At 65.0% G+C, this 57,671-nt stretch carries 36 protein-coding genes, 1 pseudogene and 1 riboswitch; of the genes and pseudogenes, 21 read left to right on the top strand and 16 right to left on the bottom strand.

Annotation, left to right across the window (positions count from 1 at the left end; all coding sequences use genetic code 11):
- Nucleotides 1-64 precede the first annotated feature (64 nt).
- The 3 genes from FRC98_RS20175 to FRC98_RS22265 are packed head-to-tail and all read left to right on the top strand — an operon-like array spanning nucleotide 65 to nucleotide 2,722.
- Nucleotides 65-1,675, top strand: coding sequence for an amino acid adenylation domain-containing protein (locus tag FRC98_RS20175; protein ID WP_146983371.1), 1,611 nt, complete (start codon nucleotides 65-67; stop codon nucleotides 1,673-1,675).
- 1 nt (nucleotide 1,676) lies between these two features.
- Nucleotides 1,677-2,477, top strand: coding sequence for an AAC(3) family N-acetyltransferase (locus tag FRC98_RS20170; RefSeq protein ID WP_146983370.1), 801 nt, complete (start codon nucleotides 1,677-1,679; stop codon nucleotides 2,475-2,477).
- Nucleotides 2,477-2,722 carry a phosphopantetheine-binding protein gene (locus FRC98_RS22265; protein ID WP_146983368.1) on the top strand — a complete coding sequence of 82 codons (246 nt, stop codon included), beginning with the start codon at nucleotides 2,477-2,479 and terminating at the stop codon, nucleotides 2,720-2,722. The genes FRC98_RS20170 and FRC98_RS22265 overlap by 1 nt, the downstream gene beginning before the upstream one ends.
- On the opposite strand, the gene FRC98_RS22260 is transcribed toward FRC98_RS22265, so the two are convergent.
- Both FRC98_RS22260 and FRC98_RS20155 read right to left on the bottom strand, forming a co-directional pair.
- Nucleotides 2,706-3,014: a hypothetical protein gene (locus FRC98_RS22260; protein ID WP_370469243.1), complete on the bottom strand. Its 309-nt coding sequence runs from the start codon at nucleotides 3,012-3,014 to the stop codon at nucleotides 2,706-2,708. The two genes, FRC98_RS22265 and FRC98_RS22260, sit on opposite strands and share 17 nt — an antisense overlap.
- A 64-nt stretch (nucleotides 3,015-3,078) precedes the next feature.
- Complete coding sequence (locus FRC98_RS20155; RefSeq protein ID WP_146983367.1) at nucleotides 3,079-4,392, bottom strand: DUF4910 domain-containing protein; 1,314 nt, start codon at nucleotides 4,390-4,392, stop codon at nucleotides 3,079-3,081.
- Nucleotides 4,393-4,666: 274 nt separating this feature from the next.
- Here FRC98_RS20155 and FRC98_RS21875 point away from each other — a divergent pair, with 274 nt between their 5' ends.
- Both FRC98_RS21875 and FRC98_RS20145 read left to right on the top strand, forming a co-directional pair.
- Entirely contained in the window at nucleotides 4,667-7,414 is a 2,748-nt protein-coding gene (locus FRC98_RS21875; protein ID WP_230467851.1) for a pre-peptidase C-terminal domain-containing protein, read from the top strand.
- Between the two features lie 434 nt (nucleotides 7,415-7,848).
- The gene (locus FRC98_RS20145; RefSeq protein ID WP_146983365.1) at nucleotides 7,849-8,988 is read left to right on the top strand and encodes a hypothetical protein; all 1,140 of its coding nucleotides are present in this window, start codon (nucleotides 7,849-7,851) and stop codon (nucleotides 8,986-8,988) included.
- A 106-nt stretch (nucleotides 8,989-9,094) separates the two neighbouring features.
- On the opposite strand, the gene FRC98_RS20140 is transcribed toward FRC98_RS20145, so the two are convergent.
- The gene (locus tag FRC98_RS20140) at nucleotides 9,095-9,433 is read right to left on the bottom strand and encodes a hypothetical protein (RefSeq protein ID WP_146983364.1); all 339 of its coding nucleotides are present in this window, start codon (nucleotides 9,431-9,433) and stop codon (nucleotides 9,095-9,097) included.
- A 198-nt stretch (nucleotides 9,434-9,631) separates the two neighbouring features.
- On the opposite strand from FRC98_RS20140, the gene FRC98_RS20135 reads away from it, so the two are divergent.
- A complete protein-coding gene (locus tag FRC98_RS20135) occupies nucleotides 9,632-12,091 on the top strand; it encodes a PPC domain-containing protein (protein WP_146983362.1) in 2,460 nt (819 codons plus the stop codon).
- Nucleotides 12,092-12,252: 161 nt separating this feature from the next.
- Here FRC98_RS20135 and FRC98_RS20130 read toward each other — a convergent pair whose 3' ends face one another.
- The 3 genes from FRC98_RS20130 to tenA form a co-directional block, all read right to left on the bottom strand.
- Complete coding sequence (locus tag FRC98_RS20130) at nucleotides 12,253-12,609, bottom strand: putative signal transducing protein (RefSeq protein ID WP_146983360.1); 357 nt, start codon at nucleotides 12,607-12,609, stop codon at nucleotides 12,253-12,255.
- Nucleotides 12,610-12,759: 150 nt separating this feature from the next.
- Nucleotides 12,760-14,244, bottom strand: a complete 1,485-nt coding sequence (locus tag FRC98_RS20125; protein ID WP_146983359.1) for a hypothetical protein — start codon at nucleotides 14,242-14,244, stop codon at nucleotides 12,760-12,762.
- Between the two features lie 372 nt (nucleotides 14,245-14,616).
- Entirely contained in the window at nucleotides 14,617-15,312 is a 696-nt protein-coding gene (gene tenA, locus FRC98_RS20120; RefSeq protein WP_146983357.1) for a thiaminase II, read from the bottom strand.
- 74 nt (nucleotides 15,313-15,386) lie between these two features.
- A riboswitch (TPP riboswitch) is annotated at nucleotides 15,387-15,488 on the bottom strand.
- A 543-nt stretch (nucleotides 15,489-16,031) separates the two neighbouring features.
- On the opposite strand from tenA, the gene FRC98_RS20115 reads away from it, so the two are divergent.
- From FRC98_RS20115 to FRC98_RS20100, 4 genes are all read left to right on the top strand, one after another.
- Complete coding sequence (locus FRC98_RS20115; protein WP_146983356.1) at nucleotides 16,032-16,862, top strand: hypothetical protein; 831 nt, start codon at nucleotides 16,032-16,034, stop codon at nucleotides 16,860-16,862.
- 459 nt (nucleotides 16,863-17,321) lie between these two features.
- Nucleotides 17,322-18,719, top strand: coding sequence for a cytochrome ubiquinol oxidase subunit I (locus FRC98_RS20110; RefSeq protein ID WP_146983354.1), 1,398 nt, complete (start codon nucleotides 17,322-17,324; stop codon nucleotides 18,717-18,719).
- Between the two features lie 9 nt (nucleotides 18,720-18,728).
- Nucleotides 18,729-19,766 carry a cytochrome d ubiquinol oxidase subunit II gene (locus FRC98_RS20105; RefSeq protein WP_230467850.1) on the top strand — a complete coding sequence of 346 codons (1,038 nt, stop codon included), beginning with the start codon at nucleotides 18,729-18,731 and terminating at the stop codon, nucleotides 19,764-19,766.
- 794 nt (nucleotides 19,767-20,560) lie between these two features.
- A complete protein-coding gene (locus FRC98_RS20100; RefSeq protein ID WP_146983353.1) occupies nucleotides 20,561-23,071 on the top strand; it encodes a hypothetical protein in 2,511 nt (836 codons plus the stop codon).
- Nucleotides 23,072-23,256: 185 nt separating this feature from the next.
- Here FRC98_RS20100 and FRC98_RS20095 read toward each other — a convergent pair whose 3' ends face one another.
- Nucleotides 23,257-23,850 (bottom strand): DUF2231 domain-containing protein, encoded by a 594-nt coding sequence (locus FRC98_RS20095; RefSeq protein ID WP_230467849.1) that lies wholly within the window; start codon nucleotides 23,848-23,850, stop codon nucleotides 23,257-23,259.
- Nucleotides 23,851-24,598: 748 nt separating this feature from the next.
- On the opposite strand from FRC98_RS20095, the gene FRC98_RS20090 reads away from it, so the two are divergent.
- Nucleotides 24,599-26,047 carry a flavin-containing monooxygenase gene (locus FRC98_RS20090; RefSeq protein WP_146983350.1) on the top strand — a complete coding sequence of 483 codons (1,449 nt, stop codon included), beginning with the start codon at nucleotides 24,599-24,601 and terminating at the stop codon, nucleotides 26,045-26,047.
- A 104-nt stretch (nucleotides 26,048-26,151) separates the two neighbouring features.
- Here the strand turns inward: FRC98_RS20090 and FRC98_RS20085 are convergent, their stop codons facing one another.
- The 3 genes from FRC98_RS20085 to FRC98_RS20070 all read right to left on the bottom strand — a co-directional run bounded on the left by FRC98_RS20085 (nucleotide 26,152) and on the right by FRC98_RS20070 (nucleotide 28,311).
- Nucleotides 26,152-26,436, bottom strand: coding sequence for a hypothetical protein (locus FRC98_RS20085; protein WP_146983348.1), 285 nt, complete (start codon nucleotides 26,434-26,436; stop codon nucleotides 26,152-26,154).
- Between the two features lie 448 nt (nucleotides 26,437-26,884).
- Nucleotides 26,885-27,499: a hypothetical protein gene (locus FRC98_RS20075; RefSeq protein ID WP_146983346.1), complete on the bottom strand. Its 615-nt coding sequence runs from the start codon at nucleotides 27,497-27,499 to the stop codon at nucleotides 26,885-26,887.
- 407 nt (nucleotides 27,500-27,906) lie between these two features.
- The gene (locus FRC98_RS20070; protein ID WP_146983345.1) at nucleotides 27,907-28,311 is read right to left on the bottom strand and encodes a four-helix bundle copper-binding protein; all 405 of its coding nucleotides are present in this window, start codon (nucleotides 28,309-28,311) and stop codon (nucleotides 27,907-27,909) included.
- A 415-nt stretch (nucleotides 28,312-28,726) separates the two neighbouring features.
- Between FRC98_RS20070 and FRC98_RS21870 the strand changes: the two genes are divergently transcribed.
- The 7 genes from FRC98_RS21870 to FRC98_RS20020 all read left to right on the top strand — a co-directional run bounded on the left by FRC98_RS21870 (nucleotide 28,727) and on the right by FRC98_RS20020 (nucleotide 45,959).
- The gene (locus FRC98_RS21870; RefSeq protein ID WP_230467848.1) at nucleotides 28,727-29,848 is read left to right on the top strand and encodes a putative metal-binding motif-containing protein; all 1,122 of its coding nucleotides are present in this window, start codon (nucleotides 28,727-28,729) and stop codon (nucleotides 29,846-29,848) included.
- Between the two features lie 76 nt (nucleotides 29,849-29,924).
- Entirely contained in the window at nucleotides 29,925-30,119 is a 195-nt protein-coding gene (locus FRC98_RS20055; RefSeq protein WP_146983344.1) for a CsbD family protein, read from the top strand.
- Nucleotides 30,120-30,307: 188 nt separating this feature from the next.
- On the top strand, nucleotides 30,308-32,290 hold the full coding sequence (locus tag FRC98_RS21865; protein ID WP_230467847.1) for an LVIVD repeat-containing protein: 1,983 nt from the start codon (nucleotides 30,308-30,310) through the stop codon (nucleotides 32,288-32,290).
- Nucleotides 32,291-32,757: 467 nt separating this feature from the next.
- Nucleotides 32,758-35,583 (top strand): hypothetical protein, encoded by a 2,826-nt coding sequence (locus tag FRC98_RS20035; protein ID WP_230467846.1) that lies wholly within the window; start codon nucleotides 32,758-32,760, stop codon nucleotides 35,581-35,583.
- 1,119 nt (nucleotides 35,584-36,702) lie between these two features.
- Nucleotides 36,703-39,408, top strand: coding sequence for a right-handed parallel beta-helix repeat-containing protein (locus FRC98_RS20030; protein WP_146983340.1), 2,706 nt, complete (start codon nucleotides 36,703-36,705; stop codon nucleotides 39,406-39,408).
- A 475-nt stretch (nucleotides 39,409-39,883) separates the two neighbouring features.
- Nucleotides 39,884-43,045, top strand: a complete 3,162-nt coding sequence (locus FRC98_RS20025) for a hypothetical protein (RefSeq protein ID WP_146983339.1) — start codon at nucleotides 39,884-39,886, stop codon at nucleotides 43,043-43,045.
- A 256-nt stretch (nucleotides 43,046-43,301) separates the two neighbouring features.
- The gene (locus tag FRC98_RS20020) at nucleotides 43,302-45,959 is read left to right on the top strand and encodes a choice-of-anchor Q domain-containing protein (protein ID WP_146983337.1); all 2,658 of its coding nucleotides are present in this window, start codon (nucleotides 43,302-43,304) and stop codon (nucleotides 45,957-45,959) included.
- Between the two features lie 194 nt (nucleotides 45,960-46,153).
- On the opposite strand, the gene FRC98_RS20015 is transcribed toward FRC98_RS20020, so the two are convergent.
- Both FRC98_RS20015 and FRC98_RS22125 read right to left on the bottom strand, forming a co-directional pair.
- On the bottom strand, nucleotides 46,154-47,545 hold the full coding sequence (locus tag FRC98_RS20015; protein ID WP_146983335.1) for an SRPBCC family protein: 1,392 nt from the start codon (nucleotides 47,543-47,545) through the stop codon (nucleotides 46,154-46,156).
- Between the two features lie 103 nt (nucleotides 47,546-47,648).
- A complete protein-coding gene (locus FRC98_RS22125) occupies nucleotides 47,649-48,281 on the bottom strand; it encodes a class I SAM-dependent methyltransferase (RefSeq protein ID WP_146983333.1) in 633 nt (210 codons plus the stop codon).
- Nucleotides 48,282-48,588: 307 nt separating this feature from the next.
- Here FRC98_RS22125 and FRC98_RS20005 point away from each other — a divergent pair, with 307 nt between their 5' ends.
- Nucleotides 48,589-51,723, top strand: a complete 3,135-nt coding sequence (locus tag FRC98_RS20005) for a choice-of-anchor Q domain-containing protein (protein ID WP_146983332.1) — start codon at nucleotides 48,589-48,591, stop codon at nucleotides 51,721-51,723.
- Nucleotides 51,724-51,892: 169 nt separating this feature from the next.
- Nucleotides 51,893-52,531: a hypothetical protein gene (locus FRC98_RS20000; RefSeq protein WP_146983330.1), complete on the top strand. Its 639-nt coding sequence runs from the start codon at nucleotides 51,893-51,895 to the stop codon at nucleotides 52,529-52,531.
- Between the two features lies 1 nt (nucleotide 52,532).
- On the opposite strand, the gene FRC98_RS19995 is transcribed toward FRC98_RS20000, so the two are convergent.
- The 4 genes from FRC98_RS19995 to acs all read right to left on the bottom strand — a co-directional run bounded on the left by FRC98_RS19995 (nucleotide 52,533) and on the right by acs (nucleotide 56,764).
- Complete coding sequence (locus tag FRC98_RS19995) at nucleotides 52,533-52,832, bottom strand: hypothetical protein (protein ID WP_146983328.1); 300 nt, start codon at nucleotides 52,830-52,832, stop codon at nucleotides 52,533-52,535.
- A 14-nt stretch (nucleotides 52,833-52,846) separates the two neighbouring features.
- Entirely contained in the window at nucleotides 52,847-53,653 is an 807-nt protein-coding gene (locus FRC98_RS19990) for an Fpg/Nei family DNA glycosylase (protein WP_230467845.1), read from the bottom strand.
- Nucleotides 53,646-54,662, bottom strand: coding sequence for an alpha/beta hydrolase (locus FRC98_RS19985; RefSeq protein ID WP_146983325.1), 1,017 nt, complete (start codon nucleotides 54,660-54,662; stop codon nucleotides 53,646-53,648). The genes FRC98_RS19990 and FRC98_RS19985 overlap by 8 nt, the downstream gene beginning before the upstream one ends.
- A gap of 143 nt (nucleotides 54,663-54,805) precedes the next feature.
- Nucleotides 54,806-56,764 carry an acetate--CoA ligase gene (gene acs, locus FRC98_RS19980; protein WP_146983323.1) on the bottom strand — a complete coding sequence of 653 codons (1,959 nt, stop codon included), beginning with the start codon at nucleotides 56,762-56,764 and terminating at the stop codon, nucleotides 54,806-54,808.
- Between the two features lie 728 nt (nucleotides 56,765-57,492).
- Here acs and FRC98_RS22305 point away from each other — a divergent pair.
- Nucleotides 57,493-57,671: pseudogene (locus FRC98_RS22305) on the top strand (IS701 family transposase); the annotation flags it as partial.

Here is a 57,671-nt window from a genome sequence, read left to right as displayed (position 1 = left end):
CATCCCTTCCGATGCCCACCTTTAACCTCGCCACCGCACCACACCCATCACCCCGGGGGGGAAGATGCCGTCGATCATCGAATCCATTATCCGCACCGCCACCGCTGCGCCCGATCACCCCGCGCTCGTCCTCGGCGAGTCGCAATGGAGTTATGGCGAGCTCCTCGCGGAGCTGAGCCGCATCGCCTGCGCCATCTTAAGCGCCGCGCCCTCCGAAGGCCCCGGTGTCGTTGGCATCGCCGGCGAATCGAGCTTGAGCGCTCACACAGGCATCCTCGCGAGCTGGGCCGCCGGCGCGGCCTACACCCCACTCAACCCGCATCACCCCCTCAACCGCCGCCTGGACATCACCCGCCGCGCCCGCCTGCACACCCTCGTCGTCGGCCCTGATGCGCTCGACGACCTCGACGCCTTTCTCACCCTGGCCCCGCGCCCGCTCACCGTGGTGATGCCCGAGCTCGACGCCCAGGCCACCCTGGTCGCCGCCCACCCCCGCCATCATTTTATGTTTAAGGGCGACCTCCCCGACGTCCCCCTCCCCGACGCCCCCCTCCCCGACGCCTGGCGCCACACCGAGGCCGGGGAGCTGGCCTACCTGCTCTTCACCTCCGGCAGCACCGGAGAGCCCAAGGGCGTGCCCATCACCCACGCCAACGCCCGCGCCTACCTGGAGCATGCCTCCCAGGCCTGGCCGCTCAGCCCCGAAGACCGCGTCTCACGCACCTTCGATCTGACCTTCGACCTCTCCATCCACGATCTTCTGACCACCTTCAGCGCCGGCGCCACCCTCTACCCGCTCACTCGCCGCGACCGCCTCTCACCGGGGCGCTTTATCCTGCATCACCGCCTCACCCGCTTCTTCTGTGTGCCCACCCTGGCCGCGGCCATGGCGCGTCACGGGCAGCTCCGCGAGGGCGCCCTCGACACGCTGAGCACCGTGCTCTTCTGCGGCGAAGCCCTGCCTTTAGCTACCGCCCGCGCCTTTGCCCGGGCCGCCCCGCAGGCCAACCTCTTCAACCTCTACGGCCCCACCGAGGCCACCATCGCCATCTGCGCTCACCCCCTCGACGGGGCCGCGCTTGAGGCCACCGACGGCCTCGCTCCGCTCGGCCGGCCCTTCCCCGACCATGAGGCCGTCGTCGTCGACCCCTCCGGCACCCCTTTACCTTCGGGTGAGCCCGGAGAGCTCTGGCTGCGCGGCCCCCAGGTCTTCTCCGGCTACTGGGAAGACGCCGAGCGCACCGCTCTGGCCTTCGCCCACAACGCCGCCGACCCCACCCGCGCCTTCTACCGCACCGGCGACCGCGTCATCGCCGAGCCCGGCGGCCTCCTGCACTTCATCGGCCGCGTCGACGACCAGCTCAAACTGCGCGGCCACCGCGTGGAGCCCGCCGAGGTCGAGGCCGCCCTCTCCCGCGCGCTCGGCCACAGCCAGCTCGCAAGCCTCCCCTGGCCCCCGCCTCCGGAGCCCCCCGACCACCTCGTGGCCCTCTTTGCGCACGCCAGCGAGCTCACCCCCTCCGAGGAGCAGGCCCTGCGCCGCCGCCTCGAAGACGAGCTCCCCCCCTATATGGTCCCCGAGCGTTTCGTGGCGCTCCCCACCCTGCCAATCAACTCCAACGGCAAACTCGACCGCCGCGCCCTGGCCCTCTACCTCAAATCTCTGGAGCGCTGATATGGCCACCTACGCCCTCACCGATCTTCTGCGCGCGCTGCGCACCCTTCATAAAGAGCCCCCGCGCCTCGTCTTTGTGCACAGCTCCCTCTTCCAGCTCGGCCTGCTCCAGGGCGCCACCCCGGCGGCCATCCCCGAGCTGATCTACGAGACGCTGCGCGAACATCTCGGCCCTCAGGCCACCATCGCCGTGCCCACCTTCAACTTCGGCTTCTGCCGCGGCGAGCTCTTCGACCGCACCTCTACACCCTCCCGGCAGATGGGCGCACTGGCGGAGTTTGTGCGCACGCTCCCTCACGCGCGTCGCTCGGCGCACCCCATGCAATCGATCGCCGCGGTCGGCCCCCTGGCCGCCGCGCTGACCGCCCCCGACACCGCCGGCGCCTTTGAGCGCGGCGGCAGCTTCGACACCCTCATCGAGTACGACGCTCAGATCCTCACCCTGGGCTGCGGCCTGGAGCGCGTCAGCCTGGTCCACTGGGCCGAGGAGCGCGTGGGCGTCCCCTACCGCGCCTGGAAGTCGTTTTGCTCGCCATACCGCAGCGCGGGCGTCGCCCGCATGCGCACCTACAAGATGTACGCCCGCGACCTCTCCTTAGGCCTGCAGGCCAACATCACCCCGCTCACCGCCGCCCTCACCCACAACCGCCAACTTCACCAGCACCGCCTCGGCGCCGCGCACCTCACCAGCGTCTCCAGCCGCGACTTCGTCAACACCGCCATCGCGCTCCTGGAGGCCAACCCCTGGGCGCTCGTCACCCACAGCGGCACCGACGGCTCCCTCTCTCCCGGAGGCCTCTGATGCAACCCCCTCAGGCTCGCCAGCTTATCCTGGATCTTCTCCACGCCCCCCTGACCCGCGCCGGCCAGACGCCCCACGATCAGCTCGACCTGATTGACGCCGGCATCCTCGACTCCATCGCCTTCCTCGAACTCCTCAGCACACTACAAGATCGCAGCGGCACTCCCATTGATCTTCTCCAGGTCGACCCGGCCTCCCTCACCACCATCGCCTCCCTCGTCGCCCTCCTCACCACCCCCGAATAAAAAAACCTCCACCACGCACCCGAAGTCGCTCCGAACACAAGGCCGAGATCGAGGTCGAGCCCGAGGTCGAAGTCGAGGTCGAGGTCGAGGTCGAGGTCGAGGTCGAGGTCGAGGTCGAGGTCGAGGTCGAGGTCGAGTACCAGATCGAGGTCGAGGTCGAGGTCGAGGTCGAGGTCGAGGTCGAGGTCGAGGTCGAGGTCGAGGTCGAGGTCGAGTACCAGATCGAGTACCAGCACCAGCTCGAGTACGAGTACGAGTACGAGTACGAGTACCAGATCAAAATCAAAATCAAATACCAGTTCGAGGTCGACCTCGAGCGCCAGCCCCAGCACGAGCCCCCACCCCGCCACAAGCCCTCACTCCCCAAACGCCTCTCTCCCCCTACTCCCCTCCCCGTCCCCCTCGCACACCCTCACCAGCAGCCCCTCCCGCTCCAGGGTCTGCAAGAGCGGCACGCACTCCCACGCCGGCAACTCCACCGCTTCGGCCAGCCCCACCAGATCGAGGCTCCCGTCGGCATACGCCAGCAGGTTGCGCATCGCTTTGACCCGCCGGTCGCGACGCCCCCCGTCCCGCGTGCTCAACGTCGGGTGCAACCCGCGCCTGCCCAGCTGCGGCTCACACAGCACCGTGGTGCGCCAGCGCGCGTTATGCTCCAGCACCTCAATCGCGCGTTGATGCGCCTGGTAGGCTCCCTCCAACCCCTTGGCCGAGATCACCGAAAGATCGTCGAGCGAGGTGTGGTACTCCGGGTAGGTGTGAAACTTCGAGCGCATCATCAGCGCCACCGGCAGGTCGATGCCCACCGCGCCGTACTGCCGCTCATCGCTCCCCCGATCCAGAAAACTGTAGGCGTCAAAATGCCCGGCGTGATGCTTGAGCACATGCCGCGCCACCCGGTCGGCCAGCGTATCGCCCCGACGGCTGGGCAGATACGAATAGGTGCGCTCATCGCCCACACACGTCACCACAAAACCGGCGATCGTGCGCCGCCGCATCTCCTCGGCATGCCGACTCAAGTACACAATCGAACCGATCGTCTCCGGCACAAACACCACCCGGTAGCTCAGCTGACGCCGCTCGGAGAGCAACCACCTCGCCAGCGCCGCCGTCACCACCGGACCCGAGAGCTCGTTATTCGCCATCGATGGGTGGCACACATAAGTCGAGAGCAGCACCTCTCGCCGCGACTCCCCCTCGATCAGAAGCTCCCCGTAGGTCAGACTCCCCGCCTCCAGCGTGCTGTCGATCACCACATGAAAGGGCCCCTCCCCCAACGCCTGGCGCTGACGATGCGTCAAGCAAAACCCCCAGCGCCGCTCATAAAACGAGGTCACATAAGGGATCGCATCAGGCTGCGACGCAATTGAATAGAGATGTCCCTCCAACTCCTCGCGGCTCATCCACCGATCCACCGGCTCCGAATACCCCACCACGTGCAGGTTATGATCGGCAAAATCCACCAGCACCCGCCCCCGGGCATCGGCAATAAATCCCCCGCGAATGTTCCACTCCGGCGGCACCTCCCAGTCAAACGCCCGCGTTCCGCTGGGAACCTCCACCAGCTGCATCCCCGGCAACATGTTTTGAAGATATCTCAGCGTCTGGCGCGTCCCCTCCCCGGTCAAACTCCGGCAGAGCGGGTAGAGCTGCCTGGCCCACTGATACATCTCCTCGCCCGCTGACTCGACAATGCGCTCCGGTGGTTCTGACACATGCCCCCCCATTGATCAGACACTTAAACAGCTAACCGCATTAAACCTAAGCCGCCCCCTCACCACAGCAACCCGCCTACAGGCACATACCCCGTTGGACTTTTCTCAACGCGTATGGCAGCTTACCGCCACTTTTCCAGGCGATTTTTGCCCCCCTGACGCGCACCTGTTCTTGCGCGCCGGCTAACCTGAATAGCGATGCGGGCCCTCTCTGCCCGCCGGAGTCCCCATGAACCCCACCTTAATCCCGTCTACCACACGCCTCGGCCGCGCCCTGCTCGCGCTCAGCCTCATCTTCACCCTGGCTGCCTGCGGCACCGACGACGTCCCCGCCAACACCAACCCCGACACCGACATCGAGACCGACGCCGGCGACACGGGCACCGACACGCAAGATCCCGACGCAGAAGATCCCGACGCAGAAGATCCCGACGCAGCAGATCCCGACGCAGAAGATCCCGACGCAGAAGATCCCGACGCAGAAGATCCCGACGCAGAAGATCCCGACGCAGAAGATCCCGACGCAGAAGATCCTGACGCAGAAGATCCCGACGCAGAAGATCCCTTCTGCGGCGACGACATCGCCAATACCGACGAAGAAGAGTGCGACGGCGCTGACCTCGCCGACGAGACCTGCGAAACACTCGGCTTCGACGGCGGCACCCTCGGCTGCTCCGACACCTGCGGTTTCGACACCTCCGCTTGCACCATCGACCCCGTCTGCGGCGACGACGCCGTCAACACCGATGAAGAAGCCTGCGACGGCTCCGACCTCGCCGACGAGACCTGCGAAACGCTCGGCTTCGACGGCGGCACCCTCGGCTGCTCCGACACCTGCGGTCTCGACACCTCCGCTTGCACCATCGACCCCGTCTGCGGCGACGACGCCGTCAACACCGATGAAGAAGCCTGCGACGGCACAGACCTCGCCGGCGAAACCTGCGAAAGCCTCGGCTTCGACGGCGGCACCCTCGGATGCTCCGACACCTGCGGCTTTGACACCTCCGCATGCACCACCAACCCCGTCTGCGGCGACGACACCGTCAACACCGACGAAGAAGTCTGCGACGGCGCCGACCTCGGCGGCCAGACCTGCGAAAGCCTCGGCTTCGACGGCGGCACCCTCGGATGCTCCGACACCTGCGGCTTTGACACCTCCGCTTGCACCACCAACCCCGTCTGCGGCGACGACACCGTCAACACCGACGAAGAAGTCTGCGACGGCGCCGACTTCGGCGGCCAGACCTGCGAAAGCCTCGGCTTCGACGGCGGCACCCTCGGCTGCTCCGAGACCTGCGACGTCGACACCTCCGCATGCACCACCAACCCCGTCTGCGGCGACGACACCGTCAACACCGACGAAGAAGTCTGCGACGGCACCGACCTCGGCGGCCAGACCTGCGAAAGCCTCGGATTCGACGGCGGCACACTCGCCTGCTCCGACACCTGCGGCTTCGACACCTCCGCTTGCACCAGCACGCCCTTTGTTTGCGCCGACTTCGAGGGCCCTGAATCCAACGACACCCTTGAGACCGCCACCTCCGTCGACATGAGCAACCTGCCCGTCCAGGACGCCATCTGCGGAAGCGACGAGGTCGACGTCTACACCTTCAACGCCACCGTCGAGTGCAATGCCGACGTCGTCTTCACCTTCGGAGAAGGCGACGACGTTCACGACGTCTACCTCTACAACGTCTACGGCGAACTGCTTTCCTTCGACGAGTCCGACGCCACCACCAAAACCTTGAGCACCGCCACCTCCGTCAATGGCGACCCGCGCACCACCGGCTTCTACGCGGTGCTCTTCGCCCGCGAAGGCAGCGAAAACAGCTACGAAATCGACTTCCAGAACGTCGTCTGCGATCCGGTGGCCGTCTGCCCGGCCGACGACCGCTACGAGAGCAACGACACCCTGGCGACCTCTACCCCCATCGACTTCCGCACCATCCTCGACGCCTCGATCTGCAGCGACGATGTTGACTACTACACCATCAGCCTGCCCCTGGGCTGCCAGGTCACCGCGCAGATGCAGCCGGAGAGCGGCCAGGACTTCGATCTGACCCTGAGCACCGCCACCCGCCAGCTCGACAGCAGCCAGAGCGGCTCCGGCCAGGTCGACGCGGTGCAGGGCGGCGCCAACACCAGCTCCTACTACCTGCGCGTGGAGCCCTTCGGCGGCGCGACCGGCGCCTACACGCTGGCCACCGATGTCCTGGACATCACCTGCGCCGACGCCCCCACCTGCCCCACCGACGACGCCTTTGTCGGCAACACCACCCTTGATACTGCCTACGCCCTCGAAGGCCCCTCGGCCATCCTCGACGGCGCCATCTGCACCCCCGACGACGACTTCTACAAGATCTTCGTCCCGGAAGGTTGCAAGCTCGACAGCACCCTGGAGTTCACCCACGCCGACGGCGACCTCGATCTTTTCCTCTACAACACCGCAGGCTCCCTCGACACCTCCAGCACCGGCGCCACCGACACCGAGCTCGTCTCCACCGGCGTCGTCACCGACGGTGGCGTCTACCGCCTGGCCGTCAGCGGCTACAACGGCGCCACCAACACCTACCGCCTGCGCAACACCATCACCTGCGCCGACCCCGTCGACCGCCTCAGCTGCCCGGCCGACGACGTCTTCGCGCCCAACGCCTCCTCTTCCAGCGCCATCGCCATCCTCCCCAACAACGCCATTGATGGCGTCATCTGCCGAGCCGATGACGAGCCCTTCAGCTCGGACTTCTACCGCATCGAAGTCTTCTCCAGCGGCACCCTCACCGCCACCCTCTCCTTCCTCAACGAGATCGGAGATCTCGACCTGACCCTCTTCGACAGCGCCCTCTCCTCGCTGGACATCTCACTCGCTTCCGATGTCGATGAAGAGAACGTCAGCGCCAGCGTCACCCCCGGCACCTACTACCTGGAGGTCCTCGGCTACGGAAACGGCGCCTACAACCTGGAGACCTCCTTCCAGTAAGGCCACACCCACGCACCACCCCACCCGGGCGGTGCGCATTATCCGCACCATGAAAAAAGCCGGCGCCCCTCACAGGGCGCCGGCTTTTTTCATGGTCTCATCTCCCCCCTCACCAGCGTCTTTACGACACCGTGAGCAGATGGTGATGCCACTGGCTACGAGCTCGAAAGGAACGCGGGCAAGGCGCAACACTTATGGCGAGGCGTTCATCCCCACAGCTTCGCAACGATACACGCGATGCTCGCGATGCCGCAGACCAACGCGACGCCAACGCGCTCTCACGGCACAATACGCGCTCATCCCGACATGCTCTTTCTAACGACTGAGCCGAACTCAACTCTTTTGTGAATATGTGCTGCCGTCCCGACGTCACAACCACACACCGCAAGGAATTCACATCGCACCGCATCGATCACTCTTGATGGAGCCTCTCTATGTTTGGCTTGCACGCTCATAACCTCACTCGCAGCACCCGCATCTCACTCGTCTGTTTACTGACACTATCCCTTGCTGCATGCAGTGGCGACGACCTCCCGGCCTCCGATACCTCCGACACAGGCAACGTCAGCGACGCCGATCCCAACACAGACGCCGACACTGCGGACACCGACCCCGGCACAGACGCCGGCAACGACGCCGATACTGCGGACACCGCTCCCGGCGTAGACGCAGACACCGACACCGACGCTGCTGACACCGACCCGCCCGACGAAGATCCCTTCTGCGGCGACAACCTCATCAACGCCGCCGGCGAAGTCTGCGACGGCACAGCCCTGGGCGACCTGACGTGCGCCTCACTCGGATTCGATGGCGGCGAGCTTGGCTGTTCCGAGACCTGCACCCTTGATACCTCGGGCTGTACCCGAGACCCCGTCTGCGGCGACGATAGCGTTAACCAGCCTGGCGAGGACTGCGACGGCAGTGACTTCGCTGGCGAGACCTGTGTCTCTCTCGGATGGGATGGAGGCGAACTCAGTTGCACGACCAACTGCGAGCTCGACCAATCGGAGTGCATCACCAACCCCTACTGCGGCGACGGAGAAGTTAACCAGCCCTCCGAGATCTGCGACCTTCAGGCGTTCGACGGCGAATCCTGCGAAACTCAGGGGTTTGATGAAGGTTGGCTCACCTGCAGCGACACCTGCGACGCGATCGACACGTCCAACTGCGTCCTGCTCCCCCCTCCTATCGACTGCGCCGCGTTTGAAGGCCCCGAACCCAACAACTCCATCGATCAAGCCGTCGCTATCGCTTCGGGAGACTTCCCCGTTCAAGACGCCTTCTGCGGAGGCGACGAGGTTGAGGTCTTTACCTTTAACGTCCCCGAAAACTGTTCCGCCGACCTTGTTCTGACCTTCTCACCCACCACCGACTTTCCCATGGTCACCCTGGCGACCGTCAGCGGCAATTTTCTCACAATAGATTTCCCCGACCAGGCGACCCATACCATCACGATTTCCCCGGCCGCTTCTCCAAACCCACGGCCGGAAACCCTCGCCATCGCCATGCAATATTTGCTCGCCGATCAATACGAGATTCACTACGAGATTGACCTGCAAAATCTGTCCTGCTGACACGCTGTCAGCGCTGCCCCCCACCCGGGCGGCGCGCGTTATCTACACCCGAAAAAGCCGGCGCCCCTCACAGGGCGCCGGCTTTTTCATACGTCACAACCTCCCCTCACTCCCCCGCCGCGCCCCCCTCTCCCATTGGCGCCACCCCGTCGGGCTTCCCATCGCCCAGACACCCGCAGATCTTGCCCTCCTCATTGATCCAGTCGCCATAGGCGTGCCCGCTGTGGCCGCGCTCCCGGCAGCAGCTCGCGCACGCCTTATCGTCCTCAAGGCCCTCGCACTCCGGGTAGTAGGCCTTTTCCATATCGGCCAGCTCGTTGAACGCCCCCACCCCCAGAAAAGCCGCCCCGCCGCAGCACAGCAGGCTCAACACTGCGGTCACGCCCAGCACGATCAGCACGATCTTCAACGTCTTTTTAGTATCTTCCGGTTGCTGAGTCTCCATCGCATCTCTCCTCGTCATCGCTCACCACACCACCGTTTTGGCCCTACATGGCCACACATTGGACATCGATAAAAAAATATGAAAAGGTGCCCGCCTTTCTCGCCACCGCCGACGCTCAACCGCCATCTAAGCGGCTGAAAACATGAGCAAATCGGCACTTGACCTGGAACCTCCGTACGCCCGCTGCTGGAGTATTGTATGCACCCCAACCTCCCTCACACATCGTCGCCGCGCAAGCCCCTGGGCCTCTCGATGCTCGCCATCTTCTTCGCCCTGGCCCTGAGCGCCTGCGGCACCGATGACGACGTCCGCCCCGACATCGACACCGACATCATCGACGAGACCGACGCCGGCGAAGACACCGACCCCGGTGAAGATGCCGACGCGGACACCGATCCGGTTGACGACGCCGGAGAAGATACCGACATCGATCCCGGCCCCACCTGCGGCGATGACCTCATGGAGGGCGAAGAGGCCTGCGACGGCTCCGACTTCGGCGGCGAAACCTGCACCACCCAGGGCTTCGACGGCGGCGAACTCGGCTGCTCCACTTCCTGCGAGATCGACACCACCGCGTGTTTTAACGAAGTCCCCAAAACATGCGGCGACGACGAACTCAATCAAGAAACCGAAGCCTGCGACGGCGCAGACCTCGGCGAAGAGACCTGCATCACCCAGGGCTTCGACGGCGGCGAGCTCGGTTGCTCCGAGAGCTGCGGCTTCGACACCTCCGGCTGCTTCTTCGACCCCATCTGCGGCGACGACGAAGTCAACACCGACGACGAAACCTGCGACGGCGCAGACCTCAACGGTGAGACCTGCATCACTCAGGGCTTTGATGGCGGCATCCTCGGCTGCTCCGACACCTGCGGCTTCGACACCTCCGCATGCACCATCGACCCGGTCTGCGGTGATGACGCCGTCAACACCGACGAAGAAGCCTGCGACGGCGCTGACCTCGCTGGCGAAACCTGCATCACTCAGGGCTTTGATGGCGGCACCCTCGGCTGCTCCGACACCTGCGGCTTCGACACCTCTGCCTGCACCATGAACCCGGTCTGCGGCGACGCCGAAGTCAACCAGTCCTCCGAAGAGTGCGACGGCGCAGACCTCAACGGCGAGACCTGCATCACCCAGGGCTTCGACGGCGGCTCCTTGAGCTGCAACACCTCCTGTGGTTTCGACACCTCCGCATGCACCATCGACGCCGTCTGCGGCGACGCCGAAGTCAACCAGTCCTCCGAAGCGTGCGACGGCATCGACCTCAATGGCGAAACCTGCATCACGCAGGGCTTCGACGGCGGCTCCTTGAGCTGCAACACCTCCTGTGGCTTTGACACCTCCGCATGCACCATGAACCCGGTCTGCGGCGACGCCGAAGTCAACCAGTCCTCCGAATCTTGCGACGGTGCCGACCTCGGCGGCGAGTCCTGCACCTCGCTGGGCTTTGGCGCGGGCACGCTGAGCTGCACCAGCGCCTGTAACTTCGACACCAGCGGCTGCGGTCCCATCTGCGCCGATGCCGACAATGGCGAACCCAACGACACCTTCGCCCAGGCCACCGCCCTGACCGCCGGCGTGAGCTACGACGCCGCCATCTGCGCCGGCGACGTCGATCACTTCACCATCGACGTCGCGGTCGGTTGCTCCATCGACGCCGACCTCATCATCACCGGGTCGGGCTTCACATCCAGCCAGGACATCGACCTGGAGCTCAGCACCCAGAACAAGCGCCTCACGAAGAGCGCCTCCGGCGGCAACTTCCCTGAAGACGTCACCGGCTCGGCCTCCACCAGCCGCTACTACCTGAGCGTGGAGCCTTACCAGGACGCCAGCACCGCCTACACCCTCACCGCCGACGCCATCAGCTGCCCGGCCGCCCCGAGCTGCCCCACCGACGACATCTTCGAGCCCAACGACAACCACCTCGCAAGCTACGCGCTCGAAGGTCCCCTGGCCTACCTCGACGCCGCCCTCTGTGTGGCCGGTACCGACGACTGGTACGAGGTCTACGTGCAGGAAGGCTGCACGCTGGATGTCGACCTCACCTTCAACCACGAAGCCGGCGATCTGGATCTGCGCCTTTACGCTCCTAACTCCACGGCCACCAGCAGTCTGGTATTTAGTTTGTCATCGACCGACAACGAAGCCCTCAGCTACGTCGCCACCCAATCCGGCGCCTACATGATCAAAGTCGACGGCTGGAACGATGCCACCAACACCTACGGCTTCCGCGCCGAGGTCACCTGCCCGGCCAACCTGGAGCTGAGCTGCCCGGCCGACGACATCTTCGCGCCCAACCACAGCACCTCCACCGCGGTGAGCATCGCCCCCACCGACTCCGTCGACGCCATCCTCTGCGGGGAACGGGGCGTCTTCGGAATCACGAACCACTCCGACTTCTACCAGGTCGAAGTCCCCGAGACCGGTGACCTCACCGTCACCCTCGTCTCGCACTACCCCCTGGGTGACCTCAACGTCGCGCTCCTTGATGCGGCTGGCGAGCGCGTGCGCACCACCGACTCGCTGCAAACCTACAGCGAGAGCTTCACTGAGTTCGACATCGCCCCGGGCACCTACACCCTGGAGGTCTACGGCAACACCTCCGTCGAGTACGGCAAGTACAACCTGCGCACCGAGCTCACCCCGGTGCCCTGATGTTCTGCCAACATCAAAGGGTCTGAGTCATCAGACCTGAACGCAAAAAGGCCGCGCATCCGCGCGGCCTTTTTTTGTTTTCTGCTCATCCCCGGGGCCCCTTACCCCACACCACCCACAAAAAACTCCAGAAATCACAACCACTTACCTGCCAAGAAAAATCAACTTCCCCGCAGGAGTTTTGCGAGCTTCCCGATTACCCCGCCCTTAGCGCCTGCATCCTCATGGCCTCCTTCTGCATCCCCCGCGAAGAGCGCAGCCTCCTCCTCATCCACAAACATTGAATCCTCCAGAAACCCATCGGAGGTATCGCTCAAAAGCGCGTAGGCCCGCTGCGCATCCTCTCGGCGCACGCGCACCTTCACGCCCCCCACTGCGCTGCTGATGCCCCCGTAGGCTGCCACAATCCCCTCATCCTCCAGCGCGCAGGGGATCTGGGCGTCGGCCAGCCGCGTGCGGGCGATGTGGGCGTCGACCTGAGATGCGTAGGCGATGATGACAATCGTGTCGTCGGGCATGTCTTCGTCCTCAACCAGTAGAAGCGTGGCGCGAGCGCACCACCGGGATGCAAAGCACGCCGAACGCCCTGCTATTTCCAACAAGGTGAGTGCTCGCCAATCGTTCGCCTGCCCGCTCCCCCCTTTCGGATCGTTTTATAAATCAAACATTTAAAATCGTTCGATGCTCACAACATCACGCGCGCCGGGGTGTTCGGCCGCGGTCCAGATGCGGTCGTGCGCGCGCTCATAATAGAGATCTTCAGCCCCATAGACCCAGTTCACCGAGGTGTTCTGGCCGCCAGGCCGACCCTTATAGAGCCTGCCCTCGCTGCCATCCTGACTGGATGAGGACACATAAAAATCACCGCCCACGCGCGTCCCTCCCTGGGCGCGGGTTTGACCTACTACAAGCCCCTCGGAGGCAAAGGTGCTCCCCTGGCGAGTTTCCAGAAGACCGGTGTCCGCATCCAGCGGCCAGACCACCATCTTGCCCTGGGCGTGGTCCGAAAAATACTCACCCGTGACCAGCGCCGGCGGATCACTCTGACGATCGAGGCCCACAAAGGCAAAACGCACCCGGCACGACTCCGACGTCAGCCGGTAGCGCGCAATCCGCGGCACGGCAAAGAGATAGCCGTGCGCGTCACTGCGCCCCCCGCTGATGCCAATCGCCTCGGTGTTATCGGTGTGGCTGGGCCGAAACATCCGCCCCAGATCGTAGATCCGCAGCCCCTGCACCGTATCGACCACATAGAGGTAGCGCCCCCACCACACGATGCCCCCGGCGTGCAGGGCGTTGCCGCTATCGTACGACGCGCTCTCAAAGTCGACCTGCCCGCCCTCCTCCACCGGATCGACGAGCAAGAGGTGGCGGTAGCGCACATCACTCAAGTCCGTGATGTCGGCCACGCTGATACGCGCCCCTTTGGTCGGTCGCGCGTCGGTCTTGTGGTACCAGCTCGTCATGATCAGGCGCCGCCCCTGCACAAGCCCCGAGGCATCCGCGTCGCTCGACCCGGTGATGCCCTGCGGATACCAGTAGCTCACATCATCATCGCCGGTGTTCCAGCGAAAGCCTGCGGCTCCGAGCCCGCTCAAACGTGTCTCGGTGGCGCTGCGCACCCCGGCGCGCCCCTGACGATTAAGCGCCCCGAGCACATCGACCATGGTGCGGGCCTGTCCCCCGCCCTCACCGGTCACCCGCGCCAGCAGGCGGTCGGCCAGCGCCTCCCCATCGGCCATCGAATCTTCGAGTGCGAGCTCAAACGCACACCCATTGAGCCCCCGCATCTGCCCTAGCGTGGTCGTCACATTGACCGCATCGCAATCCGGTGCCCCCTCACACGCCCACACCGGCTCCTCGCTCACATCCGGCACATTGCCCGCATCAGGCGCTTCTTCGGCATCGCTTGCGTCGGCCCCACCCTCGGCATCCGCCTCACTGGCATCCCACGCATCGCCAGAATCCCCAACATCTTCAACACCTTGCACACCACCCACATCGCCCGCATCGAGCGCGGCGTCATCCTCCAGCCCCCCGACATCGCGCGCATCCACGCCGCGCCCCGAGAGGTTGCCGGCGTTGCACGCGCTCAACCCCACGAGCGCACCAAACGTCAGACATGCGATGTTTCGTCGATTCACTCGCCACATGCGTCTTCCCCGATCCTCACCTGAACCATCCACCAGACTCGCGCCTCACCGCGCTCACGCTACGACAGGCCCCCCCGGCGAGCAATCCCTCCTGTTGGCCCCGTGCCATCGGATGCATGTCCGTCTCTCGGTCGGTCAAAAACCCGCAATTCTGCGCACTGATGTCCGTCTCTCGGTCGGTCAAAAATCCGCCAATTTTCGCCCTCATGTCCGTCTCTCGGCCGGTCAAAAATCCGCCAATTTTCGCCCTCATGTCCGTCTCTCGGTCGGTCAAAAATCCGCCCCAAAACGAAAAAAACTCCCCGAAGGGAGCTCTTCGCACCGCCGACGCGCCCCCCCCGACGCGCATCGACACACAGCGGATTGAAACGATCAGACCGGCCACTCCTGGTGCTCCCATGCCTGCTGCCAGAACATCCACTCGTAGCGCACGCTGGTCACAAAGGCCTGCACCGCACGCTCCCGCGCCGGCTCATCGGCCGCGTCCGCAAAACGCTGCAGACGGCCCAGAATCTCGTTCATGTACTCATTGAACCCGGGATCCGAATACATCCGCAGCCAGTTGGCGTAGGGATGATCATCCTCAATGGTGCCCAGGCGCTCCAGCAGATGCTGCCCCAACGCGATGTAGAGCCAGGGGCAGGGCGTCAGCGCCCCGACCGCCTCCACCAGCGTGCCGCGGGTCGCCATCGAGATCATATGGTCCTGGTAGGCGCGGTTATTCGGCGTGAGCTCAATCGCCGCAATATCCTCAGGCCCATACCCCAGCTTCTCCCCGTATCCTGCGTGCAACTCCCCCTCGACCACCAGCGCCATGCGCGCGGCGTCCACAAACCACAGCTTATCCACTGGCGAGACACAACGCGTCGAGATCAAACTCGCTGCGTCGGCAAAGGCCTCCAGATAGCGCGCGTCCTGCATCTGGTAAAACTTGAACTTCTCGGCATCCAGCGTCCCCTCAGCCAGCGCCAGCACGAAGGGATGCTCAAACGACGCACCCCACTGGCCGCGCGCGGCCTCCAGACAACGCTTCGCAAAGGGCGGGACATCAAAGGCGGGTGTGCTCATAACTGCTCCTCATCAAAAAAGTGCTGTGAAGAGCCAGGCACGCGGTGCCCCGCCATCGCGTCGATGGACATCATCTTTTTCATGTACAGCCTCCCTACGCCGGTACTAGCCGGATCAGGTCATGAGGGTATTTCTCAGCCTCCTCCACAACGGAAAAGGCACCCCTGGCTCGGTGATGTGCCCACCATACTTCCCTGCACATCAAACGCAACCCCACCACACTTTTTTCACCATCCGAGAGACCGACCATCTCCAGCATTTACGCCCACGATCCTCAGTCATCCCCCCTCCTGACGCCCCTTCTCCCGCACCGGCATGATGCCTCGCCAGACCACCGCCAAACGCTCCCCCTCCCTCGACCATCGCGCCCTCGCCCATCACCGCTCACGTGCCGCGCGTCGCCACCCGCATCCCCACCTACCCCCGACAATTTTCCCAAAATTTTTCGCGTCCCCTGCCCGACCGAGAGACCGACCATCGCAAGATTTTATGCGCCCGATCGCCAATACGGGCTGATGCCCTCCCCTGCCTCCACTCCCAATTGCCCCCTCCACACGCAACATCCGTCTCCACGCCTCGATAACAACCTCAGGAAGGTCACATCACTCTTACCTGGAGACACCAAAATGACTCGTCCCCGGCGTCAAGTTGAAGGTCAAGTCGTTGCTATCACCCGTCGCTGCTTCGATCGAAACCACTTCATGCGCCCCGACACCCCGATGAAGACCATCGCGGAGTACGTCTTCGGCCGCTCCACGCAGAAAAACCACGTGGAGATTCACGCGGCGATGGTCATGTCCAACCACCTGCACATCATCCTGACCGACCTCAAAGGCCGTCGCAGCGACTTCATGCGCGACGCGATGAGCAGCATCGCGCGGGCACGAAATAAAGATCTGGAACGCAGCGACCACTTCTGGGACGGACGTCAGTACTGCGACACCATCCTCCTCGATCGCGACGCCGAGGAGCGCAAACTTCTCTACACCTGGCTCAACCCGGTGGTCGCCGACCTGGTCGAACGCGCCGACCAGTGGCCCGGCTTCAAGATCATGCCCAGAGACTGGGGCAAACCCATGCGAGTTCCCAAGCCCGACGTCTTCTTCGGCCGCCGCTCCCCCGAATACGTCGAGTTCATTCCGCAGCCCCCGCCGGGCTACAGCCACATGTCGCTTGAGGAGGTCAAAGCTCATTTCGAAGATCTTCTCAAAAAGGCCGAAGACGCCCTCATCGCCGCGCGAGAGCGTGAAAAGAGGCCTATCGGCAGCGTCGACGCCATCCTCGCAATCGACCCCTTTAGCCGCCCCTCAACGCCCTCCCCGGCCGGAAAACTCAGCCCCCGCTTCGCCTCCAAAAACCCCGACACGCTCATCGCCGCCATCGCCCGAGAGCGGGCCTTCCGCAGCGAATACGCCCGCCAGCGAGAGCGCTGGCTCAAAGGCCAAAAGCGCGTCGTATTCCCCTGCGGCACGGTCTGGCTGCGATACAACGCCCCCATCACCTGTCAGGACCTCGACCCGACCGAGGCCGGGCTGGCCTGCACGATGTAACCAGGCCGCATACCCACAACACGGGATCCCACACGCCACGCGAAAAGACCGCTCAACGTTCATCGATGATGCGGCGATGCACACCTCTGTCCGCCCCAACGCACTGCTGAAGTTTCAACCCGCGAAACCGACCTTCTCGCAAGAAGTCCGCCCCCAAATACCCCCTCTTTTACCTCCCCACGCCCCCCTCTTACACCTCCCCGCCTCCCTCCTCGCCGATTTTACCTCAAAACTGCCTCCACCTCCCCCACATCCCCACACAAAACCACTCGCACACGCCCATAAAACCGCCCCCATGCCCTTCTCTCGGTCGGCCCTTTGTCCATCTCTCGGTCGGTCAGATACGGCGAAAATTCGCGACGAAACCACCCTCCTCCCCCTCACAACGCACTCGCCACATTCACCACCGTGCCTACCCTCCCCCCACAACCGCTGACTCCTCTCCGGGGACCCACACCCATGGAAGATCTCCTCGCTGCTCGCAGCCAGATGGCCATGTCGCTGGCCTTCCACATCATCTTAGCCGTCGTCGGCATGGCCATGCCCCTGCTCATGATCATCGCCGAAGGCCGCTGGCTCCGCACCGGCGACCCCATCTTCCGCGAGCTCGCAAAACGCTGGGCCCGCGGCACCGCCATCATCTTCGCCGTCGGCGCCGTCAGCGGCACCGTGCTCTCGTTTGAACTCGGCCTGCTCTGGCCCACCTTCATGGAACACGCCGGCCCGCTCGTCGGCATGCCCTTCTCCCTGGAAGGCTTTGCCTTCTTCCTGGAGGCCATCTTCCTGGGCATCTACCTCTACGGCTGGGAGCGCATCAGCCCCCGCGCCCACTGGCTCGCCGGCCTCATGGTGCTCCTCTGCGGCACCGCCTCGGGCATCTTCGTGGTCACTGCCAACGCCTGGATGAACGCCCCCACCGGCTTCGACTTCATCGACGGCCAATTCGTGAACATCCGCCCCTGGGAGGCGATGTTCAACCCGATGTGGTTCACCCAGTGTGCCCACATGGTCATCGCCGCCTTTCAGTCGGTCGCCTTCGCCGTCGCCGGCATCCACGCCGCGATGCTGCTGCGGGAGCACCGCAACACCTTCCACCGCCACGCCATCGCCATCGCCCTCCCCATCGCCGCCATCACCGCCCTGGCCCAACCCCTGATGGGCGACCTCCTCGCCAAAGCCACCGCCGAGAACCAACCCGTCAAACTCGCCGCCATGGAAGGCCACTTTGAGACCGAAACCCGGGCGCCACTACGCATCTTCGGCCTCCCCGACGAGGACGCCCGCACCACCCCCTACGCCATCGAAATCCCCGGCGTACTCAGCTTCCTGGCCTACGGCGACTTCGACGCGGAAGTCCGCGGCCTCAACGACTTCCCCCGCGACGAGTGGCCTCCCGTGGCCATCGTGCACATCGCCTTCCAGATCATGGTCGCCTCAGGCATGTGGATGCTCGCCATCAGCCTGCTCGGCGTCTTCCTCAGCTGGCGCCGGCGCCGCCTCTTCACCGCCCGCTGGTACCTGTGGCTCCTCGTCATCACCGCCCCGATGGGCATCATCGCCATCGAGGCCGGCTGGGTCGTCACCGAGGTCGGCCGCCAACCCTGGGTCATCCAGGGCTACATGCGCACCGCCGACGCCGTCACCCCCATGACCAACCTCGTCGTCCCCTTCACCGTCTTCTCCATCCTCTACCTGGTGCTCTCGGTGATCGTTGTCTACCTGCTCTGGCGCCACGTCTTCCAGAGCCCCGACCTCGACACCCTCCAGACCCTCAAAGACGCCGCCCCACCTGCCTCCGAGCCCCCTCGCGCCGACACGCCCGACACATCCAACGCCCCCCTCCCCGACTCCGACTGAGGTGCCACCATGCTCGAACTTCCCATGATCGTGGCCGCCATCATCGTGCTCGCCCTCATCGTCTACCTCCTCACCGGCGGAGCCGACTTCGGCGGCGGCATCTGGTACCTCTTCGCCACCGGCGAACGCAAAGACGCCCAACGACGCGCCCTCACCGACGCCATCGCCCCCATCTGGGAGGCCAACCACGTCTGGCTCATCCTCGTCGTCGTGCTCCTCTTCGTCTGCTTCCCGCCGGCCTTCGCCGCCATCATGACCGCCCTGCACATCCCCCTGACCTTGATGCTTCTGGGCATCGTACTACGCGGCTCTGCCTTCGCCTTTCAGTCGTACTCCGCCGGCGCCCACCGCCTGGAGCGACGCTCCGCCCGCGTCTTCGCCATCGCCAGCGTCATCACCCCCTTCCTCCTTGGCATCTGCGCCGGCGCCATCGCCTCCGGCGACATCCGCCGCCTCGAGTCCGGCGCCATCGACACCAACTTCATCTCCGAGTGGCTGCAACCCTTTCCCTTCGCCATCGGCGCGCTCACGCTGGCCCTCTGCGCCTTTCTGGCCGCCGTCTACATGACGGTCGAAGCCGACACCGCCCCCCTCAAAGACGACTTCCGCCGCCGCGCCCTCTGGAGCGCGCTGGCCACCGGCGCCTGCGCCTTCGCCGCCATCCTGCTCGCCATGCGCGACGCCCCGCTTGTCTGGACCGGCCTCACCAATGCCCGCTGGGCCATCCCCTTCCAACTCATCACCGCCCTGGCCGCCCTCCTCGCCATCGCCGCCCTCTGGACGCGACGCTTCCACCTCGCCCGCACAGCCGCCGCCCTCCAGGTCGCCCTCATCCTCCTGGGCTGGGCGCTCGCGCAGTTCCCCTACCTGGTCTACCCCGACATCCGCATCACCGAGGCCGCCGCCGAGACCGCCGTCCTACGCCCCGTCCTCATCGCCCTGGCCCTGGGCAGCGCGCTCCTCCTCCCCGCCTTCGTCTACCTCTACAAAATCTTCAAACCCGGCCCCTCCGCCCACACCGCCCCCTCACCCGACGAGGCAGCATGATCGCCTCCAAACCCGCATACATACTGAACCTTGCCCATCTCCCGGTCGGCCCAAAACCGCATAGACACTCAGCCTTGTCCTTCTCTCGGCCTGCCCCCCCCCCCCCCCAAAAGACCGCATAAACGTTGACCCTCGTCCGTCTCTCGGTCGGTCACAACACAACCTCCATCAACTCCCACACGACCGCCTCAAAACCGCACCACCACGCCACCGCGTCTGTCTCCCGGTCGGCCCAAAACCGCATAAACACTCAGCCTTGCCCTTCTCTCGGTCGGCCCCCCCTCACCCCTCAAAAGACCGCATAAACGTTGACCCTCGTCCGTCTCTCGGTCGGACACAACACAACCTCCATCAACTCCCACACGACCGCCTCAAACCTGCACCACCACGCCACCGCGTCTGTCTCCCGGTCGGCACAAGACCGCATAAACACTCAGCCTTGTCCTTCTCTCGGTCGGTCACAAAACCCGAATAAACACTCAACTTCGTCCATCTACCGGTCGGCTCAACTCCACACCATCTCGCCACCTCGCCCGTCTCTCGGTCGCGACAAAACCGCACCACCACGCCACCGCGTCTGTCTCCTGGTCGGCCCAAAACCGCATATTCACTCAACCTTGTCCTTCTCTCGGTCGATCACAGAAACACCTCAACCCGCCCTCCTCTTGGTTTCCCCCCCCCCGACACTACGTTTACTAACTCGGAGCGGCCTTCCATCGTTGGCTCCGCACATCGAAACACTCGCCGCGCACCGCACGCCGCGAACACCAACATGTGTCCCCGGGGGGAGTCTCATGACGCTGCCGAAGCATGCCCGAACCACGCTCGCGCTACTGACCGCAATGCTCTTAAGCACGGGCGGCTGCTCGCCAGCCTTCGACGACCCCGACACGACCGACCATCGGCGCTCCGAGAGCCTTCACCAAACCCCAGCTCTCATCGACACACCGACCCAAACCACGACCTGCCGCGACGCCGGCGTCGAACTCGGCGTCCTGCGCTCCGAGCGATGGGTCGCCTGCCAGCTCGACTTAAGCCACTTAAGCACTGGCGGGCACACCTTCACACAATCCTCGGACTTCCTCGCCAACGGAGAAGTCTGCGCCGAGCTCCTCGACCTCTCCCTCGAACTCTACCCCAGCGCCCAGGGCCCGGCCCTTGCATGGACCTCCCTCAACGATCGCAACATCGACGCCCTCTTCATCCAGGGCGCAAACGCCGGCAACCTCTACACCTACCGCCCCACCGTTGACTCCGACGAGGGCGTGCACGCCCCACCCGATGGCGCGTCCTGGGCCGACATCGACAACGTCTCATTCTGCGTCGAGCGTGCCCTGACCGCGCACTTCTCGCTCGTCCCCGGCTCGGTCGGCCCCTACGACTGGCACATCAAAAAAGTCGCCGCCCCGGAGCTCTTAGAACTCGGCCCCGACGCATCTGGCGAGGTCGACTATAAGGTCATCGTCAGCGCAACCGACATCGGCCCCCGCGAGATCTTCGTCGAAGGCGTCGCCTACATCACCAACACCACCGCGGCCGACGCCCACATCGAGAGCGCCACCATCGAAGTCGAAGGGCTGGTCGGCGAACTCGACTGCGACGTGAACTTCCCCCACGCCTTGCAAAGCCAGTCTGGACTTGAGTGCACCTACCTTCTGACGGGCTTTGGTGAGTCCCAAAACGAGAGCATTATCAACGCCCTCCTCACCATCGAAGTCAGCGACGAGAGCCCCACCCGCGGCGCACGCGCTACCCAATCAACCCTCCTCAGCGTCCCGCCCCTCGACGCCCTCGACCGCGTCATCGTGCGCGACGGCGACGACATCCGCGCCCCCTGCCCCTTCGACGCCCAGCCCTGCATCTTCGAATACACGCGCACCTTTGAGTGCCCCTTCGACCAGGGCATCGACGCGCGCGAAGCGCGACTCACTGACACCGACCAAACTGCCCGCGCCCCAGTCAAAATCGACTGCGCCGAGACCGACCTTCAGGGCCAACTCCTCGTTCAAACCTTCGCCGACGCCAGCTTCCACGGCGCCTACGTCTGGACCATCGAGAAAAGCGCCAACCCCGCGCTCCTGGAACTTGGCCCCAACGCATCTGGCGAGGTGACCTACACGTTAAACGTCTCCGCCCGGGACACCGGCGAGTCGTATTACGTTGTGGAGGGCTTCGTTCGCGTCTTAAACCTCACGGAGTTCGACGCCGAAATGGCCGACATCTCCGTGATGGTCGGTCAGCGTGAAGCTATCGTCGACTGCGACGCCCCCTTCCCCATCACCATCTTCGCCGGCGCCAACCGAGTCTGCGCCTACACCATCGAAGACATCGACCCCACCGAGACGGCAGTCGAAACCCGCGTCGAAGTCACCCCCACAAGCGTAGTCGGCGGCGTCATCGGCCAGGGCGACATCTCCTACGACAGCCGCCCGCCAGAGTCCCTGGAGACAGTTCAGGTTCGCGCTCTTGTCGACGGCATCGAAGTTCTGGACGAGCCCTGCCACTGGCAACAACCCTGCACCTTTGAGTACACCCGCACCTTCTCCTGCCCCCTGGACGAGGGCGCCTACTTCGACTCCGCCTACCTCCCGGCGACCGGCCAGAGCGCCGACGCCCGCATCGACGTCGTCTGCGAAGACGCCGAACCTCAAGGAGAACTCCGCATCCAGAGCGCCGCCTTGACCAGCTACACCCGTACTTACCGCTGGACCATCGACGCCACCGCGAGACACGAGCAACTCCTGCTCCAACCGGGCCAAACAACCCGAGTCGACTACCTCGCCATCATCACCGGCCAGGACCATGTCGACAGCAACCACCTCGCCCAGGGGCCGGTCTACATCACCAACCCCACCGAGTTCGACGCTCTGATCGAGAGCGTCACGACCCGCGCCGGCGACACCCCCGGCAGCGTCGACTGCGGCCTCTCTTTCCCCTACCTACTGCAGGCTGGCCGAGGCCTCGAATGCACCCAGACGATCTCAAACTTGAGCGGCAACGAGCCCCGCAGCGAAGTCCTCGTGAAGGTCGACCCCACAAGCGAAGTCCTCGGCGGCGTCTCCCGCTGGAACCTCGACTGGGGCCCACCCACGACCCACCTCTTCCGCGACGTGACCGTGCGCGCCGAAGTCGAAGGGGTTCGGAAGATCGAACAAAACTGCTCCTGGGACTCCGGCTGCACCCTCCAGTACAGCGCGAGCTTTCGCTCCCCGCACGATGAAGGTCCGCAGGTCAGCACAATCACCATCGTCGAACCTGGCCTGGAGCAGCGCGTCTCCATCGATGTCGTATGCAAGGGACACTAACCGCCCCCCTCGCAGAGCCGACCTCCGAAAGACCGCATCAACACTGAACCTTGTCGGTCTCTCGGTCGGACCACAACCGCGTATTCACTGCCCCACGTCCGTCTCTCGGTCGGACCACAACCGCATAAAAGCTGGATCTTATCTGCCTCTCGGACGGACAGATCCCCGCACTCACTCCCCTCACGTCACGACGGAGGCATCGGAGGATTGAACCTCAACTGCGGAGCCACCTCCCCATCCTTCAACTCCTCAACCACATGTTTCGCCCCCTCCCTGACGTTCGCCGCCCCCGTCCCGACCACCCGACGCGCATTTTTGGGCAACAATTCCGGCGACTTCTCCTCGCGCACGCCCCCCGCCCGCTCCACCCCCGCGCCATGCCGGTACACCAACTCCCCGCCCAACCACGCCGTGTAAAAGAGTCCCGCCAACCCTCCAAAACCGCTGAGCAGATACCCCGGACTCGGCTCTTTCATCCGCCTTCGCCAGCCGACCATCACCAGCGCCGCCGCCGTGATCCCCAGGTTGAGGTTGCGATGCGTCACGAGCTTCGCGCGGGCCTCCTCCCCCTCCAGGTGCACAGCCTCCTGGGCCACAAGCCCCGAAACACTGGAGAGCACGCCCCCCACAGCCGTCAGCCCCATCGCGCGCCGCCCAAGCTCACAGAGCCCGCGCTGGCCTGTGAACTTGCCCAGCACATCAGCGCCTATCGCCACCGGCATCAACGCCAGCGGCATATGAACCAGCATCGGATGCAGCACATGAAGTCGAGTCGCCATAAACGCTCCGTTCAAAGGTGGACGACAACCGTCGCCGGTGTCTGTGATCTCTTTGAAAGATTGCCGCGCGACCGCCATTGTCGAACTCCCCCCTCGACCAGCACGACACCGCTCGCCAGAACGAGCCTCCAAAACCGCACCCTCACGCCACGTTGTCCTTCTCTCGGTCGGCCCACAACCGCATAAACACTCAACCTCGTCCTTCTCTCGGTCGGTCACAACTCAGCCTCAACCAACACACACACGACCGCCGAAAACCCGCACCCTCACGCCACGTTGTCCTTCTCTCGGTCGGCCCACAACCGCATAAACACTCAACCTCGTCCTTCTCTCGGTCGGTCACAACTCAGCCTCAACCAACACACACACGACCGCCGAAAACCCGCACCCTCACGCCACGTTGTCCTTCTCTCGGTCGGCCCACAACCGCATAAACACTCAACCTCGTCCTTCTCTCGGTCGGTCACAACTCAGCCTCAACCAGCGCACACACGACCGCCGAAAACCCGCCCCATCACGCCACGTCGTCCTTCTCTCGGTCGGCCCACAACCGCATAAACACTCAACCTCGTCCTTCTCTCGGTCGGACATTCACCGCATAAACACACACCCTCACCCATCTCCCGGTCGACCTCTCATCTGCACAATCACTCAACCTCGTCCTTCTCCCGGTCAGCCTGTCGCCCAACCGATGCTCACGCTACGATAACGCGCACACCCCGCAACCTCCCCACACCCCGACCGCCCCATGCCCACCCACCTCGACGTCCTCATCATCGGCGCCGGCCTCTCCGGCATCTGCGCCGGCCACTACCTCCAAAAGGAATGCCCCCAAAAATCCTTCGCCATCTTAGAGGGCCGCGCCTCTCTCGGCGGAACCTGGGACCTCTTTCGCTACCCCGGCGTCCGCTCCGACTCCGACATGCACACCCTGGGCTTCTCCTTTCGCCCCTGGCCCAACCCACAAGCCATCGCCGACGGCCCCTCCATCCTTAGCTACCTCCACGACACCGCCCGGGAGACCGGCCTCGACCGCAAGATCCGCCACAACCACCGCGCCGAACACGCACGCTGGTCCTCCGATGACGCCCGCTGGACGGTCATCTCCCGGCACCCCGAGACCGGCGAAGAATGCGTCCACACCTGCAACTTCCTCTGGTTTTGCACCGGCTACTACCGCTACGAACACGGCCACATGCCCGACTACCCCGGCGCCGAGCGTTTCCGCGGAGAACTCGTGCACCCGCAACTCTGGACCGACGACATCGACTACGCCGGCAAAAAAGTCGTCGTCATCGGCAGCGGCGCCACCGCCGTCACCCTCGTCCCGTCGATGGCCCAGCGCGCCGCGCACGTCACCATGCTGCAACGCTCCCCGAGCTACGTGATGTCGATGCCCGAAGAAGACGCCCTCTCCCAGTCCATGACCCGCATCTTCGGCAAATCCCTCGGCGCCAACCTCACCCGCTGGAAAAACATCCTCCGGCTGATCCTCTTCTACCAATTCGCTCGCCGCATGCCCGCAGCCGCCCGCGCCTTCATCACCAAACAGGTCCGCAACACCATCGGCGACGTCGTCGACGTCGATGCCCACTTCAACCCCACCTACGACCCCTGGGACCAACGCGTCTGCTTCGTCCCCGACAACGACCTCTTCGACGCACTCCGCGACGGCACCGCCTCAATCGTCACCGACCACATCGAATCCTTCACCGAGACCGGCATCCAACTCCGCTCCGGCGAACATCTCGACGCCGACCTCGTCGTCAGCGCCACCGGCCTCGACGTCATGGTCGCCGGCGGTACCACCCTCGAAGTCGACGGCAAACCCGTCCACCCCGGCCAGGAGACAATGTACAAAGGCGCCATGCTCAGCAACGTCCCCAACGCCCTGATGTCCGTCGGCTACACCAACGCCTCCTGGACCCTCAAATGCGAGCTCATCAGCCAGTGGACCTGCCGCCTCCTCCACCACATGGACCAGCACAACCACCGCATCGTCACCCCGCGCCTCCCCGAAGGCACCACCGCCGACCGCCCCCTCATCGACTTCAACTCCGGCTACATCCAACGCGCCCTCGACGAGCTCCCCAACCAGGGCGAACGCCTGCCCTGGCGCCTTTATCAAAACTATATTCTGGACAGTGTTCTGTTTCGCTTCGCCCCCATCGCCGATGATGCGCTGGTCTTCGAGTGATGCGCCTTACGCAGACCTCGCAAGCTCGCCGCTCACGCAGCGCGCATGGCGTTTGAGCCCTATTCTATGCGCCTCACATCACCTTAAGCGTCGCAGCCCCAACCTCAACGCAGCGACTCCCGGCGATAGAGCGCGAGCAACATCGCCAACGCCTCCCGCACCTCATTCCGCACATCCGAGGAGTAGAAACCCTCAACACCCCCGTACTCCTCCAAAATCTCCTGAACATAACGAAGCTCGCTTCGCGACGCCTCGTCCCCAAAGTCCTCCGCACGCAACGCAGCCAGGGGCTCGGCCGCCTCTTGCAACGCCTCCAGCATCCCCGTCCGGGTGTCCGCCCAGAAGATGATCTCCACGGCTGCATGAAGTTTGCTAGAAACCTTGGTCATGTCCTACCTCGACTCGATCTCGAACTATGGATCGGATTCAACACCCGCAAATCACCGCAAACCCGCATCATCGCTGCTCGATGTCGGTCTCTCGGTCGGCCAAAAGATGCACTCTCCCCAACTCCCTCACGAACCTCCCCACACCGCAAACCCCGACGCCCCGCAACCACCCAACCACCCAACCACCCAACCACCCAACCACCCAACCACACGCCACTCCCCCCAACCCCCTCACGAACCTCCCCACACCGCAAACCCCGGCGCCCCACAACCACTTAACCTCATAACCACCCAACCACACGCCACTCCCCCCATCCCCCTCACGAACCTCCCCACACCGCATCCCTCCCAAGCCCCACAACCACCCAACCACCCAACCACCTAACCACAAAAGCGAACCTCCCACCCCACACACGCCACTCCCCACACCGCATCCCTCCCAAGCCCCTCACTCCCCCCGCACCTCCTCCAACCCCTCCCGTATCGCCCCCACCTCGTACCTCCCCTTCAACCGCTCCTCCAGCGCCTCATCGATCGCAAACGACTCCCCATCCCACACCACCACGCTCGTGTAGGGAAACTCCGGCGATCGGCGCTCTTCGGCCTGCTCCGCCGGCCTGTCATGCAGGTAAGTCGCCGTGAAGATCGGCGCCGGCAAGCGCTCCTCGCCGACTTCTTCGAAGATCACAGCGAGCATCTGGGAGGACTCCCAGGGCCCCAGACGGGCGACGTAATAACCCTCCCAGCCGCGGGGGCCGTGGCCGAGAATGAAGGTGCGAAAGCCCTCGAAACGCTCCGGCTCAAAGATATAGAGCAGCGCCTCATCATAGGGCCCGATCGGGCCGAAGATCACATCAAAGGCAAGACGCGTAAAGTCGCCGTGCTGCGCCTTGGCCGCGCGCAGCGTCTCCTCCTCGTTCACCCAGGGGGCTTCAAAAAGTCGGCGAGCCTCGATGGGGATGACGACCTCATACGCCCGCTCCTCCCCCGAAGGCTCCGACCCTGGCTCTACGCCCGCCCTCGCCAGCTCCCCCTCCCCTTCTTGCTTTTGCGCCCTCGCCACCGCACGCGTCGCCTCATCGCCCGCTCCCCCCTCGGCGGCCCTCCGCGCATCTGCCGACCGCGCGCGCTCGGCGCCTGGCCCCTCCGCCGAAACCCTCGACGAGGCGCAACTCGCGAGCAACATCAGCGCCAAAACCATCCCAATCACTCTGCTGGACGCGCGACGAAAACGTCGTTCGCCCCTGGCATTCCCCTGAAACATAGACGTCATCCCGAGCTCCAGTCATAAAGGTGTGGCGCGCGCTCCGCGCGCCCTCTTCTCAACGACGCGCGGGGGCGCGCGCATTTCGACGTCTTCAGCTTCTTCAGCCCGGTCGATGCCGCCCCCCGACAACGCTCTCTTTGATGCAACAGGTCGGGCACCTCAACACGGCGCCCCTCTTTCAACATGTTAGACGCCCCCGCACATCACGCCAGCGCGTCGATCGCCTCATGAAACGCCTTCAACGTGTTGCGACAGGCCTGCGCGCAGATGCGGCAATGCTCCATCGCCTCGGCGTGGCGCTCACACTCCTCGGCGCAGACCCGCGTGGCCACCGCGCTGGCCTGAAGCTGGGAGTAGAGAATCGTGCGATCGCGCTCATCGTAGCGCACCAGCTGGTGGGCGGTCGCCTCACAGCTCTCCGCGCACGCCAGGCAGCGGCGTATACACTCGCGCATCTCCTCCACCTTCTCCTCGGCCAGGCAGGCGTCGGCGCAGAGCACGCAGAACTGCGCGCACATCCGCACCTCATTGAGCGTGGTGGCCAGCAGGTCGGCCTCCAGCGGTGGTGTTAAGGGGTGAGACTCGATCATCTGACGTAGGTTGGCCATCGCGTCCTCGCGTGGTGTGGGAAGGGAGCAAACTCCGAAAACCTGAGGGCGAAACTAAACACAATCCCCCGCCCCTCGAAGTCGTCCGGACTCCCCCCTTCTGTGACATCTTCGCCACCTTACGCCTCCCCCCTCGCGCTCCGGCTGCACATCCCCGCCCCCCCAACCAAAGATGCCCGGGGCCTGTGCCTGCCCTTTCCATTGCCAGCCCGGGGGCCCCGCACAACGCGCGGCCTTTTCTACAATCCTCGTCGGTGATGGAGCACACCATGGCCAACCATCCGCGCAAAAGACCTCGCATCGACACTAACTTAAGGTGTATTCCTTTCTTTTCCCTACATCTCCTGCTAGCTTCCGCGCCGTTGGCCCCCGGCCAAAACCTTCGGTTGCGACGAACACCCCTCAGAGGCCCCCGATGATGCGCTCCTCCCTGGCCCCCCTCCTCGCCCTCCTCCTTCTGACCTCGGCGCTTCTTGTCGGCTGCGGCGATGACGGCACCGCCGGCACCACCCCGACCTGCTCCGCCGACGAACTTCTGGACCAGCAGGCCAACCTCTGCGTTCCGCGAGACGGCGGCGATGAGCCCGACGCCGGCGACGACACCGACACCGACATCGAGCCCGATGTCGACGATGAGCCCGACGTCGACGATGAGCCCGACACCCCCGGCCCCGAGTGTGACGCCGACAACGACGGCATTCTCAGCTACGCCTGCGGCGGCGCCGACTGCGACGACAACGACGCCAACACCTACCCCGGCGCCATCGAGATCTGCGACGGCAAAGACAACACCTGCGACAACATCGTCGACGAGGGCGTCAGCTGCTCCTTCTACGCCCACACCGCAGACGGCCTCTACTCCATCAACCCCTTCGATGGCACCGCCAACCGCGAGTCCGATCTCATCGACTGGGATGGCGAATGGGTCCGCCTCCTCGACATCGACACCCACCCCAACGGCGTCCTCTTCGGTGTGACCCGCTACGATCTCTACGCCTTCCACGACGCCGAAAACATCTGGATCCGCGTGGCCTGGATGGGCGGCGCCGACATCGGTGAGCCCAACGGCCTGGCGATCGACGGCTTCGGCACCGCCTATGTCACCGCCGAAAACAGCTTCCTCAAATTCGACCTGGCCGAAGTCGAAGCCATCCTCGACGAGCACGGCTTCGACGAGACCGAGTTCGAAGACCTCATCCTCAGCCCCGAAGAGATCACCGTCACCGGCGACACCACCTACATCTCCAGCGGCGACTGCGTGGTCAACAAGCAGAACACCTTCTACATGACCTCCAAGCACGAGGAAGCCCAGGACCACCTCGTCGAAATCGACCGCACCACCGGCGACGCCGTCAACCGCGGCGCCACCGGCTTCGACAGCATCTACGGCCTGACCGCCGGCTGGAGCAAACTCTTCGGCATCACCAGCTCCGGTGAGCTCCTGGAAATCAACCCGAACGACGGCTCCGCCGAGCTCATCCACGACTTCGGCGACTCCAAACGCTGGTACGGCTCTGCCTCCACCCCGCAGCGCTAAACGCTTGAATTTTCCCGCATCGCGTTCAGGTTCCCCGCTACACCACTCACACACACCGTGACACAAAGGAGTAGCGATGAACCGCGACCAGACACAGGGACAGTTCGAGCAACTCAAAGGCAAAGCCAAACGCATCTGGGGTGAGCTCACCGACGATGACGTCAAAAAAGCCGAAGGCTCCGCCGATAAGCTCTACGGCATCATCCAGGAGCGTTTTGGCGACTCCAAAGAGTCCATCAAGAAAAAACTCGACCGCACGAGCATGAACTAAGGCTCGCCGTCGAGCCGCCCGCCAGATAGCGGGCATTCTCCCGCGCCGCGCCGCTCTTTCGAGAGCGCCGGCGCGGGATTTTTTTTGCCCGATTTCAAAAACTTTAGATCCAAACCCACAGCGCTCCGTTTGAAGACCTGTAACCCATCTCGCGCCGCCCCCCGGCGTCCCAACTTACGGAGCTTCCCATGCACACCAACGCCTCCCCGACCTCCGCACCTCGCCGCTCGCACCGTCCCCTGGCCGCCCTGACTCTGGCCGCCGCCACCCTCGGCACCCTGGGACTTTTCTTAAGCTCCCCCGTCACCGCGCTCACCCCTCCCCCCCGCCCCATGCCTCGCCCCATCCCGCAGCCCGTCCCCCCGCAGCCCATCCAGCAGGCGCAGTTCGTCTGCGAGGTGCCCACCGAAGCCGCCCGCTCGGTGCAGGTCGCCTTTGAGGAGTACTACAGCTGCGTGCAACCCCTGGCCGCCGAATGGCTCGGCGCCCACCCCCAGCACGTCCCCCTGCTTGAGGCCCAGTACCAGGCCTGGCTCATCGCCCGCGGCCACGACCTGCGCGGCACCCCCGAAGCCGCCCGCTTCGTGCGACGCAACCCCGTCGACTTCAACGACCGCACCATCGAGCTCACCTCCGCCCAGGTTCAAGAGCTCGCCCCCAACCTCTCCGCCGAGCCGGCACGCGTCCGCGGTGAGCTCCAGCGCATCTTCGTCGACCGCGACAACAAGCGCATGTTCCTCACCAGCGCCGAAGAAGGCCTCGTCTCCCTGAGCATCGCGCGCCGCTACGCCTACGAGGTCGAAGGCAGCTCCAACCACACCGGCTCCAAAGACTTCTTCGTCATCGACGCCAACCATGCGGTTATCGAAGACGCCTCGGAGGTCGGCGGCGCCCGCGACCTGGTGATCCTGGACATCTCCGACCGCGAAGATCCCCGTGAAGTGCGCCGCCTCGTCGGCGCGCTCCCCCACGTCAGCCACGCCCCGGCCTACCTGCACAGCCTGCCGGCCACACCGCCCTCCTTCGACCAGTACCGGCTGATGCGCCAGGGCAAACTGCAGTTCGCCCAATGCGGCGCCCCCCCCACCGTCTCCACCCACCCCGGCGTCGCCTGCCGCCCCGACGGCTCCTGCTACGTGCAAAAGATCAAACAAACCCCCGACACCGGCATCTGCGAGCGCCACGTCAACCCGGCTGTCATCGGCCGCCCCCGTCCGATGCCCCGCCCCACTATCGATGAACGTATCTCCGAGCTCGAAGACAGCGCCCCGATGACTGGCCGCATGGGTAGCGCTGCTCCCGCCCCTCAGCGCCGCTCCCGCGCCGCCTCCGCACCCCCGATGGCCGCCGCCGAAATGGCCGCCCCCGCTCCCCTCGACCGCGGCGCCCCGCGCCAGGAGATGGACACCCGCGCCAACGCCCCCATGCCCGACGGCGGCGCCGGCGGCGCCGGCTCGCTCAGCCAGATGATGCTCTACGGCAACACCCTCTACGTGCTCAGCGCCGCCGGCAACATCGCGCAGGGCTGGTTGACCAGCTTCGATGTCTCCAACCCCCGCCAGCCGCGCCTGCGCCACATCATCGGCCTCGACAACGGCCCCGAAGCCCTGCAACGCCACGACAACCTCCTGCTCATCGCCGGCCGCGACGCCGTGATGACCGCCTCGCTCGGCACCCCGCACGCCCCCCGCCTGCTCGGAGAGTTCCGCCAGTTCTGCCCCGTCAACTACGACCCCGTCGTCGTCCAGGGCACCGTCGCCTACCGCACTATCATCGTGGACCAGCCCCGCAGCCGCTGCACCTCTCGCCTCGAAGTCATCGACTTAAGCCAACCCCACAGCCCCACCCTGCGTACCACCCTGCCCATCAGCCGTCCCCGCGGCCTGGCCGTCCTCGGTGAGCGCCTCTTCGTCGCCGACGAACACCACGGCGTGCAGATCTTCGACCTGAGCGACCCCGTCGCCCCGAGCTACGCCGCCACCTGGCAGATCTACGGCGTCAAAGACCTGGTCGTAAGCGACTTCGACCTCTTCGCCCTCAGCCCCAACGAGGTGCAAACCTTCGACCTCGCCCCCCTCTACCAGCGCGACATCGACCTCCAAAAAGTCGCCTCCGAAACCCGAGGCCACCTCACCGTCGTGCGCGCATCCAACCACCGCGTCGAGCGCTGACACCTTAAACGCTATCACCTCTCCACCCCACTCGCCCCCCGACCATGCGCCGGGGGGCGATTTTTTTGTCCCTCACCACCGGGCCCCCCGCATCACCGGGTTTTCAGTCGCTTTCAGACCACCTCCTTCTCTCCCCTGAACGCCGCTATCGGTGCGCCCATACGGCTGATTTCCCCGCTCCGACACCTCCCAAAACCTCGCCAGACGCTCCCAGGCACCCTTGGTTGCGCATCGCGCTTTTGCTACCCCTTCCGATCCGAGCTTCCTGCGTCTTCGCACGACCACGCAACCAGGGAGAGCCCCGCGCGCCGCCCTACACAGGGACATTTTGCTTCGTTCCCCGGAACATCGAGCACATCCTCCATTACCGGCAGCCCGCATCGAGAACACGCGCTCCCCCGCAAGCGCTCCGACGCCCTACAACCCCATCACCACGCAGACCCAACGCTCAAAGGAAGGAGTCTCCTATGTTCACCCTGCGCGCCCTGCTCACCTTGAGCCTCATCGCCTCCCTGACCATGGGCTGCGGAGGAAGCGACGCCGACACCGACACCCCCGACGCCGCTCCCGATATCACCGACACCGACGCCGGACCCGACGCCGACACCACCGACGCCGACCTGGACCCCGACGCCGACACCGATCCCGACGCCGACTCGGACCCCGACGCCGATACCGATCCAGACGTTGATCCAGACGTCGACCCGGACCCCGACGCTGATACAGATCCAGACGTCGACCCGAACCCCGACGTCGACCCGGACCCCGACGTCGACCCCGATCCCGAACTCGGCGCCCTCATCATCACCCTCGAAGGTCTCCCCGACGGCAGCGCCTGGCCCCAGATCACCTTGAGCGGCCCCGAAGGCAACACTCCCGTCGATCAAGACGAGCACCTCGAAGAGCTCCCCGTCGGCGACTACACCCTCAGCGCCGCTCCCTTCACTGTAGAGCCCGCCATCTACGAAGCTGCACCGGTCGAGCTCACCATCGAGGCCGACCAGACCACCGAAGTCTCCCTGAACTTCACCGTCCTCCCTGGCCAACTCGACGTCAACGCCACCGGCCTCCCCGCCGGCGCAAACCTCCAGGCCACCCTTGTCGGCCCGGCCCCGGAAACCACATCACAAAACATCGCCGGCGCGCAGTCCTTCGACGACCTGACCCCGGGCGAATACCTCCTCACCTACGAAGACGTCCTGATCGACGACGTCTCCCACAGCCCCTCCCCCGAATCCCTCAACCTCACCATCACCAGCGACGAAATCACCTCCGCCTCCACCACCTACACCGTCCCCTCGGGCACCCTCACCATCACCCACAGCCTCCCCGATCAGGGCACACTCGCCCTCTCCCTCACCAACACCCTGGGTTACAGCCAGCAGGTCACCCTCAACGGCTCCGGCTCCACCCCGCTTCAACTTCCCGTGGGCGACTACCAGTTCAGTCTGGACAGCAACGACCTGGGCACCGACGTCTACGGCAACCCTTATTTTGTGCTCGGCCTCGACGCGAGCTTCTCCCTGGGCGACGGCCAGGGTCTCACCGCTGCCATCACCGCCCCCGCACCCACCCAGGTGCTGCGCGCTGATGACCAGGGCCTCGGCTCATTACGCGAAGTCCTCGGTCGCGTCCTGCCCGGCAGCCTCGTCACCTTCGCCCCCGGTCTCACTCAGGTCACCACGACCTCTCAGATCACCATCGACAAAGAGATCTCCATCGTCGGCCCCGGCCCAGACGTCCTCACGTTAACCACCTCCGGCGAACACCGCCTCTTTGAATTCGACGCCAATGCCGACGTGCATCTCGAAGCGCTGCGCATCGCCGAGATCGACGCCATACTCGACCCGGGCATGGGCGGCGCCATCTTGAGCCGCGGCCTCTTCAGCCTGCGCAACCTCATCTTCGAGGCCGTCGAAAACGTCGGCGACGCCGGCGGCGCCATCGCCATCGAAGCCACCACCGGCGACATCCTCATCGAGGACACAACCTTCTCCGACAACGCCGTCTCCGGCCGCGGAGGGGCCATCGCCATCGAGTCCGCCTCACACCATGTCTACATGGAACGCGTGATCTTCGACGAGAACGAAGCCCTCTCCTACGGCGGAGCCATCTACAACGATGGCAACCTCACCATCTCCGACGCCATCTTCACCCGGAACGCCGCCATGTTCATGTCCTCCGGTGGCGCGATCTATCACTCCGCCCTTTTTTCGAGCCAACTTCGCATCGAGCGCGCCCTCTTCGCCGACAACCGCGCTGATAGCTCCGGCCGCGCCATCAGCTCCGGTAGCTCCACGGAGCTGACCAACGTCACCTTCTTCAACAACACCACTGCCAACTGCGATCCCGCCTACTACCAGCGCCAGGGCTCCGCCTCGTTTGCCAACGTCACCTTCGCCGAACACTTCAACGCTCCCACATCCGCGCTTCAGGCCAGCGACAGCGGCAATGCCTCCATCGAACTCAAAGCCTCCGTGATCGCAGGCGACGGCGTCCCCCTCGCAAGCGATTGCTCCCAGGACCTTGAGTTCTACCCTCCGGCGCCCATCACCTCCCTGGGCCACAACTACCTCCAGACCAACTCCCCCTACCTCATCACCGACCCCACCGATACCGTGGGCACCACTGCATCCCCCCTGCCCAACCCACTCGCCACCCTGGCCGATAACGGCGGCTTCAGCCACACCATGGCCGTGACCGGCGACGAAAACATCACCGCGCTGAGTCTTCCCGCAGCCTCCTGCACCGACACAACCGGCCAGCCCCTGACCGAAGACCAGCGCGCAGAGACTCGCCCCACCGCCGACCAATGCACCGCCGGTGCCTTTCAGGCCACCCCCATCCCCGTGAACCTCGAAACCTTCGACGGACATGGGCTCAGCGGCTCAAGCTACACCGCCACACACTTCACCACCGACGCAGGCTTCACCTGGAGCGTGATCGGCGCACGCTCCGAAGACGTCTACCCCATCGATGGCGAAGGCATCATCTTGCGGGGCAAGGGATCGTCGCTGGCCAGTGTCGGCCTCAGCGGCGGAGTTAACGAGGTCAGTGTCGACTTCCGCAAGGCCTTCACCGGACAGACCCCACGACACCTCACGCTCTCCGTCAACGGCACCATCGTCGCCACAAGCCCTATCTTCGGCGACGTCTCCGGCCCCGATGAGACCGTCTACACCCTCAGCGCCGATAACCTCAACATCTCCGGCTCCTTCTCCATCGTGGCCCGCGTCCGCAGCGAGACCGACAACCCCACGCAGATCGTCATCGATAACCTGACCTGGCGCTGAACCGACCCAAATCCTCCAACACGCACCACACATACCCCTGCCCAGATAAAACGCCCCGGGAGCACTCCCGGGGCGTTCCTCATTCCACCAGACGCATTCCCCGACAAACCCAACCTCAGGACGCACACCCCCAAAACCCCGAATCCCCAGTCCCCATGCGCTTCGGATCGATGTCCGCAAAATCAAAATCGCGTTCCGAACCCTTCCGACACCCTCCCGCACATTCCCAAACACCGTCGGAAGCCTCCCCACCTCAACTTTCCAGTTCCAACCCACCTTCGGAAGCGCCCCGAAAGCTCCCTCCCAAAAAAAAGCCGCATCCGAAGCCTCCCCAGACCTCCCCGTCACTTCAGACACTCTTTCCGAGGGTCCGTATCACCCGGCGCACCTCCCAACACACCTTCCGAAGCCTCCCGAAAGCTCCCCTCACCTGCAATCACACCTTCGGAACGCTTCCTCAAGCATCCCGACCCTGCAGTCACACAACACGGAGTCTCCGGAAGGCCTGGTCCCCCTGCAAACCTACGCCACGAAGCGCCCGGAACGCTTTTTCAACTGCAGACACACCCCACGAAGCCTCCAGAACGCCTCCTCTCCCACCACGATCCCGCCACGAAGCCTCCAGCGCCCTCTCTTGCCCCCCACCGAACCCGAACGCACCCACCGTCGCCCCGAAACGCTCGGCCCTCGCCCCACCGAACCCGAACGCACTCAGGGCGGCGACTGGCAAGGAGGCAGGGATGAAGCTGTAGCAGCGCTACCGCGAATCCCTGACGACGCTGCCAGCGTCGTCCTGATGCGCTCGGCACACAACCACAACCCGCGCCCCCCCCTACCCAACGCACGAATCTCCCCACACCGCAAACCCCGACGCCCCACAACCACCCAACCACCCATCCTCAACCCGCGCCCCCCCAAACGCCCTCACGAACCTCCCCACACCGCAAACCCCAACGCCCCACAACCACACAACCACACAACCACCTAACCTCAACCCGCGAACCCCAACGCCCCGACCTCGTTTATTTACGCGTCCCCCCTCGCCTGTTAGACAAGAGAAGTCAGTTCGATCAAGCGGTTAACCGGTGCACAGGCGCACCGCGCGCGGGAGCAGGTCCAATGAACGTCAGCACACTCCGAAACACCCTCACGATCTTCGCCCTGGCCGGCCTTCTGGCCGCCTGCGCCGGAGACGCCACCCCTCTCGAAGAGCTCCCCGAGCCCGACGCCTCAGCCGACGTCGACGCCGGCGACGACACCGACCTCAGCGATACGCCTGACACCGAGCTCCCCGACACCGACACCCCCGACGCACCGCTCCCGGACGCCGACGAACCCGACGCCGACACCGACGAACCCGACGCCGACGAGCCCGACGTCGAAGATCCCATCGGCCCCATCCTGGAGTTCGGAAATGACCTCGAATTAAGCGCCACGGTCGGCGAAAGCGCCACCGGTGAGCTCGCGGTGGCCAACCGCGGCGATCAACCCCTCACCCTCACGCTGGAACCCTCCGACCCCGCGCTGGTCCTCACCCCCACCAGCGCCGAGCTTGCCGCCGATCAGGACGCCACCATCGGCGTGGAGGTCGCCTGCACCGAGCCCGGCTCCTTCACCTACGCCATCACCCTCACCAGCAACGACCCGCAGGCTCCCATAAGCCAGCGCGATGTCACCTTAAGCTGCGAAGCCCTCCCCCTGGGAGAGCTCGTCATCAGCGCCCGGGGCCTCCCCTCAGGCACGAGCTTCGAGACCACCATCTCCGGCCCCGGCGGCTTTGAGGCCTCCCTGGGCGCCCCCACCTCGGTGCCCGATCTCGAGCCCGGCGACTACACCCTGAGCTTCGCTGAGGTCAGCGCGCCCCCGGCCATCTACCGCGCCGAGCCCATTGAGGTCAGCGTCAGCGCCCAGGCCGGCACCGTCGCCCAGGCCGACTTCGAGGCCATCGATGGATCTCTTTCCATCAACGTGACCCTTCCGGCCGGAAGCGCCGCCTCCTTCGAAGTCGTCGACGCCACCGGCCAGCGCGTCGGTCAGTTCTCCACCAACGGCCCCGGAGGCGCCACACTCACCCTGGCCCCCGGCGACCACCGCGTCCGCCTCACCGGCACCGCCCCCACCGACGCCTTTAACAACCCCCTGGACTTCGAGGGCCTCGACCAGCCCGTCGAGGTCCGCTCCGAGCAAGTGGCCTCCGCCACCATCACCGCCCTTAACCCCGCCGAAGTGCGCACCGCCACCGACGGCCAGCCCGGCTCGCTACGCGCCATCGTCACCTCGGTCAATCCCGGCACCGAGATCACCTTTGCCCCCGGACTCGCCCCCCTGACCATCAACCAGGGCACCATCGCCATCAACAAGGCGCTCAGCATCATCGGCCAGGGCCCCGGCCAGACCATCCTTGTGGCCGACCAGCCCACCGGCATCTTCTCGATCATCGGCACCGATGAGGTGCGCTTTGAGAACATGACCCTGCGAGATGTCGCCTCCTCCGGAGTCGGCGGCGCCATCACCGCCAATGCCCCCCTGACGCTTAGCAACCTGCATCTTATCAACAACAGCGCCGCCCGCGGCGGCGCCATCGCCATCAGCGGCAGCGGCAACGACGCCCTGCTCTCCGGCGTCTTTTTGCGCGACAACAGCGCCTCCGAAGAAGGCGGCGCCATCTTCGTCAACGGCCCCTCCCTTGTCGTCGAAGACACCCACTTTGAGAACAACGACGCCGCCGTCGACGGCGGCGCCATCTTCGTGGAAAACGCCTCGGGCTGCGGCCCGCTGACCCTTCGCCGCTCCCTCTTCACCGGCAACACCGCCGGCACCCACGGCGGCGCGGTGCGCAGCGGCTGCGCAAGCGAGGTCGAAAACACCACCTTTGCCAACAACAGCGCCACTCAGCGCGGCGGCGCCTACTACCAGTTCGACGGCGCCGCCTCCCTCTCCTTCGTGACGGTCACAGGCAACAGCGCAGCCGAAGGCGCCGGCGTCATGAGCTACGGCGACGGCCTCACCCCCATGACCCTGCGCGCCAGCATCATCGCCGGCAACCCCCCCACCGGCGCCGACCTCAACGAACTCAAAATCGTCAACGACACCGGCGCAAACCCCGTCGCCTCCCTGGGCCACAACTACGTCGGCCGCACCTCCGCAGGCTCCTTCACCCCCGCCGACTCCGACACCCTCAGCCTCACCACCGCCCTCCCCTCCCCGCTGCTCTCCCTGGCCGACAACGGCGGCCCCACCCACACCGCAGCCGTGGCCCCGGCCTCCATCCCCACGCTCAGCCTGCCCGCGACGTCCTGCCTCGACGCCTGGGATCAACCCCTGACCGAAGACCAGCGCTCCCAACCTCGCCCCGACCGCGCCTTCTGCACCGCCGGCGCCTGGGAAGCCTCCAACGCCGGCGGCTTTGAGGATTTTGAAAACCACGCGCTCAGCGACAATTCGTACTCCAACGACCTTCTTGTGGGCGACGACGGCATCACCTGGGTGCTCGATGACGCGCGGGGCGAACAGAACTACCCCATCGATGGCAAAGGCATCATCCTCCGGACCGGCAGTTCCATCAGCGCCGAAACGATCCCCGGCGGCGTGGGTCTCCTGCTGGTCGATGTGCGCAAAGCCTTCATCGGCACCGGCAGCCGCACGCTCAAAGTCTACATCAACGGCGATCTCATCGGGCAGACTGAACCTTTTGGCGCCGAGAGCGGCGAAGACACCACCGTGCACACCCTCGAACTTCAGGACCTGAACATCAGCGGCGCCTTTAACCTGCGCCTCGAAAGCGCCGGCGAGCAGCTTGTCGTCGACAACCTGCGCTGGCGCTAACCTCCCTACAGCCCCCCAACCCGAGCGCACCCAAAAACCCGAGCGCATCCAGGGCGAAGTCCAGCAAGGAGGCAGGGATGAAGCTGTAGCAACGCTACCGCGAATCCCTGGCGACGACGCTGGCTTCGTCCTGGGGCGCTCGGCAAGGAGCAAGGAGGAGGGTGTAGCAGCGCTACCGCGACGACGCAGCGACACAGCCAGCGTCGTCCTGGGGCGCTCGGCACCCAACGCCCTCACGAACCTCCCTACATCGCGAACCCCGGCGCCCCACAACCACCTGACCACCTGACCACTTAACCACAGGCACACCTCTCCCATCGCCACGCCGCCAGCGTCGTCCTGGGGCGCTTCGGCTTTTGGATCTTCGGGAACATTCTGCTACAGCTGCCGACCCGAACTTCACAGCTTTCGATGACCGCTCGGGGGAGCCGCCATCGTTTTGCATCTTTTCCCCAACAAACCTCAGGAGCACCCGATGTTAATGACCCGCACTCTGCTCGCGATGAGCCTCATCGCGACGCTGGCCATTGGCTGCGGCGGCGACGACACCACCCCGACCAACGAGCCCGACGCCTGGGACGTGGATGAAGACACCGGCCCCGACGCCGAAGATCCCGACGCCGAAGATCCCGATGTCGACCCGGACGCCGAAGACCCCGATGTCGACCCGGACCCCGAATTCGGCACCCTCTCGGTCACCCTCGAAGGTCTCCCCGAAGGCAGCACCTGGCCCGAGCTCACGCTCAGCGGCGACGAGGGCGACATCACCGTCGGTGAAGATGGTCTGGTCGAAGACCTGGCCGTGGGCGACTACACCCTGAGCGCTGCCCCCTTCACCATCGAGCTGGCCAGCTACGAAGCCGCTCCGGTCGACGTCAGCATCGAAGCCGACCAGACCACCGAGGTCACCCTTGCCTTCGCCCTGATCCGCGCCAGCCTGGAAGTTGTGATCGAGGGCCTCCCCGAGGGCGTTAACGCGCAGGTCGAGGTTGCCGGCGACGAAGGCACCGAGTCCCTGACCGAAACCACCACCCTCAACGAGCTCACCCCGGGCACCTACAGCATCCTCCCCGACCGGGTCAGCGATGGCGACCTTCAGTACCAGGCCGAAACCGCCACGCTGGAGCTTGCCAGCGGCGACGCCGAGAGCGTGACGGTGAGCTACGCCCTGGTCACCGGCCAGATCGAAGTCGTCGTCGAGGGCCTGCCCGCAGGCGTCGACCCCGACCTCATTCTGACCAACCCCGAAGGCATTGAGGCCTCAATCACCCAGGCCGGCACGCTCACCGACCAGATGCCCGGCAGCTACAGCGTCGTGGCCAACGACGTCACCAGCGACCCGGCCATCTACCGCGCCGAAGGCGCCAGCATAGAGGTCGAAAGCGACCAGACCGCGACCCTCACCATCACCTACGCAGCGGTCGCGGGCGAACTGCAGATCAGCGCCACCGGACTTCCCTCCGGCAGCGACCTCGAAGCCACGCTGATCGGCCCGGCCCCGGCCTCCACCGCCCTCACCATCACCGGCGCGCAGACCCTGGATTCACTGGCCCCGGGCGACTACATCCTCAACTTTGCTCAGGTCAGCGTCGGCACCACCACCTATGCCCCCGATCCGGCCAGCGTAAACAAGACCGTGTTCAGCGAGCAGAGCGCCGACGCCTCCACGAGCTACTCGGCTCCCACCGGCACGCTGACCCTCACCCACGCTCTCCCCGACTCCGGCGCCCTCACCGTGACCGTCGCCGACGGCCTGGGATTTAGCCAGAACATCACCCTTAGCGGCACCGGCACCGCAGATATCGAACTTCCCGCGGGAAGCTACGAGCTCACCCAGGCCAGCAACGGCCTGGGCACCGATGAATTCGGCAATCCCTACTACGTCCTCGGCCTGGATGTGGGCTTCTCGGTGACCAGCGACGCCGAAGTCTCCACTTCGCTGCTCGCCCCCGCCCCCACCGAGGTGCTCCGCGGCGACGACCAGGGCCGTGGCTCCTTGCGCGAGGTCTTAAACCGCGTCGTCGCCGGCAGCGTCATCACCTTCGCCGATGGTCTTTCTGAGGTGACGACCGAGTCGCTCATCTTCATCGGCAAAGAAGTCTCCATCGTGGGCCCGGGCCCCGACCAGCTCACCCTGACCACCACCGGCGGCGACCGCCTCTTCTCCTTTGACCCCCTGGCCGATGTGCATCTTGAAGGCATGCGCATCGCCGACATCAGCGCCAACATCGAAGGCGCCGCTATCTACAACCTGGGCGTCTTCAGCCTGAGCGACATGGTATTTGACAACAACCAGGCCGTTGAAGCCGACGGCGGCGCCATCTCCATCGCCGAGACCACCGGCCCCATCGTCATCGAAGACTCCATCTTCACCAATAATAGCGGCAATTACGGCGGGGCCATTGAGATCGCCTCCGGCGTCGCCTCAGTGCTCCTGGAGCGTGTCCGTTTTGAAAACAACAGCGCCAACTCCAGCGGGGGCGCCATCGACTCCTTTGCCACCAACCTGGACATCTACGATGCGATCTTCCGCAACAACAGTGCGAACGCCTCCGGTGGCGCTCTTCATATCCCGCTCAATAACGCCGCCTCACTCCGAGTCGAGCGTGCTCTCTTCGAAGGCAATAGCGCCCAGAACAACGCCGGCGCTATCTACGCCGGGGCAGACGCGGAAATCCTCAACGTAACGTTCACCGGCAACACTGCCTCCACCGGCCGCGGCGGCGCCTACTACCAGCATGATGGCGAAGGCACACTCAGCTTTGTTTCTTTCGCCGACAATGCGGGCACTCAAGGTAGCGCCCTGGCCTCCTACTGCGACAGCGGGACGCCCCTTACCTTGAAGAACTCCATCGTCGTGGGTTCCGGCACGCTCTTCAACTGCGCAAGCTCAACCCGCCTCATCGCCTCGCTCGGCCACAACTACATCCAGACCGAGTCGGCTGACTTCGTCGCCGACACCACCGACACCGTCGGCACCACGGCCGCCCCCCTGGCCAACCCGCTGCTCCCCCTGGCCAACAACGGCGGCTTCAGCGACACCATGGCCGTCAGCCTCTTCTACCTCGACGACGTCAGCGAATCCGCCACCCTCTGCACCGACGCCGCCGGCAACACCATCCTCGACGACCAGCGCGGAGAAACTCGCCCCACCGGAGGCCTGTGCACGGCCGGGGCCTTCCAAATACCCGACGATGCGTCGAGCTTTGAGCCCTTCCTCGGCCACGGCCTTGGCGCCTCGACCTACGTCGACACCACCTTCACCACCACCGCCGGATTCACCTGGGAGGTCATCGGCGTGCGCTCCGAGGGCTCCTACGGCATCGCCGGCCAGGGCCTGATGTTCCGCGAAATCGGCAACTACGTGCGCAGCGTGGGCTTGAGCGGCGGCGTCGACTTTGTCCAGGTTGACTACCGCAAAGCCTGGGCGGGCGACGCCCCCCGACAGATCGCCATCGCCGTCAACGGTACCGTCGTCGCCACCAGCCCCGTCTTCGGCGGTTTCTCCGGCACCGACGACTCGGTCTTCACCCTCACCGCCACCGGCCTCAACATCAGCGGCGACTACACCATCGAGATTCGCAACCTCACCCCCGCAAACGGGCAGGTCGTCATCGACAACCTCTCCTGGCGTTAAGCCGCAGGGACGACCTCAGCGGGCTCATTGAGCCCCCCTGACTGAGAAAAACGCCCCGGGAGAGCTCCCGGGGCGTTTTTGCTCTGGCCCGGCGATACCGCCACGCACATCGCCTGAAACACGCTGAAAATACAACGGAGCGCTTTGGCGAACGCCCGCGCTTTTGCTATGGCTGCACCTCTTCTAACCCCCTTTGGGCGGGCCGACGCGCGACGCTTTGTCGGTGCGTGATGTGTTTGAATCACCGGAGAACGTTATGAACCTGACACGACTTTGCTTCATCCTCTCGCTGAGCGCCTCGCTCACCATCGGGTGCGGCGGCGACGCTGACGATACCGACCAACCCGACACGACCATCGAGGAAAACGACGCCGGCAGTGACGCCGACATCGAGCCCGACGCCGATACAGACGTCGACCCCGACGCCGATACGGACATCGAACCCGACGCCGACACCGATTTGATTGACGAGAGCGGCACGCTCATCCTCACCCTCGACGGCCTGCCCGAAGATGCCGAGTGGCCCGACATCGAACTTGTGGGCGACACCACGCTGACGGTCCCCGAGAGCGGCCAGCTCACCGAGATCCCCGCCGGCGACTACGAGCTTATCGCCGAGCGCGTCCTGCGCGGCCTCTCCACCTTTGAGACGCCCACACAATCCATCACCATCGAGGCCGATGAGACCCTGGAGGCCACCCTGAGCTACGAGCTCATCCCGGCCGCCTGGGAGGTGATCATCGCCGGACTTCCCGCGAGCGTCGACGCCGACATCGCGCTGGAAGGCCCCGACTTCAACGACAGCCTGGAAGGCTCAACCACATACGACGCGCTCACCCCCGGCGCCTACCTGCTCACCCCGCGTGACGTCACTGACGGCGGCGCCACCTACAGCGCTGGCATCCGCACCGCCGCGCTGGCCAGCGGCACCAACGACCCCACCACCATCACCTACACCCTCTCCCCGGCTGAGCTTGACGTGGTCATCACCGGCCTTCCCGCCGGCCAGAGCGCGCAGGTGAGCATCACCGGCCCGGCTGGCTACGCAAACACCATCAACGACAGCACCCTCCTCAACGGTCTGGTCCCGGGCGAATACACCGTCGAAGGCGCCGAGGTTGACCTGGGGGACCAGATCTTCAAGGCGGCCCCCATCACCCTCACGCTGGATAGCAACGCCACTGAGACCGCCACGCTGAGCTACGAAGTGGTCGCCGGCGAATTGGTCATCGTCGCCGAGGACCTTCCGGCGGGCGCAGACGTCGCCGCGACGCTCATCGGACCCGCTCCCTCCACCGACGAAGTGGCCATCAGCGAGACCACCACCGAGCTCGCCCCGGGCGACTACACCCTGAACTTCGGGGAGGTGCAGACCGGCGGCGCACGCTTCGAGCCGACGCCGACCACGCTCCCCATCACCATCGCCAGCCGTCAGCAGAGCGAAGCCAACGTCTCCTACGCCGCGGCCGGGGGCACCGCCGCGATCATCTACGACCTGATCGGCAGCGGCAGCATCACCGTGCGTCTTGGCGAGGGCACCATCGCCACCGAGCGCACCTTAAGCGGCCAGGGCACCGCGCAGATCCCGATGCCCGAGGGCGCCTACACCCTCTCGGTCATCTCCAACGACCTGGGCACCGACGCCTTCGGCAACCCCTACCCTTTGCTCGGCGACAGCCAGGGCATCGTCGTAGTCGATGGCATGACGACCACGGTGGAGCTCAGCGCCTTTGAACCCACGCTCGTCATCAGCTCCGGCGATAACGGGGCGGAGCCCGGCACGCTGCGCGAGGTGATCAGCCGCGTCAACGACGGCAGCGTCATCACCTTTGACCCGAGCATCACGCTTATTCATCCCGGCACCTCATTCGTCATCAACAGGGAGCTCAGCATTGAGGGCCCGGGCGCCGACCAGCTCACCCTGAGCGCGAATCGCTCCGACCGCATCTTCACCGTGCTCGACAGCGGGTCACTGCACCTCGAAGGCCTCACCCTCGCCGACACCGCCATCGCCGGTGACGGCGGCGCGGTACACGCCACTGGCGAGTTCAGCGCGATCGACGTCGACTTCGTCGACAACAACGCCGGCGGCCACGGCGGCGCCGTCTATATTGACACTGGCGAGCCTCTGGCCGTGTTGCGACGGGTCCGCTTTATCTCCAACGCGTCCGATGGCGATGGCGGCGCGATCTACACCCGCATTCCACTGATCGTAGAAGATGCCCTCTTCGAGTCGAACTCCTCGGAAGGCTTCGGCGGCGCGATCTTCGCCCACGCCGGCAGCACTGGCGGCAACATGGTGATCACCCGCGCGCTCTTCGACGGAAATTTCGCCGGCAACAGTGGCGGCGGCGTTTTCAGCCGGCGCGGCGCCTTTGTCGGCAACACCACCTTCTCTGAGAACACGTGCTTCTCCAGCCCGGGCGGCGCCTGGATGCAGTACGACGGTGAAGCCAACTTCGTGCACACCACCTTCGACGACAACTTCGCGATTTACGGCGAAGCCATCGCCTCCTACTGCGACAATGCCACCCCGGTGTACCTGAAAAACTCGGTGGTTCACGGCGATAGCTCCCAGTCCTTCCATTGCCAGGAGAGCGACCGCCCGGTCGCGTCGCTGGGCTACAACTACATTCAAGTCGACTCACCACACTTCCAGGCGCAGAGCTCCACCGACGAGGTCGGCACCGAAGCCACCCCGCTGCCCGTGCGTTTGAGCCCGCTGGCCGACAACGGCGGCTTCACCTCCACGATGGCCGTAGCGCCGGGCGTCACCAACGACGTCTGGATGCGCCTGCCAGCCTCGGCCTGCGTCGATGATGCGGGCCTGGCGATCACCGACGACCAGCGTGGCGAGCCTCGCCCCAACGCGGGCTACTGCTCGATCGGGGCGTGGGAGAACACCGCGCGTTGACCGGTCAGCCCTGAGTGAGAACGCGCACGACGTGTTCTGCTGAACCGAAAACGCCCCGGGAGATCGCGATCTCCCGGGGCGTTTTTTGGTTTGCGTCAGCAGTGCTCATGGCGACCACAGCGCTCGAAGCCGGGTCTCAACGCCACCGACCGAGAGACGCGCGTCACTCAGATTCTATGCGCCTCACCGCCCCTTCACTCCGCGTCAGCAACCCGCGCCGCCCCCTCCGCCTCCGCCTTCACATGCCGCAGCACCCTCAAATGAATCTGCTGAATCAACGCGCTCGCAAACAACTGCCAGTACCCCACCGGCTGCATGTCGATCGCATACCAGGTGCTCCCCTCCAGACGCGTGCGGCCGTTGCCCAGGTCGATAAGGCGAAACTCCCCGCGCTTTGACTGCAGGTAGCCGTCAAGGTGCGGCGGATGCACGCTTTTATAAGGGCTCCACTCCTCCATCGGCACGGGCTGGGCGCGCACATCAAAGGCCAGGCGACGGCCGGGCTCCCAGGCCGTGATGGGCTCAACGAAGGGGCCGGTCGAAAACTCGCAGTAGCGCACCGCGCCCACGCCTTCCCCTTGAAGCTCCGCGCGAATCGGATAAGCCACCCCGCTTTTCTGCACCCAGGCCGGCGGCGGCGCGAGCTCCGAGAAATGAATGACCTTATCCCAGACCTGCATCGGTGAGGCGTCGACCTCCACGCTGGTGGCCACCTCAATCAGCGGGGGCTCCGGGGCGTAGCGCTCCACCGCCGAAAAGAAAGGCAGGCAGAGCACAAGCCCCACCACCGCCGCCCTTCCGCGTCGGCTGTGCAGCAACACCGCGCGCCCCAGCGCCGCGCCCGCCCCGCTCATGATCAGCGTAATCGGCGCGGCCATCACCAGGCAGATGATGCCCTCGAGCGCAAAGAGCAAGATCGCCGCACAGCTCGCAATGACCGCAACCCAGGCCGTCCCCACCGTCGTCCGAAGCGGGCGCGTGGCGTGGCGGTTGGTCAGGTACGCGCAGACCACCCCGATCACAAAAGGCGTCGCAAAGAAGAGCGACCAACCGTAGCTCTGAAAACCAAAGATATTGAGGGCGAACATCGCCGCGGTCAGCCCCACTCCGAAGATCACGCTGAGCATCACCGAGCGCAGATCGGCCGGCACCACCTCCTCGCTCCTCGCCGGCTCCCAGCTCCCGCAGGTGGGCCGACTGGCCAGATAGAGGATGAAGAGCATGTTGAGCCCCGGCAGCAAAAACCCCAGGCCCACCCAGGGCGAAAGCCCCGCATCCGCAGCCCGCCGCACACTCATCGAGAGCCCCACCCAGGCAAAGGGAAGCGCGTAGAGCGCCATCGCCCACATCAAGGTGGGGCTGGCCAGCCCGTCGACCGCCTGAGCCCGGATGAAGAGCGCCGGCGAGAGGTAGGCCAGGGGGCTCCAGAGCGCCCCGGTGGTCGCGTAGACCAGCGTGCTGTCCAGCGCGTACTTCAAGAGCGCCAGCGCCACCCCCACCTTCACATAGGTGCGGCGATCCACGCTCGCCACCATCCCAAACATGCGCCGCGCCAACGACGCCTGCGCCTCAACCTGCTCGGCCATCCCGTGCTCCCTTTGCTAGAGCCGGGCCGCCACCGCGGACGCCCGGCGCTCTCATCACCATGGATGGAAGAGAGCCACACCGAGCGCCCGGGCGCAAGTTTCCTCAACGCTTCTGCGCGATCAGCCGCACCACCTCGGCCACCCCGCGGTGCCCATCGCCGGCGTTGAGTTCGGCCTGCTCCTCGCGCAGCACCTCAAGGGTCAGCCCCTCAAAATCCTCGCGCAGCGCCTCCGGCTCAAAGAGCATCGCCACATCCCCGGGGCCTCCGCTGGTGCGCCCCTTCTCACGCTGGCGCGGCGTAAAGCCCTCCAGCACCACCCAGCCCTCCTGGGCCACCGCGTCCGCCGCAGCCTGGTGCAACCCCGGCCGCAGCGCCGGTGGCACATGCACATAGGCCAGCACCACCGCATCAAAGGTGCGCCCTTCCAGCGCCTCGCTCGGCATCAGATCCTGAACCGTCTCCACCTCCACGCCCCGCTTCTCGGCCAGCCGCCGCGTCTTCTCCCCCCCCACCGCCGAGGGCTCCAGCGAGGTCACCCGGTAGCCCGCCTGCGCGAGCCCCACGCCATTTCGCCCCTCACCGTCGCCGACGCAGAGCACCGTGGCGCCGGGCTCAAGCCGCGCGCTCAACGCCTCCATCACAAAGGGGTTGGGCGCCTCCCCGTAGCGGTAATCTTCGCGGTCAAACATCTCATCCCAGAACGCGCCGGGATTAAACGATCCTTTCTCGGCCATGCCTCTACTCCTGATCCTGCGGGGTGATGGGGTCGTCGTATCCTCTGGCGCGGGCTCACTCAGCGCGCACCGTAGCGTACCCTGCCAACCCCCGGGCGCCCCGCTCTATTGCAACGCACTTGCATAACAGCCCCACACGCCCGCCCAACCTCCTCGCCAGACACGGGTTTTCACCCAACGCCCGAAGTCACCTCCCCGTCACCCACATCATTTGGATCCTCGGCGTGAACTTGCTAAAGAGGCTGCGTCGTCGCCCCCCGGCGCGATCCCATTCGACCCAGTCCCAACCTTCGGGAAGGAGAGCACGATGCAGCTTCGCCCCTCGCTCCTCATCTTAAGCCTTATCCTGAGCCTCAGCATCGCCTGCGGCGGAGACGACACCCCGGTGGCCGACCCCGACGCCGGCGATCTCACCGACGTCGACACCGACACCGACGATCCCGATGCCGGAGACACCGACACCGACGAGCCCGACGCCGAACCCGACGTCGAGCCCCGCGAAGGTCCGGTCATCGTCGTGCCCGAAGAGATCACCTTGAACGCCGCCGCCGGACAATCCGTCGAAGGCACCATCGAGGTCGAAAACCCCGGCACCCAGACCCTCATCGTCAACATCCTCTCGCCGAACAACGCCCTGCGCGTAAGCCCGGACTCCCTGGAGGTTGATGCGGGTGAGAGCGCCAACGTCGGCGTGCGAGCGAGCTGCCCGGAGACCGGCGGCGGTAACTTCGCCTCCGATCTTACGTTCAACACCAACGATCCCGAAAACCTCACCTTCCCCCTGACCGTGCGCCTGGTCTGCGGCGACGCGCTGCCGGGAAGCCTCAACGTCAGCGTGGAAGGCCTCGAAGAAGGCCTCGTCCCTGTGCTCACCCTGCGCGCCGAAGACGGCACCGAGACCCCGGTCGTCGGCGACGAAGTCGTCGAAGACCTGCAACCGGGCGACTACACCCTTATCGCCGACCCGGTCACCGAGGGACTTCGTACCTTCGTGGCCGAAGACCTGCCCCTGAGCATCAGCAGCGAGACCCAGACCGACGTCACCCTCACCTTTGAGCTCGTCACCGCCAGCTGGGAGCTCATCGTGGGCGGACTCCCCACAGGCGTCGATGCCAACATCACCATCAATGGCCCCGAAGACATCGGCCCGCTCACCGGCTCCGAGACCTTCACCAACCTGACCCCCGGAATCTATGAGCTGACCCCGGAGCCCGTCGAAGATGAGGGTGGCCGCGCCCTCTACCGCGGTCTGCCCACAGAAGTTGAGCTTGCCAGCGGCGACAACGACCCCACCACGCTCATCTACTCCCTGATGCTCGCCAGCCTCAATATCACCGTGGAAGGTCTGCCCACCGGCACCAACGCCGACATCACCACCACCGGCCCCGAAGGTTTTGAGACCACCATCACTGGCGACGAACAACTCACCGACCTCGTCCCCGGCGACTACACCCTCACTCCGGCCGATGTGACCGTGGGCGGCGTCACCTACAGCGCCACCGGCACCACCGTCGAGCTCATCAGCGAGCAAACCACCCCGGTGGTCATCACCTACGTCGCCCCCGCCACCACGCTCACCCTGAACTACGACCTGGGCGACGCCGGCACCTACACCCTGGAAGTCGTCGACGCCTCCGACACCGTCGTGGCCACCCGCACCTTGAGCGGCCAGGGCAGCGAGGCCATCGAAGTGCCCGCCGGAACCTACAGCGTGCGCGCCGCCACCGCCCCCACCGACCAGTGGGGCAACGACTTCTACCTCACCGGCGCCCGGGACGTGGTCGTCCCCGAGTCCAACATCGTCAGCGCCAGCGTTGAGGCGATCGAGCCCACGCTCGTCACCCGTACCGACGACGCCGGCCCGGGCTCGCTTCGCGAAGTCATCGGCCGCGTCAATGCCGACAGCGTGGTCACCTTCGCCCCGGGCGTCGATCAAATCGACGTCACCAGCGACCAGATCGAACTTGCCCGCAACATCTCCATCATCGGCAACGGCCGCGACACCACCATGATTGAGGGTGGCGCGCTGCGCATCTTCTCGGTGACCAACCCCGACGCGATTCTTCATTTCCAGAGCCTGACCATCCGCGGCGCCCGTGCCGGAGCCGACCAGGGCGGCGCCATCTACAACCAGGCCAACCTCACCCTCTTCGACGTGCATTTTGACGACAACCACGGCTCCAACGGCGGCGCACTCATGAATGCCCCCTCGGGCCACGTGACCGCCTACGAAGTCATCTTCACCAACAACCAGGCCACCCAGCGCGGTGGCGCCATCCACAACGCCGGCACCCTGAACATCGAAGACGCTCGCTTCTCCTCGAACAGCGCCCTGGTGCATGCCGGCGCCATCTACGCCCCCTTCAACGGCGGCATCTCCGACATCCCGCTGGCGCAAACCAACGTGAAGCAAGCCCTTTTTGAGCTCAACACAGCCCCCGACGGCGGCGCCATCTCGGTGAACAGCGTCCTCAACGTGGAGAACACCACCTTCGACGCCAACCTGGCCGAAGGCGACGGCGGCGCCATCCTGGTAAGCGCCAATGGCGCGGCGACCCTCAACTTCACCACCTTCGCCGGCAACGACGCCTCCCGCGGCGCGGCGGTGCTCCTCGACGGCAGCGCCACCTCCTCGCTTAAAACCTCGCGCTCCATCTTCGCCGGCAACACCATCGCCGGCGCCGCCGGTGCCCAGCTCGATCGCGTCTCCACCTCCAGCACCATCGTCTCCGGCGGCGACAACTTCATCAGCGCCGCCGACCTGGCCATCATCGACGAAGATGCCACCGACACCATCGGCCTCACCGCAAGCCCCCTTGCAAGCCCCCTGGGCACGCTGGCCGACAACGGCGGCTTCACCCGCACCATCGAGGTGGTTGAAGCCTCGCAGACCGACCTCTCCATCGCCGAGGCCCGCTGCCTCGACCTCGACGACGCGCCGCTGACCCTCGACCAGCGCGGCGAAGCGCGCCCCTTCGAAGGCCTCTGCACCATCGGCGCCTGGCAGCTCGCCCCGCCCTCGGGCCCCTTCACCGAGACCTTCGATACGCTGGAGCTTGTTGGAGACAGCTACCTCTCCGGAAGTTTCGTCGGCGTCAACGGCATCACCTGGGAGTACACCGGCGCGCGCAACGAAAATAACTTTCCCATCGACGGCAAGGGCGTGATCTTTAAAGAGACCGGCAACAACGTGCGCGCCACCATCCCCGGCGGCCTCAACGAAGTCTCCGTCGATTACCGAAAAGCCTTCACCGGTGGCGGAAACCGCCAGATTGAAATCCTCGTCAATGGCAACGTCGTCGCCACCAGCCCGGCTTTCGACGTCGCCAATGAAGTCTTCACCTTGAGCGTCGATAACCTCGGCGTTACTGGCGAGTTTACATTGGAAGTCCGCAACGCCCTGAACAAGCAGATCCTCATCGACAACATCACCTGGCAATAAGCCCCATAAAGGCTGAGCCTTTCCGAACAAAAAACGCCGGCGCCTTCCCCACCTTCGGGGGAGGCGCCGGCGTTTTTTTAGTTGCAATGCACGCTGCGACGCGCACACTGAACGCTCCACCTTCCATAGCGCCCGGCGCACCTTTTACGACCGCACCCTCGGAGTGATGATGTTGAAATCTCTGCCCCTCTTTGCCATCTCCGCCACCGCCCTGCTCGCCATCAGCGCCTGCGGCGAGGGCGAAGGCCCCGATGACGCCAACAACACCGACAGCCGCGCCCACGGGGTGGTCTGCGGCCAGACCGAAGACGGCCAGGAGCTCTTCTGTGCCAGTCAGGCTGGTGAGCGCACCTACCTGCGCAACGTCGCCTACGGCCTGATCCCCCCCGAAAGCAGCGACTCCGGTGACTGGGAGATGATGGTCTACGCGCGCAACGCCGGCGACGAGGCCTGTCCGGCAGACGGCGCCGCACCCACCGATCCTTATGCCACCATCGGCCCCTTCCGCTACAACGAGACGAACGGCCGCCCCCTGCTTCACGACGACGCCGCCATTGAGCTCACCCAGGACGGCGTGATGCGCCGCGGCACCTACAACGACCCCAACGTCGTGCTCAGCCTCGGCCGCCAGAACCCGGAGATGTGTACTGACGACTGCTACCAGCAGGGCGGCGGCCCGGAGTTTCGCGTCGTTGTGGCCATCTATTTCGAGGGCGACAACCTTGTCATGAGCGAAGACGCCTTCGCCGGCAGCATGGATATCCCCCACTGCCCTGAACTCGACCACCCCGGCAGCGGCCCGAGCTAACTCAAGCGCCCGCCTCAGAAATAGCCACGCGAAGGAGCAGGTCTTTGTCGCCGCGCCCCATCAAGATGGTGTGCTCAAAAGACGCACCCTGCTCCTTCGCAAGCTCCGCCCCCACCAGGGCGTCGAGCTTCTCGGCCAGCCGTTCCCCGGCGGCCGCCTCGCGCTTTGCCCCCCGCAACGCCACATAGATCATGCCCGGCTCACCGGGGTCGCAGCGCAGCTTAAACCCCTCAAATTCTTTGTACTTCTCGGAAATCACCCCGGCCACACTCTGGCCGACGCGTTGAAGTTGCTCGCTCATCACAGGCTCACGTTTTATGCGCTTAAGGGGGGCTGACAAGCCGGACAAAAGTAGGTGGAGCGACCTGCGACTTTCACCCGCTCAATCGCCTCCTCACACCTCGGGCACGCCTCCCCTTTGCGCCCGTAGACCTCAAAAATGTTCTCGCCGCCGGCCTCGTTCATATACGCGATCTCATCGGCCATGGAGCGCTCGATGACCTCGTCGAAGTAGCGCGGCATCTCCTCGACCAGCGCCTCCCACTGCGCCTGGCTGAGCTCCCCACAGCGCACCTCGGGAGGCAGCTGAAGACGCCAGAAAAGCTCGCTGATCGCGATGTTTCCCACCCCCGCCACAACCCCCTGGTTGAGCAGAGCGCTCTTGAGCTGGCGCGTATCGGAGGCGGCATCTCGGAGCTCATCCACCGTGATGTCGTGCGGCTCTTTGCCCATGCGTAAAAGGGCGTCGTAGCGCTCAAGCTTCCCCGGCGCGAGCACCTCGACATGCCCCAGCCGCCGCGAGTCTTTAAAGGTGAGCCAGCCCGCCTTATCCACCCGCCAGGCCAGCCTGGCAAAACGAGGCTCCGGCGTCGTCTCGCAGCTGATCTTGCCGGTCATGCGAAAATGAAACATCACCGCCCAGCCCCCCTCAAGCTCAGCCCACAGGTACTTTCCGCGCCGCCGCATCGCCACAAGCGGGCGCAGCATCGCCTCCTCCAGCTCCCGCTCGCTTCCCTTTTTCAGCACCTTCGCGTCCAGCAGGCGCACCTCAGCGGCGGCCTCCCCCTCCCACCAGCTCGCCACGTTGCGACGCGCAACCTCGACCTCCGCAAGCTCAGGCATCCATGGCCTCCTTTCCTCGGGACTTCGTCGCAGAAGCATCGTCGTAGCGCTCCGCCAGCCATTGCGCCATCGGCTCAAAGACCGCCTCTTTCGCGCCCCGCGAAATAAACAGGTCGGCGTGGGCGTGCGGGTAGCGCTGATCGCCCACCCGCACCACCCGGGTCTGCCGCGACCCGATATGATCGAGCACCGAGAGCGCCGCCTGCGGCGGCACAATCCCATCCTGATTGGCCAGCACACACATCATCGGCACGTCCACATCGTAGAGCGCCTGGCTGATGTTGAGCCCGTCCACCACAAGGTCGCGCGCTTTGAGCCAGTGCGCGATCTGCCGGGTGAGCCGCCGACTTGGATCATCGATCGTTTTGATCAGCTCATCGGCCGCGCTCATATCGATGATCTCGCTGTTCAGATAGAGCTGCAGCAACTTTGGAAAGCGCTTCGCCACCGGCAGCGCCAGCCTCGCCATCCGCCGCGTCCCCTTGATCGGCAGCGCCCCGGCCAACGTCGGCGACGAGAGCACCAGCCGCACCAGCGGATGCGACTGGTTCCACCGCAAAGGCCCCCCGATCGAAATCACCGAGCCCACCTGATGATCCTCGGGATGATGCCCCAGGTACGCATAGATCACCGTCGCCCCCAGGCTGCACCCCACAAGATCGATGGCATCCGGCGAGAGCAGACTCTCGGTCAGAGCCTTATCTCGCACGGCGGGGAGGTCGATGAGCGCGAGCTCCTTAAACCCATGATCTTCAACCCCGGGCCAGCGCCGCTTCGAGTCGCCCTGCCCCCGCAGGTTGGCCGTCCACACCTCAAAGCCCTCGTCCACCAGGTGGCTGACCATCGAGGTCCCGCCCGGGTGGTAGCTCAAAATAAAGGTGTTCATGCAGTAGCCCGGGATCATCATCACCGGGCGGCGCCCCTCAACCAGACGCTCGGGGTCCACAAAACGTTTGAGCTGCAAATCCCAGCCCTGGCCGTTGTTCAGCCGAAAAACATCAATGTGCATAGGGGGTACGTCGCGTGCAGGAGGGAGGTGGTGCAGACCCGGCGGCCGGGCCGTACGAAGGGGCACTCAGACCGCCGAGAAGTCGCAGCGGGCCGGCCCGAAGTCCGCATCAGCGGCACCTTCAAGCCGACCCGCCAGAGGTCTTACTCGTTATCTTTACGAAGCTTATCGAGCACCGAGGCATCCTCCAACGTGGAGGTATCCCCGCTCTGGCGACCGGCGGCGATGTCGGCCAGAAGTCGCCTCATGATCTTCCCACTTCGCGTCTTGGGCAAGCCGTCCGTGAAACGAATCTCCGCCGGCCGCGCCAGCGCCCCGATCTCCTGAACCACATGCTCGCTGAGCTCGGTGCGAAGCTGGTGCGCCAGCGTATCGGAAGGCTCACCGCCCTCCAGGGTCACAAAGGCCACAATGGCCTGCCCCTTGATATCGTCAGGACGCGGCACCACCGCCGCCTCAGTGACCTGCGGATGGCTCACAAGCGCGCTCTCGATCTCCATGGTGCCCAGACGGTGCCCGCTGACATTGATCACGTCATCGATGCGACCCATGATCCAGAAATACCCGTCTTCATCTTTGCGAGCGCCGTCACCGGCGAAGTAGATGCCCTCAAAGCGCCCGAAATACCCGGCCTTAAAACGCGCCTCATTCTTGTAGACGGTCCGAAGCATCGAGGGCCAGGGCTTCTTAATGACCAGAAAGCCCCCCTCATTATCGCCCACGTCATTGCCGTCCTTATCGACCACCGCCACGTCAATGCCCGGCAGGGGCCGCGTGCCACTTCCCGGTTTTGTGGGCGTCACGCCCGGCATCGGCGAAATCAAAATGCCGCCGGTCTCGGTCTGCCACCAGGTGTCCACAATCGGGCAGCGCTCCCCGCCGATCTTGCGGTGGTACCACATCCAGGCCTCCGGGTTGATGGGCTCCCCCACCGTCCCCAGAAGTCGCAAACTTGAGAGATCGTGGCGATCCACCCACTGCTCTCCCCACTTCATAAAGGCGCGAATCGCGGTGGGCGCCGTATAGAAGATGTTGACGGCGTGCCGCTCAATAATATCCCAGAATCGGTCGGGCTGCGGCCAGTTCGGCGCCCCCTCATACATCAGGCTCGTCGCCCCGTTCTGCAGAGGCCCGTACACAATGTAGCTATGCCCGGTGATCCAACCGATATCGGCGGTGCACCAGTAGGTGTCTTCTTCTTTAAGGTCGAAGATCCAGCGCGTGGTCAACTTCGTCCACAGCGCATAACCCGCCGTCGCATGCACCACGCCCTTGGGCGTCCCGGTGGTCCCGCTGGTGTAGAGGATGAAAAGCGGATGCTCCGCACCAAACGCCTCCGCCTCATGATGGGTCGACTCATCGTTGACCACGTCATGCCACCAGCGATCCCGGTTCTCAAACCAGCTCACCTCATTGCCACAACGCTTATACACCACCACGTCTTCGACCGTCGGGCAGCCCTCGGCCAGCGCCGCATCCACCTGCTCTTTGAGCGGCAACACCTTGCCCCGGCGATAGCCCCCGTCGGCGGTGATCACGAGCTTCGCCTCAGCATCCTCCACCCGGTCGCGAATCGCCGCCGCCGAGAACCCGCCAAAGATCACCGAATGCACCGCCCCGATGCGCGCGCACCCCAGCAGCGCAATCGCAAGCTCGGGCACCATCGGCATATAAATCGCCACCCGGTCCCCCTTGCCAATCCCCAGGCGCTTGAGCCCGTTGGCAAAACGGCACACCTCCGCATGCAGCTGCTGATACGTCAGCGTGCGCTTATCCCCGGGCTCCCCCTCCCAGATGATCGCCGCCTTATTCTTGCGCGAAGTCGTCAGATGCCGGTCCAGGCACTGCACGCTCATATTGAGCTCCCCGCCCTCAAACCAGCGCGCAAAAGGCGGCTCCCAGCTCAGCGTCTTCTCAAAAGGTTTTTCCCAGACCAGCTCCTCCTTCGCCAACCTGGCCCAGAACCCCTCCGGATCGGCCTTCGCCTCGGCGTAGAGCGCCTCAAGCCTGTCCGCATCCACATTGGCCTGCCCCGCAAACTCCGCCGGCGGCTCAAACGTACGATCTTCCTTAAGAACGCTCTCAATCTCAGACGTCGACACTCTTTCCTCCTGGCAAAGTCAGATCAAGCCCCGGTCGGGACCCTCCACAGGCAACAGCTACAACTTCGGTGGCACTAGAAATAACTCCCCAACCCCGACTTGGCCAGCGGGCTCCGAGGTTCGCGACGTGGTGAGGTGCTGCGGGCCGTCGGGGGTTTGCGTTTTGTGGTTAGGTGGTTGCGGGGCGCCGAGGTTCGCGCGCGTTGGGAGCTTTGTGGTTGGGTGGTTGTGGGGCGCCGGGGTTCGCGAGTGTTGGGAGCTTTGTGGTTGGGTGGTTGTGGGACGCCGGGGTTCGCGCGGGTGGGTCGATTCGAGTGGGCCTTCGGGGGTTTGCGTTTTGTGGTTGGGTGGTTGTGGGGCGCCGGGGTTCGCGAGTTCGGGAGGTGCTGCAGGCGCCGAGGTGCGCGCTTTGTGGTTGGGTGGTTGTGGGGCGCCGGGGTTCGCGCGGGTGGGTCGATTCGAGTGGGCCTTCGGGGGTTTGCTTTTTGTGGTTGGGTGGTTGTGGGGCGCCGGGGTTCGCGCAGTGGGTCGATTCGAGTGGGCCTTCGGGGGTTCACAGCTCGGACCGCATCGATCCAGCCGCGCCCCGCCAGACGCCCTCACGAATCGCCCCACATCGCGTACCCCCCAGGCCCCACAACCACCCAACAACCCAACCACCTAATACTGCTTGATTGATTCTTCCGATTTTGATTGCGGCCCTGGTCGAAGCCTGATCTAACGCGCTTATGGACATTTCAAACTTCACATCCTCGTGCGCAGATCTCGAATCCTTCTGCGATTTCGTCTTCAGCGACTGTTCGGGCAAGCCGCTCAGGGCCAACCTCGGGGCGTGCGTTGAGGCGCGGCTGTCGACGGCCAAACGAAAGACCCATCAGCCGGCGGGGATTCAACTGGCCGCGACGCC

Origin of the sequence: Lujinxingia vulgaris (assembly GCF_007997015.1) — a bacterium.
Classification (GTDB): Bacteria; Myxococcota_A; Bradymonadia; order Bradymonadales; family Bradymonadaceae; genus Lujinxingia; species Lujinxingia vulgaris.
Note: the sequence above shows the minus strand (reverse complement) of the source record. Positions and strands in the feature narration are given on the sequence as shown.

Coding starts and splice junctions, on each gene's coding strand:
- FRC98_RS20175 (WP_146983371.1), top strand. CDS start 65: ATGCCGTCGATCATCGAATCCATTATCCGCACCGCCACCGCTGCGCCC.
- FRC98_RS20170 (WP_146983370.1), top strand. CDS start 1,677: ATGGCCACCTACGCCCTCACCGATCTTCTGCGCGCGCTGCGCACCCTT.
- FRC98_RS22265 (WP_146983368.1), top strand. CDS start 2,477: ATGCAACCCCCTCAGGCTCGCCAGCTTATCCTGGATCTTCTCCACGCC.
- FRC98_RS20155 (WP_146983367.1), bottom strand. CDS start 4,392: ATGTATCAGTGGGCCAGGCAGCTCTACCCGCTCTGCCGGAGTTTGACC.
- FRC98_RS21875 (WP_230467851.1), top strand. CDS start 4,667: ATGAACCCCACCTTAATCCCGTCTACCACACGCCTCGGCCGCGCCCTG.
- FRC98_RS20145 (WP_146983365.1), top strand. CDS start 7,849: ATGTTTGGCTTGCACGCTCATAACCTCACTCGCAGCACCCGCATCTCA.
- FRC98_RS20140 (WP_146983364.1), bottom strand. CDS start 9,433: ATGGAGACTCAGCAACCGGAAGATACTAAAAAGACGTTGAAGATCGTG.
- FRC98_RS20135 (WP_146983362.1), top strand. CDS start 9,632: ATGCACCCCAACCTCCCTCACACATCGTCGCCGCGCAAGCCCCTGGGC.
- FRC98_RS20130 (WP_146983360.1), bottom strand. CDS start 12,609: ATGCCCGACGACACGATTGTCATCATCGCCTACGCATCTCAGGTCGAC.
- FRC98_RS20125 (WP_146983359.1), bottom strand. CDS start 14,244: ATGTGGCGAGTGAATCGACGAAACATCGCATGTCTGACGTTTGGTGCG.
- tenA (WP_146983357.1), bottom strand. CDS start 15,312: ATGAGCACACCCGCCTTTGATGTCCCGCCCTTTGCGAAGCGTTGTCTG.
- FRC98_RS20115 (WP_146983356.1), top strand. CDS start 16,032: ATGAAGACCATCGCGGAGTACGTCTTCGGCCGCTCCACGCAGAAAAAC.
- FRC98_RS20110 (WP_146983354.1), top strand. CDS start 17,322: ATGGAAGATCTCCTCGCTGCTCGCAGCCAGATGGCCATGTCGCTGGCC.
- FRC98_RS20105 (WP_230467850.1), top strand. CDS start 18,729: ATGCTCGAACTTCCCATGATCGTGGCCGCCATCATCGTGCTCGCCCTC.
- FRC98_RS20100 (WP_146983353.1), top strand. CDS start 20,561: ATGACGCTGCCGAAGCATGCCCGAACCACGCTCGCGCTACTGACCGCA.
- FRC98_RS20095 (WP_230467849.1), bottom strand. CDS start 23,850: ATGGCGACTCGACTTCATGTGCTGCATCCGATGCTGGTTCATATGCCG.
- FRC98_RS20090 (WP_146983350.1), top strand. CDS start 24,599: ATGCCCACCCACCTCGACGTCCTCATCATCGGCGCCGGCCTCTCCGGC.
- FRC98_RS20085 (WP_146983348.1), bottom strand. CDS start 26,436: ATGACCAAGGTTTCTAGCAAACTTCATGCAGCCGTGGAGATCATCTTC.
- FRC98_RS20070 (WP_146983345.1), bottom strand. CDS start 28,311: ATGGCCAACCTACGTCAGATGATCGAGTCTCACCCCTTAACACCACCG.
- FRC98_RS21870 (WP_230467848.1), top strand. CDS start 28,727: ATGATGCGCTCCTCCCTGGCCCCCCTCCTCGCCCTCCTCCTTCTGACC.
- FRC98_RS20055 (WP_146983344.1), top strand. CDS start 29,925: ATGAACCGCGACCAGACACAGGGACAGTTCGAGCAACTCAAAGGCAAA.
- FRC98_RS21865 (WP_230467847.1), top strand. CDS start 30,308: ATGCACACCAACGCCTCCCCGACCTCCGCACCTCGCCGCTCGCACCGT.
- FRC98_RS20035 (WP_230467846.1), top strand. CDS start 32,758: ATGTTCACCCTGCGCGCCCTGCTCACCTTGAGCCTCATCGCCTCCCTG.
- FRC98_RS20030 (WP_146983340.1), top strand. CDS start 36,703: ATGAACGTCAGCACACTCCGAAACACCCTCACGATCTTCGCCCTGGCC.
- FRC98_RS20025 (WP_146983339.1), top strand. CDS start 39,884: ATGTTAATGACCCGCACTCTGCTCGCGATGAGCCTCATCGCGACGCTG.
- FRC98_RS20020 (WP_146983337.1), top strand. CDS start 43,302: ATGAACCTGACACGACTTTGCTTCATCCTCTCGCTGAGCGCCTCGCTC.
- FRC98_RS20015 (WP_146983335.1), bottom strand. CDS start 47,545: ATGGCCGAGCAGGTTGAGGCGCAGGCGTCGTTGGCGCGGCGCATGTTT.
- FRC98_RS22125 (WP_146983333.1), bottom strand. CDS start 48,281: ATGGCCGAGAAAGGATCGTTTAATCCCGGCGCGTTCTGGGATGAGATG.
- FRC98_RS20005 (WP_146983332.1), top strand. CDS start 48,589: ATGCAGCTTCGCCCCTCGCTCCTCATCTTAAGCCTTATCCTGAGCCTC.
- FRC98_RS20000 (WP_146983330.1), top strand. CDS start 51,893: ATGTTGAAATCTCTGCCCCTCTTTGCCATCTCCGCCACCGCCCTGCTC.
- FRC98_RS19995 (WP_146983328.1), bottom strand. CDS start 52,832: ATGAGCGAGCAACTTCAACGCGTCGGCCAGAGTGTGGCCGGGGTGATT.
- FRC98_RS19990 (WP_230467845.1), bottom strand. CDS start 53,653: ATGCCTGAGCTTGCGGAGGTCGAGGTTGCGCGTCGCAACGTGGCGAGC.
- FRC98_RS19985 (WP_146983325.1), bottom strand. CDS start 54,662: ATGCACATTGATGTTTTTCGGCTGAACAACGGCCAGGGCTGGGATTTG.